Origin of the sequence: Escherichia sp. WS338 (genome assembly GCF_046486405.1) — a bacterium.
Lineage (GTDB): Bacteria > Pseudomonadota > Gammaproteobacteria > Enterobacterales > Enterobacteriaceae > Escherichia > Escherichia coli.
The window spans coordinates 1-57,671 of sequence record NZ_JBJQLL010000013.1 but is presented as its reverse complement, the minus strand read 5'-3'; the positions used below and the strand labels follow the sequence as shown (position 1 = coordinate 57,671).

Genomic DNA, 57,671 nt, shown 5'->3' with positions numbered 1-57,671 from the left:
AGGCACCTTGCGGTGCCTTTTTTATCATTCAATATCCAGCGGATCTTCTGAAAGAATAATCCCGGTATTGTCGGTGTAAAGATGGTCGCCGGAGAAGAAGGTTACACCGCCAAAATTGACGCGGACATCGCTTTCGCCAATGCCTTCGCCAGCGGCACCAACCGGAATTGCGGCCATTGCCTGGATGCCGATATCCAGCTCTTCCAGGTCATCTACCTGACGCACCGCGCCGTAAATGACCAGACCTTCCCATTCATTTTGTACTGCCAGACGCGCCAGTTCAGCATCGACCAGTGCGCGACGAACAGAACCACCGCCATCGACGACAAGAACACGACCACGGCCATTCTGTTCGAGCAGATCGTACAGCAACCCGTTGTCCTCGAAACATTTTACCGTGATTATTTGTCCGCCAAACGACGCCCGTCCGCCAAAGTTGGAGAACAGCGGTTCCACGACGTTAACATCTTCTTGATAGATGTCACAAAGCTCGGAAGTATCGTATTTCATAGGCTTAACATTCAGTTGCTGCGAGAATTTTCAGTATATCGCGCTATGTAGGCTGTTGGCAAAATCATCAATTGTTAATTGATATTTGTCAGTTATGCTGCCCACTGGCTTAGGAATATCCCTAAAACAAACAGCAGGTTAGTCAGTAACGCTCCCTTGACAGTGCGTTCCAGCATCGGTCGCATCGCCACCGGGTCCATTTCCCGCATCACATAACGGGCTTGCTTCACCAGTAATGGTGCCGCCAGCAGGAACAGCCAGCCCCACAGGCTATGCAGCGAAAAGAGATTAAACAGCGCCAGGCACACCAGAGAGCCCATCAGCAGGCAGGCATGATAACGACGCGCGTTCACTTCACCTAAGCGCACCACCAGCGTGTTTTTGCCATTTTCGCGGTCGCTATTGATATCACGCAGGTTATTAATGTTCAGTACTGCCGTTGCCAGCAGGCCGCATGCGGTCGCCGGAAGGATCAGCGCCGGAATCAATGTATGAGCCTGTAAATACCAGCTGCCCATGACGCTCAACCAGCCAAAGAAAACCAGTACGGAAATATCACCCAGACCGATATAACCATAAGGACGATTGCCCACGGTGTAGGTGATAGCGGCAATGATCGACAACCCGCCAAGAATCAGGAAACCGACAAAATCGGCCAGTGTATGGCACGCCACTGCAACCAGTGCCAGCCCGGAGAGACAGATGAGCACGACGGTAATAATGAGCGCCCGTTTCATCTCTTGCTGGGTAATGACCCCTTTTTGCATGCCGCGTAGCGGTCCGATACGGTCAGGTTTATCGCTGCCTTTTACCGCATCGCCGTAATCATTGGCGAGGTTAGAAAGGATCTGTAATAGCCCGGCGGTAATCAGTGCCAGCAGGGCGACCAGCGGATCGAAGTGACCTTGCCACCATGCCAGCGCCGTCCCGACGATAATTGCAGCAAAGGCGAGGGGGAGGGTTTTAGGTCGTAAACTTTCCAGCCACGCCTGAGTTCGGCTAATTTGTTGTTCAGTCATAATACGCGCCAATAAAAATGGGGCCTTTCAGCCCCATCAAACAATGATGAAAATGATTGAACGCGATTATAGGATAAAACGGCTCAGATCTTCATCTGCCACCAACGCATCCAGATGTTTGCTCACATAATCTGCGTCAATAGTGATGGTTTGACCGCTTAAATCGCTGGCGTCGTAGGAAATCTCTTCCATTAAACGCTCCAGAACGGTATGTAAACGACGAGCACCGATGTTTTCGGTAGATTCGTTCACCTGCCATGCCGCTTCCGCGATGCGCTTAATACCGGAGTCGGTAAACTCGATATTTACGCCTTCAGTCGCCATCAGTGCTTTGTACTGCACGGTAATAGAGGCATTCGGCTCGGTCAGAATACGCTCGAAGTCGCTGGTGGTCAGTGCCTGCAGCTCAACGCGGATTGGCAGACGACCTTGCAGTTCCGGGATCAGGTCAGACGGTTTCGCAATCTGGAACGCGCCAGAAGCGATAAACAGAATGTGGTCAGTTTTGACCATCCCGTGTTTGGTGGAAACGGTGCAACCTTCTACCAGCGGCAGCAGGTCACGCTGAACACCTTCACGAGAAACATCCGGACCGGAAGACTCGCCGCGCTTACAGATTTTGTCGATTTCGTCGATAAACACGATCCCGTGCTGCTCAACAGCGTCGATAGCGTCTTGCTTCAGCTCTTCCGGATTCACCAGTTTCGCCGCTTCTTCTTCAATCAGCAGCTTCATGGCGTCTTTGATTTTCAGCTTACGCGCTTTTTGCTTCTGACCGCCCAGGTTCTGGAACATGGACTGCAGCTGGCTGGTCATCTCTTCCATGCCCGGAGGAGCCATAATTTCAACGCCCATCGGTGCTGCGGCAAGATCGATCTCGATTTCTTTGTCATCAAGCTGGCCTTCACGCAGTTTTTTGCGGAATGCCTGACGAGCAGCGGACGGTTCCTGCTGCTGTTCGGTCTGTCCCCAGTTGTTTTTAGCCGGTGGGATCAGTACGTCGAGAATACGTTCTTCTGCCAGTTCTTCAGCGCGATAACGGTTTTTCTCGATAGCCTGGACACGTACCATTTTCACGGCGGCATCGGTCAGATCGCGAATAATAGAATCCACTTCCTTACCGACATAGCCCACTTCGGTGAATTTGGTCGCTTCAACTTTGATGAACGGCGCATTCGCCAGCTTAGCCAGACGACGGGCGATTTCAGTTTTACCGACACCGGTCGGGCCGATCATCAGGATATTTTTCGGGGTCACTTCATGGCGCAGCTCTTCGTTGAGCTGCATGCGACGCCAGCGGTTACGCAGAGCAATCGCCACGGAACGCTTGGCGTTGTCCTGGCCGATGATGTGCTTATCCAGTTCGCTGACGATTTCGCGTGGGGTCATTTCAGACATGGGAGATCCTTACGCTTTGTAGCTTAATTCTTCGATGGTGTGGAAATGGTTGGTATAGATGCAAATGTCGCCTGCAATATCCAACGCCTTTTCAGCAATTTCACGGGCGCTAAGTTCAGTGTTTTCTAACAGCGCGCGCGCCGCAGCCTGGGCGTAAGGGCCGCCGGAGCCGATAGCAATAAGATCGTTTTCTGGCTGCACCACGTCACCGTTACCGGTGATGATAAGCGAAGCGGTTTCATCCGCGACTGCCAGCAGTGCTTCAAGTTTGCGCAGCATGCGATCGGTACGCCAGTCTTTTGCCAGCTCAACGGCGGCTTTGACCAGATGGCCCTGATGCATTTCCAGTTTACGTTCAAACAGTTCGAACAGCGTAAAAGCATCCGCAGTACCGCCCGCAAAGCCCGCGATGACTTTGTCGTTGTACAGACGGCGGACCTTTTTCACGTTGCCTTTCATTACGGTATTGCCCAACGTGGCCTGACCATCACCAGCGATGACCACATGGCCGTTACGGCGTACGCTTACTATAGTTGTCACGAGCTGACCCCTTGGTTACGAATACAGAGTACAAACCCCGTACAAAAGTACGGGGCATAATGCAATTATAGATGGGGGGGATTTTGAGGGTTTCAACCCCCGGCGGCGAGCCGAATGCAGTTTGTATGACCCGCCATCTTCAAGCGATTGAGGGTGCTGTCTGCGTTCTCTTTGCCTTTCACCGGGCCAATGACCACACGATTCCAGCCATTGTTGGTGGTGATTTTCGAGTCAAAGCCTTCAAACGCCAGCTGAGCACGTACCGTCTCTGCCTGTTCCGCGCCTCTGAACGAACCGCACTGCACCATCCAGCGGCGTTCGTCTTTTTTCTCCGCCGTCGGTTTTGGCGCGTCAGCGGCACGAGCAACCGGCGCAGCTTGCTGCGGCTTCGACTGCGCGGTCGTGTGCGCAGGGGTTTGCAGCAGATCCTGGTACGGCTGCTGAGTAGAAGCCGGTTTAGACTGGCGCGGTTGCGCCTGTACCGGTGCGGCTTGCGACGTACGCGTCTGCTGCTGCCAGCTTTGTTCAGTCGTACGCGACTGCTGAGCCAGGCGTTGCTGCTCCGCTAATTGCTGTGCCTGACGCTGGCGCTGTAGCGTTTGCTGACGCTGTTCCGGCGTCTGCTCATTCCACGGAACTTCAACCAGCTGCGTTGGCTGCTGGCGCATATCGGCCTGCATTTGTTCAAGAAGCTGACGTTGTTCTGGTGTCAGCTGCTCCGGCGTTTTCACTTCACCACCGGCAGAAGGTTCTGTGGGCGCACGCACACCCGGCTGGCGACTTTCCAGCTCTTTAATGTAGCGCCAGCGTTCTTCTGGTTTTGGTGGTAGTCCGTTTCCGGTCACTTTCTGGCCTTGCAGCGTCTCGGACTCTTCTTTCTTGTGATGCGTAATGAAGTACAGACCACCGATAAAGGTCACAAGAACGGCGGCAGCAATAGCGACCATAGCGGGAGAAACCGCAGGCAAATTTCGTTGCTTTTTCCGTGAGGTGCTCTTTTTTCGCCGCGAAGGTGCCGGTTGGCTGCGGCGTACATAATCTCGTTGTGCCACTATCGTTTCGCTGTATTTATTCGTTCGTCAGCCCGCCATGTTACTTAAGCGGCGGGCCTTTGACCAGTCACGGCAGTCTTAAAGGTTTACTTTAAGGTAACGCGCGTGTTGATCCCCGGATGATAAGTTCGCAGTCCATTAAACGAGAGCCACTGCCAACGTGTTGCCCCTGCATTTGATCAAGCAATAACAGCATAGCTTCCCGACCGATTTCGTAACGCGGCTGCGCGATGGTTGTCAGCGGCGGATCACAAAATTGCGTCAGGTCGATGTTATCAAAACCGATTATGGAAAGGTCTTCCGGTACTTTTAGCCCCTGGCGTTTTGCCTGCGAAAGTGCGCCGAGCGCCATCACATCACTATGGCAGAAGACAGCAGTAGGCGGTTGTGGAAGATCAAGCAGCTGTTGCATTGCTTTGCTTCCAGCTTCGAAGGTGAAGTCGCCACGGGCGATGTATTGCGGATCAACCATAATGCCGCAGCGACGCAGCGCCTGGACATAGCCTTGCAGGCGGTAGTGACACAGCGGCATCTCTTCGGGACCGGCTATACAGCCAATCCGTTTATGCCCTTGCTCATATAAATAATTTACTGCATCAAATGCGGCGGTCAGATTGTCGATATGAACTGTAGGCAGCTCCAGTTCCGGTGCAAATTCGTTCGCCATCACCATCGGCGGCAGATTACGCTGTTCCTCAATGCTGGCATCAAACGGCAGCCTTGAACCCAGCAGCAACATGCCATCAATTTGCTTGGTGATGATCAAATCGATAAAGGTTTTTTCCTGCTGATTTTGATGCGCACAGTCGCCAATCAGCACCAGATATCCGTGATTTGCCGCCGTAACTTCGATACCGCGAATAATTTCGCTAAAGAAGGGATCGCAGATATCCGGGACAATCACCAGAATAGTGCGGGATTCATTACGCTTGACGTTGCGCCCCATAGGCTGCGGTAAATAACCCACTTCCCGGGCCGCTTTTTCAACCCGATTACGGGTGGCCTGGGAGACTTTATCGGGATTCATTAATGCTCGGGAGACAGTCGCTGTAGAGACTTTTGCCTTGAGGGCAACGTCTTTCATGGTCGCGGCAGTTTCCTGCTTCTTCGCTTTCACACTCACTCCTCGCCTGGCACGTCAGGCGTACTACATCCATGTTTACTTCACATCGGCAACATTTTTAGCAGATAGCGCGTGAAAACGGTTACAGAATTTTCATGAAAAGTGTGATGAATATTGAATTTTTCGATCCGCCTCGCATCGTGAGCGCATTAGCCCTCGATGGGATCGACATCCAGCACCCATTTCACCTTACGGGAATCCGGTATTGTATTAATAAGCGCCAGCGTACCATTGATGATGTGCTGTAATCGCACGCGGGAAGGGTGCTGCAACAAAATTTGCCAGCGCCAGCGGCCGCCACGTTTAGGTGCCAGTGCCGGAACGGGACCGAGAACCCACAGTTTGTCGTCTGCCAGCGGGCTGGAGAGGATGAGATTACGCAGTTGTTGCAGGAACAGCGGCGCATGCTGATTGTTATGATCTTCCGCACGCACAATCACATGGCTGGTCCACGGCGGCAGCTGCATCATGCGTCGCTCAGCCAGTGCCTGTTCGGCAAAGGCGTCATAGCCTTTATAGAGCAACGTTTGCAATAGCGGGTGTTCTGGATGATGCGTTTGCAGCACCACTTCGCCCTGTTTACCCGCACGCCCGGCACGACCGGCGACCTGGGTGTAAAGCTGGGCGAAACGCTCTGCCGAGCGAAAATCGGCAGAAAACAGCGCGCCGTCTACGTCCAGTAACGCCACCAGCGTCACATCCGGAAAGTGGTGACCTTTCGCCAGCATTTGCGTGCCGATCAAGATCCTCGCGCCGCCGCGATGCACTTCCGCCAGTTGTTGTTCCAGCGCTCCTTTGCGGCTGGTGGTATCGCGGTCGATACGAGAAATGGGCACACCAGGGAACAGCGGCGCAAGCGTCTGTTCAAGCTGTTCGGTGCCCAGCCCCACCGGCACCAGGTGCGTGGAACCGCAGGAAGGGCACTGGCGCGGCACCGGGCGTTGGCTGTCACAGTGGTGACAGCGCAAATGCTGTTGCGCCTGATGCAGCGTGTAGTAGTGATCGCAACGTGGACATTCGGCAATCCAGCCGCAGTCGTGGCACAGCAAGGCAGGCGCAAAGCCACGGCGGTTAAGAAAGAGGATAACCTGGTTGTCGGCCTGTAAATGCTGGCGCATACGGGTGATTAACGCCGGAGCCAGCCCCGCCTGCACCTTCTGACCTTTTAAATCCAGCACGTGTTGAATTGCCGGACGCGCATTCCCCGCCCGACGCGTCAGGCGCAGCAGGCGGTATTTTTTCTGCTGGACGTTGCATAACGTTTCCAGTGCGGGTGTTGCGGAGCCAAGAATAATCGGGATTTGCTCGCTGTGCGCACGATAAACCGCCAGGTCGCGGGCATGATAGCGCCAGCCTTCCTGCTGCTTGTAGGAACTGTCGTGCTCTTCATCAATGACAATCACACCGAGATTTTTAAACGGCGTAAACAGCGCGGAGCGGGTGCCGATCACAATCGCCGCCTCACCATTTTTCGCTTTCAACCACGCCGAAAGACGCTCGCTGTCGTTCAGGCCGGAATGCAGAACTTCCACTGGCGCATTAAAACGTTCACGAAAACGGGCGATAGTTTGCGGCGTCAGGCCGATTTCCGGCACCATCACCAGCGCCTGTTTGCCCTGAGCGAGCACGTTTTCCAGTACACTGAGATAAACCTCCGTTTTACCGGAACCGGTAACGCCCGCCAGCAGCCAGGCAGAGAAGGTATCCGCCGCACTATGAATTGCGCCAACGGCGGTGGCCTGTTCAGTATTCAATCGCAACCGCTCACCAGAAACGGCATAATTCTTTCGCCAGTCACTAAACTCTGGTGTTTCACTTGCTAAATCACACAGACCTTTTTTGCGCAGCGCCTGCAACGCGGCATCATTAAATTCGAGCGTGGCAACCTGGTCGCGCCAGATTTTGCCTTGCCGTAACGCTGCCAGCGCCTGTTGTTGCTTGGGTGAGCGTTTCAGGCTGTTCAGATCCACCGCCTGACCTTGTTCAGTGGCAAACCAGTACCACATCGGCGCGTTCGCCGCAGGCCGCCCCTGGCGTAGTAAAATCGGCAAGGCATGAAACAGCACATCGCCAATCGGATGATGATAGTAATCTGCCGCCCAGAGCAGTAATCGCCAGACGGAGTGAGTAAATACCGGCTCAACGTCCAGCACTTCAACTACCGCTTTCAGCTCGTTAAGCGGCAGCTCGCTGACATTGCTAACTAACACCACAACCCCGATGCGCTCCTGCTGTTTGCCAAACGGCACGCGCACGCGACACCCGGCTTTGACCGTCATGCCTTCTGGCAGCAGATAGTCAAAGGTACGGGGAAGCGGAACGGGCAAGGCAACGTGGGCAACGGGCATAGCATCATCCTGACTTGAAATTCGGTGGGTTAGTATACACATTGCCGTAGAAGAGTGCGGATCAGTTTGCATACGCTGGTTAATTTCTGTATGATTTCGCGCCTTCATACGAAATGATCGTATTGAAGCTATACTTTTAACATCGCGTGGTGTCTGGCGTTAGGGCTGGAAGAGCGACGCGGCCTTAAACCGAGGTTTTCCCATGAAAAAAGATATTCACCCGAAATACGAAGAAATTACTGCTAGCTGCTCTTGCGGTAACGTAATGAAAATCCGCTCCACCGTTGGTCATGACCTGAACCTCGACGTGTGCAGCAAGTGCCACCCGTTCTTCACTGGCAAACAGCGTGATGTTGCTACCGGTGGCCGTGTTGACCGCTTCAACAAGCGTTTCAACATCCCGGGCAGCAAATAAGACCGGATTTCCGAAAAAAGCGCCGCACGGCGCTTTTTTTGTGCCTGAATTTTGGTCGTATTACCACGAAAACAGCGGCCATTCTTTGGCGACCGTGGTGAGTTGTGGCGCATCGAAAACGGCTTGTGGCGAGACCACCGTTTCCTCAAGCGGAATATTTTTGCCGTAGCGTTCTTTGAGCTTTGCCTGAACCTGCGGGTTACTAAGGTCGAACTCTTTCAACTTTTGCTGTTTGCCCACGCGCATTCCCAGCGCGTTCTGATAAACCTTCCAAACCACTTCCGAACAGTACTGGCGATCGTCGCTCCACGAGAAGCTGGAGTCATACGGTTTACCGAGATAACGTTTTGCCGTTTGCGCCAGTTTTTGCTGTTGTTCAACACTCAGTTCGCCTTCAACGCGGCGAACAACGTATTTGCCCTTTTCACCATGGGCGATCCACTGCTTGAGTGGGGTGTATTTTACCGGGCCGACCGCTTCAAAAACGTAGGGCTTTTTGTTGCGTATCACCAGCATACCGGTGTGGCTGTAATCGGAATGGGTCGCCAGTTGGATCGCTTTACTTTGCGATGAGCGAGAGATTTGAAAGATGATGTCGCCAGTTTGCGGCTGCCAGGCAAAGGCAGGCACAGAAACCAGCAGGCTGAGAATCAGTAGCCTGATTTTCATCGTTAAACGTCCATGTATGAAAAAAGCGGCTGGTTAACTCCGCGCCGCTCTTTTCCGCTTTAGTATTCCCACGTCTCCGGGTTAATCCCCATCTCACGCATGATCTCTTTTGCCGCCTCCGGAATTTCGTCGCTGCGCTCTTTACGCAGGTCGGCATCATCCGGCAAAGGTTGCCCGGTAAAGGCATGCAGAAACGCTTCGCACAGCAGCTCGCTGTTGGTCGCGTGACGCAGGTTGTTCACCTGACGACGCGTGCGTTCATCGGTGAGGATTTTTAACACCTTAAGAGGAATGGAAACCGTAATTTTTTTGACTTGTTCACTCTTCTTGCCGTGCTCAGCGTATGGGCTGATATATTCGCCGCTCCATTCAGCCATGAGATACTTAATCCTCTTCGTCAATAAATTGAGGCCAGACCACACAATTAATATGGGTACTGACCGTAAACCCGCATAGTTTACCGTACAGGCGTTACCGTGACATCGTGTAATGCACCTGTCGGCGTGATAATGCATATAATTTTAACGGCTATTTGGGATTTGCTCAATCTATACGCAAAGAAGTTTAGATGTCCAGATGTATTGACGTCCATTAACACAATGTTTACTCTGGTGCCTGACATTTCACCGACCAAGCCCAGGGAACTTCATCACATGACGCGTAAACAGGCCACCATCGCAGTGCGTAGCGGGTTAAATGACGACGAACAGTATGGTTGCGTTGTCCCACCGATCCATCTTTCCAGCACCTATAACTTTACCGGATTTAATGAACCGCGCGCGCATGATTACTCGCGGCGCGGCAACCCAACGCGCGATGTGGTTCAGCGTGCGCTGGCAGAACTGGAAGGCGGTGCTGGTGCCGTACTTACTAATACCGGCATGTCCGCGATTCACCTGGTAACGACCGTCTTTTTGAAACCGGGCGATCTGCTGGTTGCGCCGCACGACTGCTATGGCGGCAGCTATCGCCTGTTCGACAGTCTGGCGAAACGCGGTTGCTATCGCGTGTTGTTTGTTGATCAAAGCGATGAACAGGCATTACGGGCAGCGCTGGCAGAAAACCCCAAACTGGTACTGGTAGAAAGCCCAAGTAATCCATTGTTACGCGTCGTGGATATTGCGAAAATCTGCCATCTGGCAAGGGAAGTCGGGGCGGTGAGTGTGGTGGATAACACCTTCTTAAGCCCGGCATTACAAAATCCGCTGGCATTAGGTGCCGATCTGGTGTTGCATTCATGTACGAAATATCTGAACGGTCACTCAGACGTGGTGGCAGGCGTGGTGATTGCTAAAGATCCAGACGTTGTCACTGAACTTGCCTGGTGGGCAAACAATATTGGCGTGACGGGCGGCGCGTTTGACAGCTATCTGCTGCTGCGCGGGTTGCGAACACTGGTGCCGCGTATGGAGCTGGCCCAGCGCAACGCGCAGGCGATTGTGAAATATCTGCAAACCCAGCCGTTGGTGAAAAAACTGTATCACCCGTCGCTGCCGGAAAATCAGGGGCATGAAATTGCCGCGCGCCAGCAAAAAGGCTTTGGCGCAATGTTGAGTTTTGAACTGGATGGCGATGAGCACACGCTGCGTCGTTTCCTGGGCGGGCTGTCGTTGTTTACGCTGGCGGAATCATTAGGGGGAGTGGAAAGTTTAATCTCTCACGCCGCAACCATGACACATGCAGGCATGGCACCAGAAGCGCGTGCTGCCGCCGGGATCTCCGAGACGCTGCTGCGTATCTCCACCGGTATTGAAGATGGCGAAGATTTAATTGCCGACCTGGAAAATGGCTTCCGGGCTGCAAACAAGGGGTAAAAATGAGTGTGATTGCGCAGGCAGGGGCGAAAGGTCGTCAACTGCATAAATTTGGTGGCAGTAGTCTGGCTGATGTGAAGTGTTATTTGCGTGTCGCGGGCATTATGGCGGAGTACTCTCAGCCTGACGATATGATGGTGGTTTCCGCCGCCGGTAGCACCACTAACCAGTTGATTAACTGGTTGAAACTAAGCCAGACCGATCGTCTCTCTGCGCATCAGGTTCAACAAACGCTGCGTCGCTATCAGTGCGATCTGATTAGCGGCCTGTTACCCGCCGAAGAAGCCGATAGCCTCATTAGCGCTTTTGTCAGCGATCTTGAGCGCCTGGCGGCGTTGCTCGACAGCGGTATTAACGACGCGGTGTATGCGGAAGTGGTGGGCCACGGTGAAGTGTGGTCGGCGCGCCTGATGTCTGCGGTGCTTAATCAACAAGGGCTGCCAGCGGCCTGGCTTGATGCCCGCGAGTTTTTACGCGCTGAACGCGCTGCGCAACCGCAGGTTGATGAAGGACTTTCTTACCCGTTGCTGCAACAGCTACTGGTACAACATCCGGGCAAACGTCTGGTGGTGACCGGGTTTATCAGCTGTAACAACGCCGGTGAAACGGTGCTGCTGGGGCGTAACGGTTCCGACTATTCCGCGACACAAATCGGTGCGCTGGCGGGTGTTTCTCGCGTAACCATCTGGAGCGACGTCGCCGGGGTATATAGCGCCGACCCGCGTAAAGTGAAAGATGCCTGCCTGCTGCCGTTGCTGCGTCTGGATGAAGCCAGCGAACTGGCGCGTCTGGCGGCTCCCGTTCTTCATGCCCGTACTTTACAGCCCGTTTCTGGCAGCGAAATCGACCTGCAACTGCGCTGTAGCTACACGCCGGATCAAGGTTCCACGCGCATTGAACGCGTGCTGGCCTCCGGTACTGGTGCGCGTATTGTCACCAGCCATGATGATGTCTGCTTGATTGAGTTTCAGGTGCCCGCCAGCCAGGATTTCAAACTGACGCATAAAGAGATCGACCAGATCCTGAAACGTGCTCAGGTGCGCCCACTGGCGGTTGGCGTGCATAACGATCGCCAGTTGCTGCAATTTTGCTACACCTCAGAAGTGGCCGACAGTGCGCTGAAAATCCTCGACGAAGCGGGATTACCTGGCGAACTGCGCCTGCGTCAGGGGCTGGCGCTGGTGGCGATGGTTGGGGCAGGCGTCACCCGTAACCCGCTGCATTGCCACCGCTTCTGGCAGCAACTGAAAGGCCAGCCGGTCGAATTTACCTGGCAGTCCGATGACGGCATCAGCCTGGTGGCAGTACTGCGCACCGGCCCGACCGAAAGCCTGATTCAGGGGCTGCATCAGTCCGTCTTCCGCGCAGAAAAACGCATCGGCCTGGTATTGTTCGGCAAGGGCAATATCGGTTCCCGCTGGCTGGAACTGTTCGCCCGTGAGCAGAGCACGCTTTCGGCGCGTACCGGCTTTGAATTTGTGCTGGCAGGCGTGGTGGACAGCCGCCGCAGCCTGTTGAGCTATGACGGGCTGGACGCCAGCCGCGCGTTAGCCTTCTTCAACGATGAAGCGGTCGAGCAGGATGAAGAGTCGCTGTTCCTGTGGATGCGCGCCCACCCGTATGATGATTTAGTGGTGCTGGACGTTACCGCCAGCCAGCAGCTCGCTGACCAGTATCTTGATTTCGCCAGCCACGGTTTCCACGTCATCAGTGCCAACAAACTGGCAGGAGCCAGCGACAGCAATAAATATCGCCAGATCCACGACGCCTTCGAAAAAACCGGGCGTCACTGGCTGTACAATGCCACTGTCGGTGCGGGTTTGCCGATCAACCATACCGTGCGCGATCTGATCGACAGCGGCGATACCATTTTGTCGATCAGTGGGATCTTCTCTGGCACGCTCTCCTGGCTGTTCCTGCAATTCGACGGTAGCGTGCCGTTTACCGAACTGGTGGATCAGGCGTGGCAGCAGGGCTTAACCGAGCCTGACCCGCGTGATGACCTTTCCGGCAAAGACGTGATGCGCAAGCTGGTGATTCTGGCGCGTGAAGCGGGTTACAACATTGAACCGGACCAGGTACGTGTTGAATCACTGGTACCTGCCCATTGCGAAGGCGGCAGCATCGACCATTTCTTTGAAAATGGCGATGAACTTAACGAGCAGATGGTGCAACGACTGGAAGCGGCCCGCGAAATGGGGCTGGTGCTGCGCTACGTGGCGCGTTTCGATGCCAATGGCAAAGCGCGTGTGGGCGTGGAAGCGGTGCGTGAAGACCATCCGCTGGCATCACTACTGCCATGCGATAACGTCTTTGCCATCGAAAGCCGCTGGTATCGCGACAACCCGCTGGTGATCCGCGGGCCAGGTGCAGGGCGCGACGTCACCGCCGGGGCGATTCAGTCGGATATTAACCGGCTGGCGCAGTTGTTGTAGTGATTATTGAACAAAAGCTGGCAGTTGCCAGCTTTTGTTGTCACCCCTAAACCTCTTCCTGGGGAAGTGGTGATTGATTGTCATTTTGCCTTTGGTCAGTGCCCCCGGTAATAAGGGGGCTTTTGTGTTGAGCGATGAAGTAACAGAGTGAATGGTGAAGTTATTAATGACAATTACAAAATGACATTAAGTAACAATATCTAAAATGTCACCTAATTTAAAATTGATAACCAATAGTAGTATAGGTTCCCCATCCTGTATTTTTCAATTCAAATGGACCATCTCCGAAGTTAACCTTCTCTCCCGCATTCCATTGTCCACCGTTGTGAAAATAACGTAGTGTAAATGCAAATTTCCAGTGTTCATATAGAAGGGAAAGGATATGGCTTGAAGCAATAGCATTACTGGTTCGTTTATTATTGTGTGACTTGTCCGCAAGATCGGAGCCAAAATCAAAGTTAGTAAAACTATTGTATACCAATCGCCCTCCGAATAAATTTGTAAGAGGGATGCTATATTTTATTTTGAATCGATATCCGTCCCATTCATTTTCATTAGCGGCACCATAGTTTTGCCACTGATACTTGGCGTATATATTGGCAGAAAGCTTAATTGGTAGACCCGTGTCGATATCTGTACCAAGCCCCATATACCATGTACTTTGCCGGGATGACTGGTTGTCACCCATATCATAGACATAGTTGTTTGCAATGAACCATTCTTTAAATGGGCCGAACGCAAGATTTAATCCGGTCAATTTGTCAATGGAAAACCGAGGTTCTATTTCCGTAAATAGTGGTGAGCCCTCATCCCAGATCCCAACATCATAGTGACTGCCGACGCCAAAGAATTTTGGTAGATCAACATAACCATAAAAATCAAACCAGTCTTTTCTTCCTGCTACAGTATATTCAGGGTAGAGGTCGTTAGTCAGTCTTGGGCCAAAGCGAGAGTCTGTGCGACCAATGACATTCAAGCTTTGATGTAACCAGCTTTCATCAATTTTAATTTCCTGAGCGTTTCCAATGCAAGGTATTAATAGAATGGATAAAGCTATCCAGTGCTTTTTTATATACATAAATATATCTCTTATATATTGTTGATTTAGAGAGAAATAATGTCATCCAGTGAATGAATGGTATTATAAGTTTTTGTTATTTGCTTACTTCTACCCGCATTTCATTTACCTGTGCAGGAGTAATCTTGTGGCCTTTCTTAAAATAATCGATTACGACATTGGACATGTTATTTCCGGCGCGGACCTGGACATTTTTCCCTTCTTTGAATGCCAGAAAACCATCGCCCCCAAGTGCAAGGAAAGTCGTAGTCGCAACATGGTAAATATTCGTATCAACGATCTCTTCACCATTAATTTTAAAAGATACAATGCGCTGACCTACTGGTTTCTGCAGGGTATAGCGCATTTCTGCGCCTTTTGACATTTGCAGGATGCCATTGGTAAGCGATGCCCCGTGTTCCAGTAGGTTACGCAGATCCTTACCGCTGAGATCCATTTCAGTAAGTTCATTCTTGAAGGGGAATGTACTGGTAATGTCACCAAAGGTAATCGTGCCTGCATTTATATCAGCACGTAAACTGCCGGAGTTTATCAACGCAATTTGTGCAGTCGGTGCAGCGACAAGCATTGCATCGGTAAACAGGTTGCCAAGTTGCGATGACTCACCGTAGGCACGAGTTAATGCAATCGATGATTCACCGACTGGTTGGCGTACAAGATCCGCCAGTTTTTTATTCCAGCCATTGATAACTTTTTGTGTGGTTGGATCGGGTATCCATTCATCGGCATAAACCGTTTTCAGCTCAAAGCTCTTCACTTTATGAGTACGAGCTGTAGGGTTGACATCAAGGATTAATTTACCAATATCGATACCGCCACTGTCAGTCGAAAGGATTAAGGTGTTGCCGACTTTGATTGGTTCTGGCGTTCCGACGTGGGCATGCCCGGTAATCAGAATATCCAATCCTTTCACCTTGCTTGCGGTTTGAATATCTTTATCCAGCGCACGTCTAACATCTGTATTGCCAATGCTGGACTGACGCGCCGGTACGCCTTCATGAACCAGCGCCACGGTGAGGTCAACCTTATCACGTAACTCGTCGATATAATGCTGCAAATACTTTACTTCATCACGTGCTTCAATCCCCTGATTCTTGAGGGTCGCGGAAGATTTATCAAATCGGTTATTATTGTCATTATCGAGTCCCTGGAGAGAGAGCTCCGAGACCGTGTCATTAAATGCAAATACGCCGTGTAGCCCAACAATACCAATCCTGATGCCATCTTTTTCCAGGATGGTGTAGGGCTTGTTCCAGAAGGGTTTCTCACTCTCTTTATGATAAACATTGCCTAATAAAACAGGGAAATTCGCTTTGCTTAATTGTCGGAGGGCATTATCCCAGCCATGGTCAAACTCATGATTACCGATTGATACTGCGTCAAAAGGCATGGTATTCATAATATCAATTATTGCTTCGCCCTTTGTCAGGCTACTGATATATGGCCCGGTGAAATAGTCTCCAGCATCAAAATAAAAAGTGGCTTTATTTTTGGCTTTCTCTTGTTTTACTAACGTAGATATATTGGCAAAGCCACCAATGTCGCGTTTTCCGTCTGCGACATATGGTACTTTATAGGAATCCACATGGGCGTGAAGATCATTGGTATAAATAATCGTGACATCCTGCGCCATAACTGAGGTCGAAAAAATAGTCAGCAATGTTGCGGCAAATAAAGTACGCTGCGCTGTTTTCATTCGCATTCCTTGTTAAATAAATTGACTGATAAATGAGATTTTATTTGGCGACGTCCATGACTCGTTTAGTTAAGTCTGGGGTGACAGGTTTATGATTTTTGAAATAATCGATGATAGATTCCGCCGAGGTTGTTCCCGGTATCGTCTTCACATTTTTTCCATTCAAAAATGCTTCAAAACCGTCACCACCACTGGCACAAAAGGAGTGCGTGGCAATACGATATGTTTGATTATCTTCCACAGGTTTGCCGTTAATGGTGAAAGAGATTAACCGTTGGTTGAGGGGTTTTTTGCTGTCATAGACAACCGCAACACTTTTAGAAACTTGTAACACACCGTTAGTTAGATTGGTTGCATGCGTCATCAATGATTTGAGATCGCGGCCCGTCAAATCCATCTCGATGAGGTCATTATTAAAGGGGAATGTGCTAATAACATCTCCCAGTGTGATATCGCCTTTAGGAAAATCAGCTCGAATCCCACCGCTATTTTGAAATCCGGCAACGGCATCAGGTGTTTTTTCCATCATTGCATCAAGAATAAGGTTGCCGGTAGAAGAGGAACTACCATACTCACGTGTTAAAACTACGGGAGAATGGCCGACAACTTCCTGTGTTATTTTGTTAAGCTTTGCACTCCATTTATCAATAGTATTTTGAACGATGGTGTCAGGTTTAAATTGATCTGCAAAGATGGTGATTAACTCACCATTATAACTATCAATTTTCTTCGTTTTCGGATTGTAATCAAGCACAAGTTTTCCGATGTTGGTGCCGTATGCATCGGTAGATACAATTAATGTGTTATTAACTTTTATTGGTTGCGGTGTTCCGACATGTGCGTGACCGGTAATTAAGACATCAACACCATTCACTTTTTTAGCTGTCTCAATATCTGCCTGTAGTAGCCGCTCCACATCTTTACTACCAAAGCTTGATTGACGCGCCGGGACACCTTCGTGAATTAGCAAAACGGTAATGTCGACTTTGCCTTTTAATTCTGCAAGTGCTTTATTTAAATATTTAATTTCGTCTCTGGCTTCTACGCCTTCACGTGCTTTTGCCGCGACTGTATCATAGAAAGCGAATGCGCCATGCAATCCAATCACACCAATCTTTAAACCATCTTTTTCGATAATGGTCCACGGATGATCCCAAACTGGTTTATTCGTATCGGTGTAGTAGATATTTCCCAGCAGAATGGGAAATTTTGCTTTTGATAACTGAGACACCATATTGGGCACACCGTGATCGAACTCGTGATTACCAACAGACACCGCATCAAAGGGCATAGTGTTCATGATATCAATAATAGCTTCACCTTTGGTCAGGGTGCTGATATACGGCCCGGTAAAATAGTCGCCTGCATCAAAGAAAAACACATCTTTGCTTTTTTTCTTCGCTTCATTAACGATGCCTGCAATATTAGCCATACCACCTATAAGTCTGTTCTTATCAACAGCGAGGATTTTTGCCGGATTGACATGTGCGTGAATGTCATTCGTATAATAAATAGTAACGTCCTGAGCTAGAACACTGTGAGAAAATATCACGCCGAATATGACTGATAATGTTGTAAATACAGTTTTCATCATCCCTCCTGGATAGGGTGTGTTACATTTGTTGAATTATTTAAATAAAAGGCACATCGTGTCTTATTTTATGTAAGCATAGTTCAGAAAAGTATTATGTGATCTTAGTAACAAATAATGTTATTAATTAAACATTGACCATGATTATATTTCACGGTCATACATTTATATATTTAATTAAATGAAAGGTAGTGATCTCTCTTAATTTATGGTCGTTTGTCGAGTGTATTGACTAACAAGATGGAGTGAGCGATTCATTGTATTTTAACGCCAGTGAGGTCAGCATTTGCGTTACGCGACCTGCGGATAATAACGCGCTTTGGGTAAAGTCGTGTTGGTCTGTCAGCCATGTGATAAAACAACGACTGGTTGCCAGAGAAACATTTGCGCCCCTTTCTAAGCTGGCTCCCGTGAGTAGGCAGACCATCTTGCAGTTATTCCCCTGCTCCCAGCGCTGCCACTGATTTTGCCACCAACCATGGTATGTCGTTCCCTTAAAATGCCAGGGCGTATCAGCGTTACTGTCACTGATTTCTTCTTCTACGAACCAAAGTTCACCTTGTTGTTGGCGGAACTGATCTGTCCAGGCTGTAATAATTGCGCCTCTTAGAAAACATTCGTGTGAAATAATATGCGTTTTGACATCTGGATAGCGGATTTTCAGTATTCTGAAATGCCCGTGTGCCGTGATAACCGGGCGTAGTATGGCTCCCTTACCGTTGCGCTTGAGTACAGCACTGCCATACTGAATTTCATCGAACTGGCTCCGGCGCAAGAATTGCGCTTCACGCATATCTACCTTCTGCACGATATCGCGATGGTGCATAGTTGGTTCTGTGTTGCCCTTGTAACTGTACCGCAGACTGTCTCCTGTCTGATGTTGCGTATAATTCGTGGAGAGATGAAGAATGTTGCCACGAGTGGCGTCAAGACTGACTAAAACATACAGTTTTTGTACTGCGCTGGCCCCTTGAAAGGGTATGAACAGTTGAACGGTTTCAATGGCCTGGGGATGCGTAATTTCTTTCTGATACTGTTTAGGCGTCCAGACTTTTTTGCAGTTACGGCATTGAATGCGTTGCGAACCCTGTGGATTGTGACCATAACAAATCATGTCTGTGCCATAACATACCGGGCAGAAATGACCCTTCTCCGAGGCCCACGTAGATAAGTGAACTGACAACCAGTCACGAAATTGTTGCTCGTCAAACAACGGCGGGTAACTGCCACATGCCCGACAGTGCAGTGCCGGATAACCCAGTTTATAGTCTGGCCAACTGTAATCTTCCGATGAGGCCAATCCCAAATTTCGGCAACCGAACGTTTTACAGGCATTAATCGTAAACAGAGTCGACATATATCACCAACGATTTCACAAGGTCGTTGATTTTGTCCGGCAACTATCCCCTGCAGATGTGATTACTCTCACATAAATAAGTCTTTCAGAACGTAATGTAGCAATCCTTTATCTCACTGAAAGGGATTGTTTATGAAAATTAAAATACTTGCTGCGGGTATCGCATTAACACTGCCGTTCTGGGCTTGCGCTAAAGATGTCACTATTATTTATACCAACGACCTCCATGCGCATGTAGAACCTTATAAAGTGCCGTGGATCGCTGACGGTAAACGGGATATTGGCGGCTGGGCAAATATCACTACGCTGGTTAAGCAAGAAAAAGCAAAAAATAAAGCGACATGGTTTTTTGATGCGGGCGACTATTTTACCGGGCCATATATCAGCAGCCTGACCAAAGGTAAGGCTATTATCGATATTATGAATACTATGCCGTTTGATGCCGTCACGATAGGCAACCATGAATTTGACCACGGCTGGGACAACACATTATTACAGTTGAGTCAGGCAAAATTCCCGATTGTGCAGGGCAATGTTTTTTATCAGAACAGCAGTAAATCATTCTGGGATAAGCCCTATACCATCATCGAAAAAGACGGTGTAAAAATAGGCGTTATAGGTTTGCACGGTGTATTTGCCTTTAATGACACAGTATCTGCTGCCACGCGAGTGGGTATTGAGGCGCGTGATGAAATTAAATGGCTACAACGTTATATCGATGAACTTAAAGGCAAGGTTGATTTGACCGTCGCCCTGATCCATGAAGGTGTTCCGGCCCGCCAGTCCAGTATGGGAGGCACAGATGTGCGTCGCGCGCTGGATAAAGATATTCAGACGGCAAGTCAGGTGAAAGGGCTGGATATTTTGATCACCGGACATGCACATGTGGGTACGCCGGAACCGATTAAAGTCGGCAATACGCTCATCCTCTCCACTGACAGCGGCGGGATTGATGTGGGCAAACTGGTTCTCGACTACAAAGAGAAGCCGCATAATTTTACGGTGAAAAACTTCGAGCTTAAAACCATTTACGCTGACGAGTGGAAGCCCGATCCACAAACGAAACAGGTGATCGACGGCTGGAATAAAAAGCTTGATGAAGTGGTGCAACAAACGGTGGCGCAATCGCCGGTTGAATTAAAACGTGCCTATGGTGAATCGGCTTCCCTCGGGAACCTGGCGGCTGACGCTTTACTGGTAGCGGCGGGTAAAAACACCCAATTGGCGTTAACCAACTCTGGCGGCATTCGCAATGAGATCCCCGCAGGGGCGATCACGATGGGCGGCGTCATCAGTACGTTCCCGTTCCCCAACGAACTGGTGACGATGGAACTCACGGGTAAACAATTACGCAGTCTGATGGAACACGGCGCAAGTTTAAGCAATGGCGTTTTACAGGTATCGAAAGGCCTGGAAATGAAGTACGACAGCAGCAAGCCGGTTGGTCAGCGGGTAATCACACTGACTCTGAATGGCAAACCCATTGAAGATGCGACGGTTTATCACATTGCTACTCAGAGTTTCCTTGCTGATGGTGGAGATGGTTTTACCGCCTTTACCGAAGGGAAAGCGCGTAACACAACGGGCGGTTATTACGTTTATCACGCGGTGGTTGATTACTTCAAAGCGGGCAACACCATTACGGATGAACAGCTCAACGGTATGCGCGTGAAGGATATCAAATAAAAGTGCGCACTGAATTGACTCAACTGTTTGTTACCCGTTGATTGCGCAGATCCTGTATTCGGCCTACGCGAGGGCGCAGGCCGAATCAGATGCCTTAGCATCACCATCCGGTGGCAGGACGTTGTTTTTCGAATTAGCCCAGGTGTCGCTGTGTTGTCAGAATATGAGTCAAAACGTGCGAGGTGGATTGTGCTATAGAGAAATCTTTTATCGCCTCTAATTAAGATGAGTTTTTTTCATCTTCCCTGATTTTTCCTCACCATCATTGGTTATTTTTCGGTTGACGCCCTTCGGCTTTTCCTTCATCTTTACATCTGGACGTCTAAACGGATAGATGTGCACAACACAACATATAACGATAAGCGATTGATGAGGTAAGGTATGAGCTTTTTTCACGCCAGCCAGCGGGATGCCCTGAATCAGAGTCTGGCAGAAGTCCAGGGGCAGATTAACGTTTCGTTCGAATTTTTCCCGCCGCGTACCAGTGAAATGGAGCAGACCCTGTGGAACTCCATCGATCGCCTTAGCAGCCTGAAACCGAAGTTTGTATCGGTGACCTATGGCGCAAACTCCGGCGAGCGCGACCGTACGCACAGCATTATTAAAGGCATTAAAGATCGCACCGGCCTGGAAGCGGCACCGCATCTTACCTGTATTGATGCGACGCCTGCCGAGCTGCGGACCATTGCACGCGACTACTGGAATAACGGTATTCGCCATATCGTGGCGCTGCGTGGCGACCTGCCGCCGGGAAGTGGTAAGCCAGAAATGTATGCTTCTGACCTGGTGACACTGTTAAAAGAAGTGGCAGATTTCGATATCTCCGTGGCGGCGTATCCGGAAGTACATCCAGAAGCGAAAAGTGCCCAGGCCGATTTACTCAACCTGAGACGAAAAGTGGATGCCGGAGCCAACCGCGCCATTACTCAGTTCTTCTTCGATGTCGAAAGCTACCTGCGTTTTCGCGATCGCTGCGTCTCGGCAGGCATTGATGTGGAAATCATTCCGGGAATTTTGCCGGTTTCGAACTTTAAACAGGCGAAGAAATTTGCCGACATGACCAACGTGCGTATTCCGGCGTGGATGGCACAAATGTTCGACGGCCTGGATGACGATGCTGAAACCCGCAAGCTGGTGGGCGCGAATATTGCCATGGATATGGTGAAGATTTTAAGCCGTGAAGGAGTGAAAGATTTCCACTTCTATACGCTTAACCGCGCTGAAATGAGTTACGCGATTTGCCATACACTGGGTGTTCGACCTGGTTTATAAATAGTGTGCCTTTTGTGAAAATCACACAGTGATCACAAATTTTAAACAGAGCACAAAATGCTGCCTCGAAATGAGGGCGGGAAAATAAGGTTATCAGCCTTGTTTTCTCCCTCATTACTTGAAGGATACAAATCTAAAACCCTTTTTTATAAAGCATTTATCCTAAATCGGACATAATCAAAAAGTCTTAATTACGATCAATTTGATCTACATCTCTTTAACCAACAATATGTAAGATCTCAACTATCGCATCCGTGGATTAATTCAATTATAACTTCTCTCTAACGCTGTGTATCGTAACGGTAACACTGTAGAGGGGAGCACATTGATGAGCACGTCAGACGATATCCATAACACGACAGCCACCGGCAAATGCCCGTTCCATCAGGGCGGTCACGACCAGAGCGCAGGTGGGGGCACAACCACGCGCGACTGGTGGCCAAATCAACTCCGTGTTGACCTGTTAAACCAACATTCTAATCGTTCTAACCCGCTGGGTGAGGACTTTGACTACCGCAAAGAATTCAGCAAATTAGATTACTACGGCCTGAAAAAAGATCTGAAAGCCCTGCTGACAGAATCTCAACCGTGGTGGCCAGCCGACTGGGGCAGCTACGCCGGTCTGTTTATTCGTATGGCCTGGCACGGTGCGGGTACTTACCGTTCAATCGATGGGCGAGGCGGCGCGGGTCGTGGTCAGCAACGTTTTGCACCGCTGAACTCCTGGCCGGATAACGTAAGCCTCGATAAAGCGCGCCGCCTGTTGTGGCCAATCAAACAGAAATATGGTCAGAAAATCTCCTGGGCCGACCTGTTTATCCTCGCGGGTAACGTGGCGCTGGAAAACTCCGGCTTCCGTACCTTCGGTTTTGGTGCCGGTCGTGAAGACGTCTGGGAACCGGATCTGGATGTTAACTGGGGTGATGAAAAAGCCTGGCTGACTCACCGTCATCCGGAAGCGCTGGCGAAAGCACCGCTGGGTGCAACCGAGATGGGCCTGATTTACGTTAACCCGGAAGGCCCTGATCACAGCGGCGAACCACTTTCGGCAGCAGCAGCTATCCGCGCGACCTTCGGCAACATGGGCATGAATGACGAAGAAACCGTGGCGCTGATTGCGGGTGGTCATACGCTGGGTAAAACCCACGGTGCCGGTCCGACATCAAACGTAGGTCCTGATCCAGAAGCAGCACCGATTGAAGAACAAGGTTTAGGCTGGGCGAGCACTTACGGCAGCGGCGTTGGCGCAGATGCCATTACCTCTGGTCTGGAAGTGGTCTGGACCCAGACGCCGACCCAGTGGAGCAACTATTTCTTCGAGAACCTGTTCAAGTATGAGTGGGTACAGACCCGCAGCCCGGCTGGCGCAATCCAGTTTGAAGCAGTAGACGCACCGGAAATTATCCCGGATCCGTTTGATCCGTCGAAGAAACGTAAACCGACGATGCTGGTGACCGACCTGACGCTGCGTTTTGATCCTGAGTTCGAGAAGATCTCTCGTCGTTTCCTCAACGATCCGCAGGCGTTCAACGAAGCCTTTGCTCGTGCCTGGTTCAAACTGACGCACAGGGATATGGGGCCGAAATCTCGTTACATCGGGCCGGAAGTACCGAAAGAAGATCTGATCTGGCAAGATCCGCTGCCGCAGCCGATCTACAACCCGACCGAGCAGGACATTATCGATCTGAAATTCGCGATTGCGGATTCTGGTCTGTCTGTTAGTGAGCTGGTATCGGTGGCCTGGGCGTCTGCTTCTACCTTCCGTGGTGGCGACAAACGTGGTGGTGCCAACGGTGCGCGTCTGGCATTAATGCCGCAACGTGACTGGGATGTGAACGCCGCAGCCGTTCGTGCTCTGCCAGTTCTGGAGAAAATTCAGAAAGAGTCTGGCAAAGCTTCGCTGGCGGATATCATCGTGCTGGCAGGTGTGGTTGGCGTTGAGAAAGCCGCAAGCGCCGCAGGTTTGAGCATTCATGTACCGTTTGCGCCGGGCCGCGTTGATGCGCGTCAGGATCAGACTGACATTGAGATGTTCGAACTGCTGGAGCCAATTGCTGACGGTTTCCGTAACTATCGCGCTCGTCTGGACGTTTCCACCACCGAGTCACTGTTGATTGATAAAGCACAGCAACTGACGCTGACCGCGCCGGAAATGACTGCGCTGGTGGGCGGGATGCGCGTACTGGGGGCCAACTTCGATGGCAGCAAAAACGGCGTCTTCACTGACCGCGTTGGCGTATTGAGCAATGACTTCTTCGTGAACTTGCTGGATATGCGTTACGAGTGGAAAGCGACCGACGAATCGAAAGAGCTGTTCGAAGGCCGTGACCGCGAAACTGGCGAAGTGAAATACACCGCCAGCCGTGCGGATCTGGTCTTTGGTTCTAACTCTGTCCTGCGTGCGGTGGCGGAAGTCTACGCCAGCAGCGATGCCCACGAGAAGTTTGTTAAAGACTTCGTGGCGGCATGGGTGAAAGTGATGAACCTCGACCGTTTCGACCTGCTGTAATCTGACCTTCTTCAGCGACTGCCTTTCAGGCAGTCGCTGAAGTTTCTTTACCGGCGTATAGTGTCCACAGGAAAACTACACACTGGATCTCTCATGTCTGCCGCAGGAAAGAGCAACCCACTGGCAATCAGTGGCCTGGTTGTGCTCACACTTATCTGGAGTTATAGCTGGATTTTCATGAAGCAAGTCACCAGCTACATCGGTGCCTTCGACTTTACCGCCTTACGCTGCATTTTCGGCGCTCTCGTTTTATTCATCGTCCTTTTATTACGTGGTCGCGGAATGCGCCCGACACCGTTTAAATACACCTTAGCCATTGCCCTGTTACAAACCTGCGGGATGGTCGGCCTGGCGCAGTGGGCGCTGGTCAGCGGAGGAGCGGGGAAGGTGGCAATCCTGAGCTATACCATGCCGTTCTGGGTGGTAATTTTCGCCGCGTTGTTTCTCGGTGAACGCCTGCGACGCGGACAATATTTCGCGATTCTGATTGCCGCTTTCGGCTTATTTTTGGTGTTGCAGCCGTGGCAACTCGATTTCTCTTCGATGAAAAGCGCCATGCTGGCAATCCTCTCCGGTGTGAGTTGGGGGGCGAGCGCGATTGTTGCTAAACGTCTGTATGCCCGCCATCCGCGCGTGGATTTATTGTCGCTAACATCCTGGCAGATGCTGTATGCGGCGCTGGTGATGAGCGTGGTCGCTTTACTGGTGCCGCAACGTGAAATTGACTGGCAACCCACCGTGTTCTGGGCGCTGGCCTACAGTGCGATTCTGGCGACAGCGCTGGCGTGGAGCTTATGGTTGTTTGTATTGAAAAACTTGCCTGCCAGTATTGCCAGCTTAAGCACACTGGCCGTTCCCGTTTGCGGCGTACTCTTTTCCTGGTGGCTGCTCGGTGAGAATCCGGGGGCAGTTGAAGGTAGCGGTATTGTGCTGATTGTACTGGCACTGGCGCTGGTGAGCCGTAAGAAAAAAGAAGCCGTCAGTGTAAAAAGGATCTGAATTTTTTCTTCATGTGGGGAGATCTCTTATTTAGCAAAATACCGATAGTGCCCCACCATCCGCCAGCTAAACAGTACATCTTCTTCCTGCGCGCCTGCGCCAATGTTATGTATCACCAGCGGCGTACCGTCGCGGGCGAAGCCATCTGACACCACCCCAATATGTGCCAGCCCGTTATCTAATCGCCAGGAGACAATATCGCCCGCTTGATAGTCACTGGGGTTCTTGCTGGTGGGGCGTGTTTTATCGTGGCGGGTAAACCAGGTTTCCAGATTAGGCACCCGGCGGTGATCGATGTTGCTGTCCGGGCGCTTTAACTGCCATTTTTGCGGGTACGCAGCAAAATTCTTCGCCATATCTTCGTGCACCAGTTTCTGCAAATCGACCTTCTGGCTGCGCAATGCACGGATCACCACATCGGAACATACGCCGCGTTCTTGCAGGACATCACCGCCAGGATAGGTAAGCTGCACATACGCCGGATCGTAAAATAGCGTGCTGCCGATTTGCTGTCTGGCGCCGTCTGCGATGGCAAGATTGGTGTTGGCCTGGATTTGTACCACGGTTGGTGGAACGGCGGGAGATTTTAAGGAGTAACTGGTAAATACCGTCAGAAGACTGAATAACGCCAGTGAAGCTTTCATCTGTTTCGTCCGTGAAAATAAGAGTCACAGATTCGACCTTCCGGGCTAACGATTGTTCTGTGGAGAAAATGTCCAGAAGCGGATAAAAAAACACCCGAACAAGGTGGAAGTTTCAGATTACTGGCACAGCGTGCCGGATGCGGCGTGAACGCCTTATCCGGCCTACAAAAGTACGTAAATTTACTATATTGCAGAGATTGCGTAGGCCTGATAAGCGTAGCGCATCAGGCAATTTTGCGTTCAAACTCCCGGACAAGCCGGGAGTTTGGAGTAGGTTATTCCCACTCTTGCAGGAAACGCTGACCATACTGGTCGGCTACCAGCAGTGCGGCGTAAACCTGATCTGGCGTCGCGCCGCCAGGCATGTTGTGGATGGTTTCACCTTCTGCACATGCCGCTTCTGCCACAATTCGCATTTTCGCCGGGACATCTTCTTTAATATCCAGTTGAGCGAGAGTTATTGGCAAACCTACCGCATGGCTAAGTGCAGCTACGGTTTCGATTTCCTCCACCGGCGCGTTTTCCAGAACCAGCTGCGTCAGCGTACCAAATGCCACTTTTTCACCGTGGTAATAGTGATGCGCGTCCGGGATAGCGGTCAGGCCGTTATGCACCGCGTGAGCCGCCGCCAGCCCGCCGCTTTCAAAACCAACGCCGCTCAAATAGGTGTTCGCTTCAATCACGCGCTCCAGCGCCGGGGTTACTACATGCTGCTCGGCGGCAAGCATCGCTTTTTCGCCTTCTTCCAGCAGGGTGTTGTAGCACAGTTCAGCCAGTGCCAGCGCCGCCTGGGTGCACTTGCCGCCAGCCATGGTGGTCGCGCCGCTACGAGAGCAAGCACGCGCTTCAAACCAGGTTGCCAGCGCATCGCCGATACCCGCCGCTAACAGACGTGCAGGTGCGCCAGCGACGATTTTGGTGTCGACAATGACCATATTCGGGTTATTTGGCAACATCAGATAGCGGTCAAATTCACCATCATCGGTGTAGATAACAGACAATGCGCTGCACGGTGCGTCGGTAGAGGCGATAGTCGGTGCGATCGCTACCGGAACACCCATGAAATGTGCCAGTGCTTTGGCAGTATCGAGAGTTTTTCCGCCACCGATACCGAGAATTGCGCCACACTGCGCAGTCTCCGCGATGCCACGCAGACGGTCGATCTCATTTTGCGAACATTCACCGCCAAACGGCGCAATTTCTACTACCAGTCCAGCATCTTTAAAGCTTTTCTCGACAGTGGATTGAGCAAAACCTAAAACAAATTTGTCACCCACCACTAACCAGCGTTCTGCCAGCGGCTTCAGGTATTCGCCCAGACGATTAATCACATCAGCGCCCTGGATGTATTTACCCGGTGATTGAATAATGCGGTCCATAATTGCTCCTTTAGAGATGAGTAGTGCCAAATGCGGCATTCCAGTCGTGTTCGAACTTCTCTATAGCTGACTCTACCGCAGGGGTGTTGAGCATTTGTTGCGCTACATCTAAGGGCAGGGTGATGGATTCACATCCTGCCAGTAAACAGTCCAGCGCCTGACGTGGTGTTTTAAAGCTGGCAGCCAGCACCATGCTTTCTGGCGCATGCATTTCCAACAGCGCTTGCAGCTCCTGTACAGTACGAATGCCGTCACCGCCCTGGGCATCTACGCGGTTAACGTATGGAGCAACGTATTTGGCTCCAGCCAGCGCCGCCAGTAATCCTTGCGCTGCGCTGTACACTGCGGTTCCCAGCGTAGTAATGCCTTCTTTCTTCAGCATTTTAATTGCTGCCAGACCTTCAGAGGTTACCGGAATTTTAACCACAATGCCCGGAATAGCGTCGCGCAGGCGTTTCGCTTCTTTCACCATACCCTGCGCGTCGCGGCTCATGGTCTGAGCAAACAGAATTCCCTCATCACCGATCGCTTTTTGAAGGCGCGGCAGCACTTCCCAGATGGACTCCTTGCTGGCAGCGATAATGCTCGGGTTAGTTGTCACCCCGGCAATCGGGAATATGCGTGCCAGACGTTCGACTTCTGCGACGTTAGCGGTGTCCAGATACAGTTCCATGATGTTTCCTTTTACAGTTCCAGTTCATGTTGCAGCAGGCTGGCGATAGCGTCGGCAGAGGCGGCGTTAACCAGCGCGTTACGGAATTCTTCGTGCATGATGCGACGAGCGAGGCGCGAGAAAATGCGCATGTGCTGATCGCCCGCAGCATGTTTGTTCAGGGTTAACATAATGATGAATTGCGCTTCATCATCGCCCCAGCGCACCGGCGCTGCCAGACGCGCCACGCTGATGGTGGATTGCTCAATGTGTTCTGATTTGCTGTGGGGAATGGCAAAACTAAAGCCCAGACCGGTAGAGAAAACGGCCTCGCGCGCCCACAAGTCGGCTTCCAGTTTACGCGGATAGCGACAGCGGCCCGCCAGCAGCAGGTTATCGGTCATGCCTTTGAGCACTTCTTCTTTGCTGCGCCAGTCGCTTTCCAGTGTGATGCACTCGGCGGTGACCAGCGGTGCGTCTTGTTGGGTCATGCGGAATTGCGCCAGCAGGTGTTCCACTTCCAGCGAAGTACGGCAGGCCATTGCCTGGTTGAGCAACTTGCGGCACTCACGGCTATCAAGTTGCGCCATCCGCGCTTTCGCCGCCGGAATTGATGGTGCGCTCATGCTGAGTTCATCCAGCCCTAAACCGACCAGCAACGGCAGCACGGAACCTTTCGCTCCCAGTTCACCGCACAGACCAATCCATTTGCCCTGGCGATGCACCGCCTGCACGGCGTAATCGAGCGCCCGCAAGAATGCTGGATTCAGGCTGTTGTAGTGACGAGTCACCTTAGCGTTATCGCGATCCACTGCCAGTAGATATTGCGTCAGGTCATTACTACCAATACTAAAGAAATCAATCTCTTCGCAGCATTGATCGATGATGAACATCACCGACGGCACTTCCAGCATGATGCCGAGTGGAATCTTCTCATCAAACGGAATGTGTTCGTTACGCAGTTGCTGTTTGGCTTCCGCCAGTTTTTCTTTCACCCATAAGATCTCTTCCATTGAGGAGATCATCGGGATCATGATTTTCAGGCTGCCGTGAGCAGAGGCGCGCAGGATCGACCGTAGTTGTGTGGTAAACAACGACGCGTATTCTTCATAAATACGCACCGCGCGATAACCGAGGAACGGGTTTGCCTCTGCGGGAATATTCAGATAATCAACGGGTTTGTCACCGCCAATATCCATAGTGCGCACAATAATGCTGCGTCCGTTGGCGGACTCCAGCGCCTGACAAAAAATGTTGTACAGCTCGCTTTCGCCCGGTGCACTGGTGCGATCCATATAGAGCATTTCAGTGCGGAATAAACCAACGCCTTCCGCACCATTGCCGAATGCGGCCTGCGCTTCCACGGAGTGAGCGATGTTAGCGGCAATTTCAATGCGGATACCGTCAGCGGTACGGGCTTGTTGGGTCAGCCAGACACGCTGTTGCTCACGCAGGGCGTCCTGTACGCGGGCTTCTTGCTGATAATAACGGGCCACGGCTTCCCCTGGCTCAACCACAATCGCCCCTGCGTTGCCGTCGATATAAATCGTTTGATGCTGCCACGGAGTAAGGGCATCAATATCCACACCTACCAGCGTCGGAATGTTGAACGAACGGGCAAGGATCACCGTATGTGAGGTGGTGCCGCCACTTTTCAGTAATAGACCTTTGAGGTGATTTTTATCCAGTTCGAGGAACTGGCTGGGGGTCAGTTCATCAGCCATACAAATGGCGGGCTGCGTCAGTTTGCCCGGTGCCGGGAAGCGTTGCTCACCGTAGATTTGCTGGAGTAACTGGAAGCAGACGTCGCGTACGTCCAGGGCACGTTCTTGCAGGTAGCTGCTGCTGGAACGGGCGAACTCTTCGCAAAAGTGATTCGCACTGGCAACAATCGCTTCGGCGCAGCTTAATCCGGCGCTGACACCTGCCAGTAAATGTTCGCGCAGGGAAGTATCGCCAGCCAGGGATCGGTGCGCTTCCAGAATCGCGCTGGTAGCACCGTCGCTATCCAGCAGACGAAACTCTATGTTTTTCAGTACCAGCGTCAGACCGTTTTCCAGTGCGGATTGTTCGGCGTCAACGCCTTTGGCTGCGGGAAGATTACCCAGCGCATTGAGATCTAAAGAAGAGATCGGCGTCAGAATGCCGCCTGCGCTACCGCTGCACACGATGCGAGCACGGATAATTTGCGGATTCAGATTGGTCAGTGAAATCGGCAGTGGTTCCAGTTCGTCAGATTTTACTTCCGCCAGCGGTGCGTCGCAGTGGGGGAATTCATCGCGCAGCCACTGGCTTAAACGCTGGTGCGCTTCCTGTTCGTCGGCCCCGGAAATCAGTAACTGGCAGTTATCGCCCACCAGCGTATCGGTGCCAATCAGCGCAAGGGCGCTTTTGGCGTTGCCCTTGCGGTCAGTGCGCAGGTTATGCCACTCAATTTGTGATGAAAAAGTATTACACAGCGTTTCAACGTGGCTTGCCGGACGCGCATGGACGCCGTTAGGTAGCTCACAAATAAATTCCACAATCAGGGCCATTGCCTTTCTCCCGGTACGGTTTTCTGTTTACAGGATAAGAGCGCACGGTAACGGCCTGCCATGTGACAAATCTGCCAAAAGCTGGACAAATGTAATGTAACCGTCAATTTGCGACGCGTCTCACAAGACGCCGTTTTGCGGCATGCTTCCGGATTATCGCAAGTTATGAGGCGGATCGCATTTTTGTACTGATATTACAAAAGTCCAGTAAATGGCCTTTTTATCCACTGTTTGCTCCGCCTGCGATTGCCTATTGTTTCTTCCATCAAAAATATGGACATGGGCTTTCGCAAGCCCGGGAGCAGCTTATGAATGAGTTGGTGCAGATCCTGAAAAATACCCGTCAGCATTTAATGACGGGCGTTTCACACATGATTCCCTTCGTGGTATCGGGCGGTATTTTGCTGGCGGTTTCCGTCATGTTGTATGGCAAAGGCGCAGTGCCGGATGCCGTAGCCGATCCGAATCTGAAAAAACTGTTTGATATCGGCGTTGCAGGTTTGACGCTGATGGTGCCTTTCCTCGCCGCTTACATCGGTTATTCCATTGCAGAACGTTCTGCGCTGGCTCCATGCGCTATCGGTGCCTGGGTTGGTAACAGCTTTGGCGCGGGCTTCTTTGGTGCGCTGATCGCCGGGATTATCGGCGGCATCGTGGTGCATTACCTGAAGAAAATTCCGGTGCATAAAGTTCTGCGCTCGGTGATGCCAATCTTCATCATTCCAATCGTCGGCACACTGATTACCGCTGGCGTCATGATGTGGGGGCTGGGCGAGCCGGTGGGGGCGTTGACCAACAGCCTGACCCAGTGGCTTCAGGGGATGCAGCAGGGCAGCATTGTTATGCTGGCGGTGATCATGGGTCTGATGCTGGCGTTCGATATGGGCGGCCCGGTTAACAAAGTGGCCTATGCCTTCATGCTGATTTGCGTTGCTCAGGGTGTTTATACCGTGGTGGCTATTGCCGCTGTTGGGATTTGTGTTCCACCGCTGGGGATGGGGCTGGCGACGCTGATTGGTCGTAAAAATTTCTCCGCAGAAGAGCGCGAAACCGGCAAGGCGGCACTGGTGATGGGCTGTGTTGGCGTTACTGAAGGGGCGATTCCTTTCGCCGCTGCCGATCCGCTGCGTGTCATTCCTTCCATCATGGTCGGTTCAGTTTGTAGTGCGGTAACTGCGGCGCTGGTCGGTGCGCAGTGCTATGCAGGCTGGGGTGGTCTGATTGTGCTGCCGGTGGTTGAAGGTAAGTTGGGTTACATCGCGGCAGTGGCTGTCGGGGCGGTTGTGACGGCAGTCTGCGTGAACGTGCTGAAAAGTCTGGCGCGTAAAAATGGGTCTTCAACTGAAGAGAAGGAAGACGACCTGGATCTGGATTTTGAAATTAATTAATTGAGGAACGAGCCATGACGAAAATTATCGCAGTAACCGCATGTCCTTCAGGTGTTGCCCATACTTATATGGCGGCAGAGGCGCTGGAAAGCGCCGCGAAAGCGAAAGGCTGGGAAGTGAAAGTAGAAACCCAGGGGTCGATTGGTCTGGAAAATGAACTGACTGCGGAAGACGTGGCAAGCGCCGATATGGTGATTTTGACCAAAGATATCGGCATCAAATTTGAAGAGCGTTTTGCTGGCAAGACTATCGTGCGTGTCAACATCAGCGACGCAGTAAAACGTGCTGACGCCATTATGAGCAAAATTGAAGCTCACCTGGCACAAACCGCTTAAGTTCTTATCCCGCCCGCAAGGGCGGGTTCGCTTTCCCACAGGAGTTCCTCATGACGAATCGTATCTCTCGCCTCAAAACTGCACTGTTTGCCAATACCCGTGAAATCTCGCTGGAGCGGGCGTTGCTTTATACCGCCAGCCATCGGCAAACCGAAGGGGAGCCGGTGATAATGCGTCGGGCGAAAGCAACAGCGTATATCCTTGAACACGTTGAAATTTCGATTCGTGATGAAGAACTGATTGCCGGTAACCGCACCGTAAAACCGCGCGCCGGGATTATGTCGCCGGAAATGGACCCTTACTGGCTGCTGAAAGAGCTGGATCAATTCCCGACGCGTCCGCAGGACCGCTTTGCTATCAGCGAAGAAGATAAACGTATCTACCGCGAAGAGTTGTTCCCGTACTGGGAAAAACGTTCGATGAAAGATTTCATCAACGGGCAGATGACGGATGAAGTAAAAGCCGCGACCAGCACGCAGATTTTCAGCATCAACCAGACGGATAAAGGCCAGGGGCACATTATTATTGATTACCCGCGCCTGCTGAATCACGGGCTGGGGGAGCTGGTGGCACAGATGCAGCAACATTGTCAGCAACAGCCGGAGAATCACTTTTATCAGGCAGCGCTGTTACTGCTGGAAGCCTCGCAGAAACATATTTTGCGTTACGCCGAACTGGCGGAAACGATGGCGGCAAGCTGCACTGATGGCCAGCGTCGCGAAGAACTGCTGACCATTGCGGAGATCTCCCGCCATAACGCCGAACATAAGCCGCAGACGTTCTGGCAGGCGTGCCAGTTATTCTGGTACATGAACATCATTCTGCAATACGAATCCAACGCCAGTTCGCTATCGTTGGGGCGCTTCGACCAGTATATGTTGCCGTTCTATCAGGCATCATTAACCCAGGACGAAGATCCGGCATTCCTGAAAGAACTGCTCGAATCTTTATGGGTGAAATGCAACGACATCGTGCTGTTGCGCTCCACCAGTAGCGCGCGTTATTTCGCAGGTTTCCCTACCGGCTATACCGCACTGCTCGGCGGGTTAACCGAGAACGGACGTAGCGCGGTGAACGTGCTTTCGTTCCTTTGCCTTGACGCTTATCAAAGCGTGCAATTACCGCAACCGAACCTCGGCGTGCGCACTAACGCCTTGATCGACACGCCGTTCCTGATGAAAACCGCAGAAACCATTCGCCTCGGCACCGGTATTCCGCAAATCTTTAACGATGAAGTGGTGGTGCCAGCGTTCCTCAACCGTGGCGTTTCGCTGGAAGATGCGCGCGACTATTCCGTAGTGGGCTGTGTGGAATTATCTATTCCCGGCAGAACCTACGGCTTGCATGACATCGCGATGTTTAACCTGCTGAAAGTGATGGAAATCTGCCTGCATGAAAATGAAGGCAACGCTGCGCTGACTTATGAAGGTTTACTGGAACAGATCCGCGCCAAGATCAGCCACTACATCACCCTGATGGTTGAGGGCAGCAATATTTGTGATATCGGCCATCGCGACTGGGCTCCTGTACCGCTACTCTCGTCTTTTATCAGCGATTGTCTGGAAAAAGGTCGCGATATTACCGATGGCGGCGCGCGTTATAACTTCTCCGGCGTACAGGGGATCGGTATCGCCAACCTGAGCGATTCTCTCCATGCGTTGAAAGGGATGATTTTTGATCAACAGCGTTTAAGTTTTGACGAATTGCTGTCGGTATTAAAAGCCAACTTCGCCACGCCAGAAGGCGAAAAAGTCCGCGCTCGCTTAATTAACCGCTTCGAGAAATACGGTAACGATATCGACGAGGTGGATAACATTAGCGCCGAACTGTTACGCCACTACTGCAAAGAAGTGGAAAAATACCAGAACCCGCGCGGCGGCTACTTCACGCCGGGATCGTATACCGTTTCTGCCCACGTCCCGTTGGGATCGGTGGTTGGCGCGACGCCAGACGGTCGTTTTGCCGGGGAACAACTGGCAGACGGTGGCTTGTCACCCATGCTGGGTCAGGATGCACAAGGGCCAACGGCGGTACTGAAATCAGTCAGTAAGCTCGATAATACGCTGCTGTCTAACGGTACGTTGCTGAACGTGAAATTCACTCCGGCGACCCTGGAAGGTGAAGCGGGATTACGCAAACTGGCCGACTTCTTACGGGCGTTTACCCAGCTTAAGTTGCAGCATATTCAGTTTAACGTGGTGAACGCCGACACGTTGCGGGAAGCGCAACAGCGCCCACAAGATTATGCCGGGCTGGTGGTGCGCGTTGCCGGATACAGCGCCTTCTTTGTCGAACTGTCGAAGGAGATCCAGGATGACATCATCCGCCGGACAGCGCATCAGCTGTAACGTTGTGGAAACGCGCCGCGATGATGTGGCGCGCATTTTCAACATTCAGCGTTATTCACTGAATGACGGCGAGGGCATTCGTACGGTGGTCTTTTTTAAAGGCTGTCCGCATCTTTGCCCATGGTGTGCTAATCCGGAGTCGATCTCCGGCAAAATCCAGACGGTGCGCAGAGAGGCGAAATGTCTGCACTGCGCGAAATGTTTGCGTGATGCGGATGAATGCCCCTCCGGGGCATTTGAACGGATTGGCCGCGATATCAGTCTTGACGCTCTGGAACGGGAAGTGATGAAAGATGACATTTTCTTTCGCACGTCCGGCGGTGGCGTCACGCTTTCTGGCGGCGAAGTGTTAATGCAGGCGGAGTTTGCGACCCGTTTTTTACAGCGACTGCGGCTATGGGGTGTGTCATGCGCCATCGAAACTGCCGGAGACGCGCCAGCCAGCAAGCTGTTACCGCTGGCGAAATTGTGCGATGAAGTGTTGTTCGATTTAAAAATTATGGATGCGGCTCAGGCGCGGGATGTGGTGAAGATGAACCTGCAACGCGTGCTGGAGAATCTGCGTTTGCTGGTGAGTGAGGGTGTCAACGTGATCCCGCGTTTACCGCTGATCCCTGGTTTCACGCTCAGCCGGGAGAATATGCAGCAGGCGCTGGACGTGCTGATCCCGCTGAATATCAGGCAGATCCATCTGTTACCGTTTCATCAGTACGGCGAGCCGAAATACCGCCTGCTGGGGAAAACATGGTCGATGAAAGAGGTTGCTGCGCCGTCGTCAGCCGATGTGGCAACGATGCGTGAAATGGCAGAACGGGCCGGATTTCAGGTTACCGTGGGAGGTTAAAATGGCATACCTGGTGGCAGTAACCGCCTGCGTAAGCGGCGTGGCGCATACTTATATGGCGGCGGAACGGCTGGAAAAGTTGTGCCAGTTAGAGAAGTGGGGCGTTAGCATTGAAACTCAGGGCGCGTTGGGAACGGAGAATCGTTTAGCGGACGAGGATATCCGCCGGGCGGATGTTGCGCTGTTAATTACGGATATCGAGCTTGCCGGTGCTGAGCGATTTGAACATTGTCGCTACGTGCAATGCAGCATCTACGCTTTCCTGCGTGAGCCGCAGAGGGTGATGAGCGCAGTGCGCAAAGTGCTTTCTGCGCCGCAGCAAACCCATCTTATTCTGGAGTAGTCGGTTTTTCTGTCAGTTGGCTGTGGTACTGCCGACGATATTCCGACGGCGAGCGTTCGGTATTTTTACGAAACAGACGGCAGAAGTAGTTGCTGTCGACAAAGCCGCAGGCGTGCGCCACTTCTTTTACCTTCAGGTCATAGCCTTTCAATAACGTCTTAGCGTGCTCCAGTCGCGTGTGATTCAGGTATTCGTTAAAACCAATGGCCCCCGTTTTTTGAAACAGGTGCGAGAGGTAATTTGGCGAAATATAGAATGCCTGTGCGACAGATTCGCGGGTAAGCGCGGAGGCATAGCGTTCGTCGATATAATCACGAATAGCTTCGAACAGTGCCTGGCTGCGTGAGGCGGTCTGGATTTGGCTGCCGAGCAAATCGCGGCAGTGGCTAAGCAGGCTGGCGACGATAAGTCTGGCCGTTTGCTGCTCCTGCGACTGCATTTGCATTTCATTGAGCGTTTGTAGCAGAAAAGAACCAATGCGCGGGCCGCGTCGGGCGACGTGTTGCTTCGCCAGATTTTGATATTGTTTGCCATCCCATTGCACAACGCTGAAGCCGAGTTGCTGTTTGCCAAACAGCACGCTAAAGGTGGTGGCGGGGGCTTGCCATTGTGGAAAATTCCAGCCACCAGCAGGGACGTACAGCACATCGCCGGGAACTAACGCTGCTCCAGCGCCGGTATCAATAAACTCACCTTCCAGCACAATTTCCAGCCGTGGAAAATCGACCTGATACGCAAGATCGGGTACCGGGCCGTTGCTGCTGGCAAAGTAAATCTGGCGCAGGGACAGCGGGCCGTTGATCAGGCGGGAGAGCAGATAGCTGACGTCGTGATACATGTTATTCCCTTAGGTATGTAGACGGGAAAACAGTAACTGGCATTATGAAAAAAGGCCACCTGAAAAGTGTGGCCTGATGGGAGTGAGATGTAAACATTGCGGCAGTTTCAGTCGACTTGTATTGCCGGATGCGGCGTAAACGCCTTATCCGGCCTACCGCCGCGATCTGTAGGCCGGATAAGACGCTCAAGCGTCGCATCCGGCAAATAACATCTGGCTGATAATTACTGATTACCCACCTGATCGCCATACGGCAGAGTGTCGTAATCGATCAGCGCGTTTTTCTTGTACGGGTTACCAATCCAGCGGGTAGTTTCTTTGAACTGCGGATTCACCACTGAACGGGTTGGATCGTAACCGTCGTAAGATAAGCCCGCTAAATCTGACCAGGTGTGGATCAGTTCCGCCAGGCTGTATTTACGATCAACATCCTGTGAGAAATCACGCGGATGAGTCGCTTGCCATTTTTCTGACGTCCACAGCAGGAACGGAATGGTGTACATATGACGCGTCGGGTTGTCTTCATTACGCCCCTGAGTTTTGTGCGGCGGCGTGTCGTAAACCTCTTCACCGTGGTCAGAGAAATAAACCAGGAAACCGTTCGGATCGGTCGCTTTAAAGTCTTTAATCAGGCTGGCAACCACGTGATCGTTATACAAGTTAGCGTTGTCATAATCGTTATATGACTCCAGTTCTTCTGCGCTTAATCCCGGCGGAACATGATCGGTATTGCCATCAAACTTGCCCTGATTTTCCGGGTAGCGGTATTTGTATTTGATATGCGTACCCAGCAGATGAACGATGATCAGTTTCTTCGGCGCAGGGTCATTCAGCACTTCCTGGAACGGCTTCAGCACGTTGGTGTCGTATTCACGCGCACTCTGCGTACGTTGCTGGTTCATGTAGTACTGCTTGTCGGTCTGGCGCGAAAATACCGTCAGCATGGTATTGCGGGCGGTCATCGTCTGCTGGTTGGTGATCCAGAAGGTTTTATAACCCGCCTGTTTCATCATGTTCATCAGCGACGGCTGCGTCAGATACAGATCCGGGTTCTTTTCATTGGCAAAGGTCAGCGCCTGTTGCAGGATTTCAATGGTGTACGGACGAGACGTCACCACGTTATTAAACACGGTCAGATTCGGATCGGTTTTATGCAGCGCATCCAGCTCCGGCGTGGTTTCACGCGGATAACCGTACAGACTCATGCGGCCACGCTGGGTCGACTCGCCAATCACCAGCACTAAAGTGCGCGGTTCGTTACCCGATTCATCTTTGAAATTCGCCAGCGGCGGCAAGGCATTATTTTCATTCAGTAGCTTTGTTAGCGAGTTTAGTTGCTGACGATACTGATAATAGCCGGTCAGGAATTGCCACGGTGCGGCAGGCTCCATACGCGATGCCAGGTTATCCAACGTTTTCTCAAATGGCTTGTTTTTGATAAACGTATTCATGGCGATCGGATGCAGAATCAAGCCATAAAGTAGGGCAAAAGAGACAACATAACGCCACGGCTTTGGAATATAGACCGGGCGCAGGCGCGTCCACAGCAAAACTGCCACCGCCGTATAGGCCAGCGCGATAAGCACAATCTTCAGGCTGAAATACTGGCTTAAATACTCGCTGGCTTCGTTGGTGTTGGTTTCAAACATCACAAACAGAACGCTCTGCGAGAACTCCTGACCGTAGATGACGTAGTAGCACAACGCTGCCAGAGAGGCCGCCCATAGCACCACGCCGATCACTGCGGCAATAATTTTAATCCGCTTCGGAAAGAGGAATACCGGGATCAACCACAGCGAACTGAATAACAGCGAGTCGCGAATGCCGTTAGTGCCACTATAACCACTGATGTAAATAATGGCCTGTAGCAGAGTAGAGAAAAACCAAAAGTAGAGCAGTGCCCAACCCAGGGCTTTCCAGCTAAAAAGAGGTTTAGCCTGGACTTCTGTGGAATGCATAGTAAGAACCTGTCTTGAAAAAAATATCGCCGAATGTACCGACAATTCCTTAAGGATATCTGAAGGGATATCCAGAATTTGAATAAAATGCAGACAGAAATATATTGAAAACGAGGGTGTTAGAACAGAAGTATTTCAGAAAACCCTCGCGCAAAAGCACGAGGGTTTGCAGGAGAGGAAGATTAGCCGGTATTACGCATACCTGCCGCAATCCCGGCAATAGTGACCATTAACGCCTGCTCGACGCGAGGATCCGGCTCATGGCCTTCTTTTTCTGCCTGGCGGGAGCGGTGCAGCAACTCGGCCTGCAATACGTTCAGCGGGTCGGTGTAAATATTCCGTAGCTGAATAGACTCTGCAATCCACGGCAGATCGGCCATCAGATGGGAATCGTTGGCAATCGCCAGCACCACTTTGATGTCTTCTTCTTGCAGATTGCGTAACTCTTTACCTAACGGCCACAGTGCTTTGTCTACCAGACGTTGATCATAGTATTCCGCCAGCCACAGGTCTGCTTTGGCGAAGACCATCTCCAGCATGCCGAGACGCGTCGAGAAGAATGGCCAATCGCGGCACATAGCCTCCAGCTCGCTCTGTTTGCCATCTTCGACCACTTTTTGCAGCGCCGTACCTGCACCCAGCCAGGCGGGGAGCATCAGGCGGTTTTGCGTCCAGGCGAAGATCCACGGAATGGCGCGTAGTGACTCGACGCCGCCGGTTGGGCGACGTTTCGCCGGACGTGAACCCAACGGCAGTTTGCCCAGTTCTTGTTCCGGCGTAGCGGAGCGGAAGTAAGGCACAAAATCTTTGTTTTCACGTACGTAGCCACGGTAGAGATCGCAGGAGATGACTGACAGTTCATCCATAATGCGACGCCAGCTCTCTTTCGGCTCAGGTGGTGGCAGCAGGTTGGCTTCCAGAATCGCCCCGGTGTACAGCGACAGGCTGCTGACGGTGATTTCTGGCAGACCATATTTAAAGCGGATCATCTCGCCCTGTTCAGTCACGCGCAGGCCACCTTTCAGGCTTCCTGGCGGTTGTGACAGCAGCGCCGCATGAGCAGGTGCGCCGCCGCGACCAATGGAACCGCCGCGACCGTGGAACAACGTCAGCTCAATACCCGCTTTTTCGCAGGTTTTGATTAATGCATCCTGTGCCTGATATTGCGCCCAGGAAGCTGCCATCACGCCCGCATCTTTTGCTGAGTCGGAATAGCCAATCATCACCATCTGTTTGCCCTGAATCAGGCCGCGATACCAGTCGATATTCAGTAGCTGAGTCATGACATCGTTGGCGTTGTTCAGGTCATCGAGGGTTTCAAACAGCGGAGCAACCGGCATCGCAAACCCGATACCCGCTTCTTTCAGCAGCAGGTGGACAGCCAGCACGTCGGACGGCGTTTTCGCCATCGAGATCACGTAGGCGGCAATGGAGCCTTGCGGCGCTTCGGCAATCACCTGGCAGGTATCGAGCACTTCGCGCGTTTCGGCGCTTGGTTGCCAGTTGCGCGGCAGAAGCGGACGTTTGGAGTTCAGTTCGCGGATCAGGAACGCCTGTTTGTCGGCCTCTGACCAGCTTTCGTAGTCGCCGATACCGAGGTAGCGGGTCAGCTCGCCCAGCGCTTCGGTATGGCGGGTGCTCTCCTGACGGATATCAATACGGACCAGCGGTACGCCGAAACATTTCACGCGGCGCAGGGTGTCGAGCAGATCGCCGTTGGCGATAATACCCATGCCACACGCCTGAAGTGACTGGTAGCAAGCGTAGAGCGGTTCCCACAGTTCTTCGTTTTGTGTCAGCAGGCCTTCTGGTTTTGGCAGTTCTTCGCCTTTCAGGCGCGCTTCCAGCCATGCCTGTGTCGCCATCAGGCGAGAGCGCAGGTTTTTCATCAGATAGCGATACGGCTCTGCGGCACCTTCTTCGCCAACCAGCGCCAGCAGTTCAGGGGTCGCTTCAACCATCGACAGTTCAGAAACCAGCACCTGAATATCTTTCAGGAACAAATCGGTGGCTTTCCAGCGGCTGAGTAGCAGGACGTGGCGGGTGATATCGGCAGTGACGTTCGGGTTGCCGTCGCGGTCACCGCCCATCCACGAGGTAAAACGTACCGGAACAAATTCGACGGGCAGTTTGTAGCCGAGGTTCTCTTCCAGTTGTTCGTTCAGTTCGCGCAGGTAATTCGGTACGCCTTGCCACAGGCTGTTTTCTACTACGGCAAAGCCCCATTTGGCTTCATCTACCGGGCTTGGACGCAGCTTACGGATTTCATCTGTATGCCATGACTGGGCGATCAACTGGCGCAGGCGGCGCATCAGCTGGTTATGTTCGTAGTCGGCGATATCTTTGTTATCGAGCTGTTTTAAGCAGGCGTTCACTTCCACCATTTTGTGGATCAGTGTACGACGGGTAATTTCGGTTGGGTGAGCCGTGAGGACCAGTTCCAGCGACAGCGATTCCACTGCTTTTTTGATGGTGTCTTCGCTCAGTTCCGGCTGGTTTTTCAGTTTACGCAGGGTGCGGGCGATCACTTCCGGGTTGCTGGCAGCTTCGCCTTTCGGCGAAATGCTGTGGTATTGCTCGGCGGTGTTGGCCAGGTTCAGAAACTGACTAAACGCACGCGCAACGGGCAGCAGCTCGTCGTTCGACAAATTTTGTAAGGTGGTGAGCAACTCCTGGCGGTTAGCATCATTGCCAGCGCGTGAAGATTTGGACAACTTACGGATAGTTTCTACGCGTTCAAGAATGTGTTCTCCTAACGCATCCTTGATGGTTTCTCCCAGCACTTTGCCGAGCATACTGACATTACTACGCAATGCGGAATATTGTTCGTTCATATTACCCCAGACACCCCATCTTATCGTTTGATAGCCCTGTATCCTTCACGTCGCATTGGCGCGAATATGCTCGGGCTTTGCTTTTCGTCGTCTTTTATAAAGCCACGTAAAAGCGGTGACGTCAAATGCTGCGAAATCGCTTCAGCAAACGAATAAATAGCAGGAATTTACGCCATTAAATTCACGACGCTTTAAATAAGCGTAACTTATGGGAATGTTAAAAAATCGCCTCGAGTAACACCAAAGGTGTAGGTCGGATAAGATGCGTAAGCATCGCATCCGACATTGTTTGGCCTACGTTTTAATGCCAGCAAAAATGGTGAATCACCTGGGTTATCAGCTCACGGGTGGGCTTGATAAACCGCGTCTCCAGATATTCATCAGGCTGATGAGCCTGATTAATTGAGCCAGGCCCCAGAACCAGCGTCGGGCATAACGTTTGAATAAACGGCGCTTCGGTACAGTAATTCACCACTTCGGTCTTTGCTCCGAGCAATTTCTCAACTACTTCAACCAGTTGATGATTTGGCGGGCATTCATAGCCAGGGATCGGCGGATGCAGCTCGTCGACCGTCAGACGACCCGGCCAGCGTTCGCTCACCGGAGCCAGCGCATCGTTGAGTAGGCCATTAAGTTCATTGAGTGTCATGCCCGGCAGCGGACGAATATCCATATGCAACTCACAGCAAGCACAAATACGGTTAGAAGCGTCGCCACCGTGAATATGCCCGAGGTTGAGCGTGGGGTATGGCACGGTAAACGCTTCGTAGTGATAACGTTCTTTCAGGTTATCGCGCAATTGCAAAATATGCCCGATGGCGTCGTGCATTAGTTCGATAGCGTTAACTCCGCGTGCTGGATCGCTGGAGTGCCCCGACTGGCCCTGAATACGGATGGCGTTAGAGATATGACCTTTATGTGCGCGTACCGGTTGTAGTGACGTCGGTTCGCCAATGATGGCGCAATCCGGGCGCAGGGCGGTAGTTTCGGCAAAATAACGCGCTCCGGCCATACTGGTTTCTTCATCGGCAGTCGCCAGAATGTAGAGCGGTTTTTTCAGTTTCGTGACGTCGACATCGCGTAGCGCATCAAGGATAAACGCAAAAAAGCCTTTCATGTCGGCGGTGCCTAAGCCGTAAAGCTTGCCGTCATGCTCCGTCAACGTAAATGGATCGCGCGTCCAGCGTCCGTCATCAAATGGCACCGTATCGGTATGCCCCGCCAGCAACAAACCGCCAGCCCCCTGTCCGCAACTGGCCAGCATATTAAATTTGTTGCGAGTTCCTGGCACAGGCTGTACTTCCACATTGAAGCCTAAATCCTTAAACCAGTCCGCCAGCAGAGTGATTAAATCTGCATTGCTTTGATCGAGTGCCTCTTCCGTGGCGCTTATTGAAGGTGTGGCAATCAGAGCACGGTAAATCTCGATAAATGGCGGTAATTTGTTTTTCATTGTTGACACACCTCTGGTCATGATAGTATCAATATTCATGCAGTATTTATGAATAAAAATACACTAACGTTGAGCGTAATAAAACCCACCAGCCGTAAGGTGAATGTTTTACGTTTAACCTGGCAACCAGACATAAGAAGGTGAATAGCCCCGATGTTGAATACGCTGATTGTGGGTGCCAGCGGCTACGCTGGCGCAGAGCTAGTGACCTATGTAAATCGCCATCCGCATATGAACATAACCGCTTTGACTGTTTCAGCGCAAAGCAATGATGCGGGAAAGTTAATCTCCGATTTGCATCCGCAGCTAAAAGGCATCGTTGATCTGCCGTTGCAGCCGATGTCGGATATCAGCGAGTTTAGCCCAGGGGTGGACGTGGTGTTTCTCGCCACCGCCCATGAAGTCAGCCACGATTTAGCGCCGCAATTTCTTGAAGCAGGCTGTGTGGTGTTCGACCTTTCCGGCGCGTTTCGTGTTAACGATGTCGCCTTCTATGAAAAATATTACGGCTTTACCCATCAATACCCGGAACTGCTGGAACAGGCAGCCTACGGTCTGGCGGAGTGGTGCGGTAATAAATTAAAAGAAGCGAACTTGATTGCCGTGCCAGGCTGTTATCCGACGGCAGCACAGCTGGCGCTGAAACCGTTGATTGATGCCGATCTTCTTGACCTCAATCAGTGGCCGGTGATCAACGCCACCAGCGGCGTGAGCGGTGCAGGACGTAAGGCAGCGATTTCAAATAGTTTTTGTGAAGTTAGCCTGCAACCGTATGGCGTCTTTACCCATCGCCATCAACCAGAGATCGCCACACACCTCGGTGCTGACGTTATCTTCACCCCGCATCTGGGCAATTTCCCGCGCGGCATTCTCGAAACCATTACCTGCCGCCTGAAACCGGGTGTGAGCCAGGTGCAAGTGGCGCAAGCGTTACAGCAGGCGTATGCCCATAAACCACTGGTGCGGCTGTATGACAAAGGCGTTCCGGCGCTGAAAAATGTCGTTGGACTGCCATTCTGCGATATCGGTTTTGCCGTTCAGGGCGAGCATCTGATTATTGTGGCGACCGAAGACAACTTACTGAAAGGCGCGGCGGCACAAGCGGTGCAGTGCGCCAATATTCGTTTCGGCTATGCGGAAACGCAGTCTCTTATTTAAGGGTGCAATGATGAATCCATTAATTATCAAACTGGGTGGCGTACTGCTGGATAGTGAAGAGGCGCTGGAACGTCTGTTTAGCGCACTGGTGAATTATCGCGAGTCACATCAGCGTCCGCTGGTGATTGTGCACGGCGGCGGTTGCGTGGTGGATGAGCTGATGAAAGGGCTGAATCTGCCGGTGAAAAAGAAAAATGGCCTGCGGGTGACGCCTGCGGATCAGATAGACATTATCACCGGAGCACTGGCGGGAACGGCAAATAAAACCCTGCTGGCATGGGCGAAGAAACATCAGATTGCGGCCGTAGGTTTGTTTCTCGGTGACGGCGACAGCGTCAAAGTGACCCAGCTTGATGAAGAGTTAGGCCATGTTGGACTGGCGCAGCCAGGTTCGCCTAAGCTTATCAACAGTTTGCTGGAGAACGGTTATCTGCCGGTGGTCAGCTCCATTGGCGTAACAGACGAAGGGCAACTGATGAATGTCAATGCCGACCAGGCGGCGACGGCGCTGGCGGCAACGCTGGGCGCGGATCTGATTTTGCTCTCTGACGTCAGCGGCATTCTCGACGGCAAAGGGCAACGTATTGCCGAAATGACCGCCGCGAAAGCAGAACAACTGATTGAGCAGGGCATTATTACTGACGGCATGATTGTGAAAGTGAACGCGGCGCTGGATGCTGCGCGCACGTTGGGCCGTCCGGTAGATATCGCCTCCTGGCGTCATGCGGAACAGCTTCCGGCACTGTTTAACGGTATGCCGATGGGTACGCGGATTTTAGCTTAAGTTTTGTTGGCCGGAGGCGCAGCTTTCCGGCATTGAATTTCAAAATAAGGAAACAGAGTTATGGCACTTTGGGGCGGGCGTTTTACCCAGGCAGCAGATCAACGGTTCAAACAATTCAACGACTCACTGCGCTTTGATTACCGTCTGGCGGAGCAGGATATTGTTGGCTCTGTGGCCTGGTCCAAAGCCCTGGTAACGGTCGGCGTGTTAACCGCAGAAGAGCAGGCGCAACTGGAAGAGGCGCTGAACGTGCTGCTGGAAGATGTTCGCGCCAGGCCACAACAAATCCTTGAAAGCGACGCCGAAGATATCCATAGCTGGGTGGAAGGCAAACTGATCGACAAAGTGGGTCAGTTAGGCAAAAAACTGCATACCGGGCGTAGCCGTAATGATCAGGTAGCAACTGACCTGAAACTGTGGTGCAAAGATACCGTTAGCGAGTTGCTGACGGCTAACCGGCAGTTACAATCCGCTCTGGTCGAGACCGCGCAGAACAATCAGGACGCGGTGATGCCGGGTTACACTCACCTGCAACGCGCCCAGCCGGTGACGTTCGCTCACTGGTGCCTGGCCTACGTTGAGATGCTGGCGCGTGATGAAAGCCGTTTGCAGGACGCGCTTAAGCGTCTGGATGTCAGCCCGCTAGGCTGTGGCGCACTGGCAGGAACGGCCTATGAAATCGACCGTGAACAGTTAGCAGGCTGGCTGGGCTTTGCTTCGGCGACCCGTAACAGTCTCGACAGCGTTTCTGACCGTGACCATGTGTTGGAACTGCTTTCTGCTGCCGCTATCGGCATGGTGCATCTGTCGCGTTTTGCTGAAGATCTGATTTTCTTTAACACCGGCGAAGCGGGGTTTGTGGAGCTTTCTGACCGTGTGACTTCCGGTTCATCATTAATGCCGCAGAAGAAAAACCCGGATGCGCTGGAGCTGATTCGCGGTAAATGCGGTCGGGTGCAGGGGGCGTTAACCGGCATGATGATGACGCTGAAAGGTTTGCCGCTGGCTTACAACAAAGATATGCAGGAAGACAAAGAAGGTCTGTTCGACGCGCTCGATACCTGGCTGGACTGCCTGCATATGGCGGCGCTGGTGCTGGACGGCATTCAGGTGAAACGTCCGCGTTGCCAGGAAGCGGCGCAGCAGGGTTACGCCAACGCTACTGAACTGGCGGATTATCTGGTGGCGAAAGGCGTACCGTTCCGCGAGGCGCACCATATTGTGGGTGAAGCTGTGGTGGAAGCCATTCGTCAGGGCAAAGCGTTGGAAGATCTGCCGCTCAGTGAGTTGCAGAAATTCAGCCAGGTGATTGGCGAAGATGTCTATCCGATTCTGTCGCTGCAATCGTGCCTCGACAAGCGTGCTGCAAAAGGCGGCGTCTCACCGCAGCAGGTGGCGCAGGCGATTGCTTTTGCGCAAGCTCGGTTAGAGTAGTTTGTTTATATTGCTCCCCTGAAAATGGGGAGCTTACCACGCCTACAAAGTGCGACACTTCGTAGGCGGATAAGGCGTTTACGCCGCATCAGGCAGAAATTTGTCAGTATTCTGGTGACCTTAAATTTAACGCCCAACCAGAACCATTATTTGTCACATTCCTTTTTATTCTTGCGTCTTCTTTACCTTCACTCTCCCCATAAAAATTATATTTTCAATACATCAGCCAATACATACTTTAATTAATTGAATATAATTCATTTCTATTGCTGTGTTCATTTTTAATGATTAATGGAGTTTGTTATGTGATTATTTAACGTGTTGTTTTAACGATGATAGCTAATTATTCAGGTGGTTTTTGAGGGTGTTTTTTCTCCTCGGTAGAAATTTTTATTTTTAATGTGATCATGGTTGAATAATCGCTCTTTCTCTCTTGTATGGTAGTAGTCGCAAAATTAAGTTTGAAACGTCTATTTACAACACAGGAGATTGCAATAATGAAAATTATTGCTGCAGATGTTTTTGTTACTTGCCCAGGGCGTAATTTCGTTACGCTTAAAATAACCACTGCAAGCGGACTTTGTGGATTAGGAGATGCCACGTTAAATGGTCGCGAATTGTCGGTCGCTTCTTATCTGAAAGATCATCTTTGTCCACAACTAATTGGCCGCGATGCCAGCCGTATCGAAGATATCTGGCAATTCTTTTATAAAGGTGCTTACTGGCGACGTGGCCCCGTCACGATGTCAGCCATTTCTGCCATTGATATGGCGTTGTGGGATATCAAAGCAAAAGCGGCAAATATGCCATTGTATCAACTGCTTGGTGGTGCTTCTCGTGAAGGCGTTATGGTTTATTGCCACACCACCGGGCGTACGATTGATGAAGTCCTTGAAGACTATGCAAAGCACCAGCAGATGGGCTTTAAGGCGATTCGTGTGCAGTGTGGTGTACCGGGTATGCAAACCACCTATGGTCTGGCGAAGGGCAAAGGACTGGCGTATGAACCAGCAACCAAAGGCCTGTGGCCAGAAGAGCAGTTGTGGTCTTCAGAAAAGTATCTCGATTTTACGCCGAAGTTATTTGAAGCGGTGCGTAATAAGTTCGGTTTTAACGAACATCTGTTGCATGACATGCACCATCGCCTGACCCCCATCGAAGCGGCGCGCTTTGGGAAGAGCATTGAAGATTACCGCCTGTTCTGGATGGAAGATCCGACGCCTGCCGAGAATCAGGAATGTTTTCGTCTGATTCGTCAGCATACCGTGACGCCGATTGCGGTCGGTGAAGTGTTTAACAGTATCTGGGACTGCAAGCAGTTAATCGAAGAGCAGCTGATTGACTATATTCGCACGACGATTACCCATGCAGGCGGCATTACCGGGATGCGACGGATTGCCGATTTTGCATCGCTTTATCAGGTACGTACCGGTTCGCATGGCCCTTCAGATTTATCGCCTGTTTGCCATGCGGCGGCGCTGCATTTTGACCTCTGGGTGCCAAACTTTGGCGTTCAGGAGTACATGGGCTATTCCGAACAAATGCTTGAAGTCTTCCCGCATAGCTGGCGCTTCGATGAAGGTTATATGCACCCAGGCGATGAACCGGGGCTGGGTATTTCTTTCGATGAGAAACTGGCGGCGAAATATCCGTATGACCCGGCGTATCTCCCCGTCGCACGACTGGAAGATGGCACATTGTGGAACTGGTAATAGCGGTTCGCTTAATTATTTTCTGAATATTCATCAAATCGATTAATTCCGCTCAAGGAGCTAAAAATGGACGTTGATGTGTCAACCAGTGTTGCGGGTAATAAACCGCAACGGATTCGTCGTATTCAGACAGTGACCCTGGTTTTATTATTTATGGCGGGGATCGTTAATTTTCTCGACCGTTCGTCATTGAGCGTGGCAGGTGAAGCAATTCGTGGCGAGTTAGGATTATCCGCTACCGAGTTTGGTGTTTTGCTTTCTGCATTTTCTCTGTCTTATGGTTTTTCACAACTTCCTTCCGGTATTTTGCTAGACCGCTTTGGCCCACGAATAGTGTTAGGCGCAGGCTTAATATTCTGGTCATTAATGCAGGCATTAACAGGAATGGTTAATTCTTTTAGCCACTTTATTTTAATGCGTATCGGTCTGGGTATTGGCGAAGCGCCATTTATGCCTGCGGGAGTAAAGTCGATCACCGACTGGTATGCGCAAAAAGAACGCGGCACGGCGCTGGGGATTTTTAACTCATCTACCGTTATCGGTCAGGCTATCGCGCCTCCTGCTCTTGTATTGATGCAACTGGCATGGGGCTGGCGGACGATGTTTGTCATCATCGGCGTAGCAGGGATTCTGGTTGGGATCTGTTGGTACGCGTGGTATCGCAACCGGGCGCAGTTTGTCCTGACCGAGGAAGAACGGACATATCTCTCCGCGCCGGTTAAACCGCGTCCACAGTTACAATTTAGCGAGTGGCTGGCGCTGTTTAAGCATCGGACAACCTGGGGGATGATTTTAGGTTTCTCTGGCGTCAATTATACCGGTTGGCTCTACATCGCGTGGTTACCCGGTTATTTGCAGGCCGAACAAGGTTTCAGTCTGGCGAAAACCGGTTGGGTGGCGGCAATTCCTTTCCTCGCGGCGGCGGTCGGGATGTGGGTTAACGGTATTGTTGTCGATCGGCTGGCGAAAAAAGGCTATGACCTGGCGAAGACGCGTAAAACGGCGATTGTCTGCGGTTTGATGATGTCGGCATTAGGCACGTTGCTGGTCGTGCAATCTTCCTCGCCAGCCCAGGCGGTAGCGTTTATCTCAATGGCGCTGTTCTGCGTGCATTTCGCGGGAACATCTGCATGGGGGCTGGTGCAGGTGATGGTGTCAGAAACAAAAGTGGCTTCCATCGCCGGGATTCAAAACTTTGGCAGTTTTGTTTTTGCTTCCTTTGCTCCGATCGTAACCGGTTGGGTCGTGGATACCACACACTCGTTTAATCTGGCGCTGGTTATCGCGGCCTGTGTGACGTTCACCGGGGCGCTGTGTTACTTCTTTATTGTCAAAGATCGGATTGAGTAACCGTTACTATCAGGCTCTCTTGCTGTGGGCCTGTAGAATAAAAAAAAGCGGATCCTGGAGATCCGCAAAAGTTCACGTTGGCTTTAGTTATTCGAGTTGAGAAACTCTCGAAACGGGCAGTGACTTCAAGGGTTAAAAGAGGTGCCGCTCCGTTTCTGTGAGCAATTATCAGTCAGAATGCTTGATAGGGATAATCGTTCGTTGCTATGCTACCTATCGCCGCGAACTATCGTGGCAATGGAGGATGGATAATGAATATTCGTGATCTTGAGTACCTGGTGGCATTGGCCGAACACCGCCATTTTCGGCGTGCGGCAGATTCCTGCCACGTTAGCCAGCCGACGCTTAGCGGGCAAATTCGTAAGCTGGAAGATGAGTTGGGTGTGATGTTGCTGGAGCGGACCAGCCGTAAAGTGTTATTCACCCAGGCGGGAATGCTGCTGGTGGATCAGGCGCGTACCGTGCTGCGTGAGGTGAAAGTCCTTAAAGAGATGGCAAGCCAGCAGGGCGAGACGATGTCCGGACCGCTGCATATTGGTCTGATTCCCACGGTTGGACCGTACCTGCTACCGCATATTATCCCGATGCTGCACCAGACCTTTCCAAAGCTGGAAATGTATCTGCATGAAGCACAGACCCACCAGTTACTGGCGCAACTGGACAGCGGCAAACTCGATTGCGTGATCCTCGCGCTGGTGAAAGAGAGCGAAGCATTCATTGAAGTGCCGTTGTTTGATGAGCCAATGTTGCTGGCTATCTATGAAGACCATCCGTGGGCGAACCGCGAATGCGTACCGATGGCCGATCTGGCAGGGGAAAAACTGCTGATGCTGGAAGACGGTCACTGTTTGCGCGATCAGGCAATGGGTTTCTGTTTTGAAGCCGGGGCGGATGAAGATACACACTTCCGCGCGACCAGCCTGGAAACTCTGCGCAACATGGTGGCGGCAGGTAGCGGGATCACTTTACTGCCTGCGCTGGCTGTGCCGCCGGAGCGCAAACGCGATGGGGTTGTTTATTTGCCGTGTATTAAGCCGGAACCACGCCGTACCATTGGTCTGGTTTATCGTCCTGGCTCACCGCTGCGCAGCCGCTATGAGCAGCTGGCAGAGGCCATCCGCGCAAGAATGGATGGCCATTTCGATAAAGTGTTAAAACAGGCGGTTTAAGCCATTTAGCGCAGCTACCCGATAGGCTTCCGCCATCGTCGGGTAGTTAAAGGTGGTGTTGACGAAGTACTCAATAGTGTTGCCGCCACCTTTCTGTTCCATAATCGCCTGACCGATATGAATAATTTCGGCAGCGCGCTCGCCAAAGCAGTGAATACCCAGAATCTCTTTTGTTTCCCGATGGAACAAAATTTTCAGCGTGCCCACGTTCATGCCGACGATTTGTGCACGTGCCAGATGTTTAAACTGGGCGCGGCCCACTTCATATGGCACTTTCATCGCGGTCAGCTGCTGTTCGGTTTTGCCCACAGAGCTGATTTCCGGGATGGTGTAAATACCGGTAGGGATATCTTCAATCAGATGTGCGGTGGCTTCACCTTTCACCAGCGCCTGCGCGGCAATGCGCCCCTGGTCATAGGCCGCCGACGCCAGGCTCGGATAACCAATCACGTCGCCCACCGCGTAAACGTGCGGCTGTGCGGTCTGATACATGCTGTTGACCTTCAGCTGTCCGCGGCTGTCAGTTTCCAGCCCAATGTTCTGTAACGCCAGCGAATCGGTATTACCGGTGCGACCGTTGGCATAGAGCAGGCAGTCAGCTTTCAGTTTTTTACCCGACTTCAAATGCATGATCACACCGTCGTCACAGCCTTCGATCTTCTCGTACTCTTCGTTGTGACGAATCACTACGCCACTGTTCCAGAAGTGATAGGAGAGAGAATCTGACATCTCTTGATCGAGAAATGCCAGCAGGCGATCGCGGGTGTTGATCAGATCCACTTTTACATCCATACCGCGGAAGATCGACGCATATTCACAGCCGATCACTCCAGCACCATAGATAAGTACATGGCGCGGTTCGTGGTGCATGCTAAGAATTGAGTCGCTGTCGTAAATGCGTGGATGCGTGAAATCAACATCTGTTGGATGATATGGACGAGAGCCGCAAGCAATAACAAATTTTTCAGCGGTTAGTGTCTCGACGCTGCCGTCCGGGCAATCCAGCGCCAGCGTGTGCTCGTCAACAAAGCGAGCGTTCCCCTGCAATATTTCACAGTGATTACGTTCGTAAAATCCCTGACGCATGCGCGTTTGTTGATTAATCACGTTATCGGCATGGTTAAGGATATCGGCAAAAGAAGAGCGGAGCAGTCGCGAATGGTCGCTGTAAAGTGGGTTTTGATTAAATTCTATAATGCGGCTGACGGCGTGACGGAGAGCTTTCGACGGGATGGTGCCCCAGTGGGTGCAACCGCCGCCAACATTTTGATAACGCTCGATAACTGCGACGCGCGCACCTTGCTTAACCAGGCCCATTGCAGCGCCTTCGCCGCCGGGGCCGGAACCTATTACTATGGCATCGTAATCGTAGGAATGTGGCATGGTAGGGCTTACCTGTTCTTATACATAAAAGCAACAGAATGATAACATTTTATCGCGGGTAAGCCAATTGATCCCCGTCATTTATCTGGCTATATCGTGAGCGGCCTTTGCTTTGTCTGTTTCTTACTTTTGACCTGAACGTTTTATTGGATTTTTATCGACGATACTCTCCGTTTAAGCGGCAGGTTTCCGTTGTACGTAAAAGAACCGGCCAAAGAATTGCAGTAAATATGTTTTATTGCGTTACCGTTCATTCACAATACTGGAGCAATCCAGTATGTTCATTCTCTGGTATAGTGCCAGCAGTACTTTTGGCAAGGATTCAGACATCGTGATGGGCGTAAGAGCGCAACAAAAAGAAAAAACCCGCCGTTCGCTGGTGGAAGCCGCATTTAGCCAATTAAGTGCTGAACGCAGCTTCGCCAGCCTGAGTTTGCGTGAAGTGGCGCGTGAAGCGGGCATTGCTCCCACCTCTTTTTATCGGCATTTCCGCGACGTAGACGAACTGGGTCTGACCATGGTTGATGAGAGCGGTTTAATGCTACGCCAACTCATGCGTCAGGCGCGTCAGCGTATCGCCAAAGGCGGGAGTGTGATCCGCACCTCGGTCTCCACATTTATGGAGTTCATCGGTAATAATCCTAACGCCTTCCGGTTATTATTGCGGGAACGCTCCGGCACCTCCGCTGCGTTTCGTGCCGCCGTTGCGCGTGAAATTCAGCACTTCATTGCGGAACTTGCGGACTATCTGGAACTCGAAAACCATATGCCGCGTGCGTTTACTGAAGCGCAAGCCGAAGCAATGGTGACGATTGTCTTCAGTGCGGGGGCCGAGGCGTTGGATGTCGGCGTCGAACAACGTCGGCAATTAGAAGAGCGACTGGTACTGCAACTGCGAATGATTTCTAAAGGGGCTTATTACTGGTATCGCCGTGAACAAGAGAAAACCGCAATTATTCCGGGAAATGTGAAGGACGAGTAATGAAACAAGCAAATCAAGATAGAGGTACGCTGCTGCTGGCGTTGGTTGCTGGCTTATCGATTAATGGTACTTTCGCAGCGCTGTTTAGCTCCATTGTGCCATTTTCTGTATTCCCGATTATTTCCCTGTTGCTGACGGTTTACTGCCTGCATCAACGTTATCTTAATCGCACCATGCCGGTAGGCTTGCCGGGTCTGGCAGCTGCCTGTTTTATTCTCGGCGTACTGCTGTACAGCACGGTAGTTCGTGCGGAATATCCGGATATCGGCTCTAACTTCTTCCCGGCAGTACTCTCCGTCATTATGGTGTTCTGGATTGGCGCGAAGATGCGTAACCGTAAGCAGGAAGTTGCTGAGTAATCGGTATCATGCCGGATGCTGGTGCATCCGGCATGGGTTTTACTTCGCGGTCAGTAATACGCCGCACTCCATATGGTGCGTGTAGGGGAACTGATCAAACAGAGCCAGACGTTCGACCTTGTGCGTCTGGCTTAATGTTTCCAGATTCTTGCATAACGTTTCCGGATTGCAGGAGATATACAGAATACGTGGATACGCCTGCACCATTTTCTCGGTTTCACTGTCCAGACCGCTGCGCGGTGGGTCGACAAAAATGGTTTCGCACTGATAACTCTTTAAGTCGATTCCTTGCAGGCGGTTAAACTCGCGTACGCCATTCATCGCCTGAGTAAATTCTTCTGCCGCCATACGAATAATTTGTACGTTATCAATATGGTTAGCGGCAATGTTGTATTGCGCGGCAGCGACCGACGGCTTAGCGATTTCGGTGGCTAATACCCGATCAAAATTGCGCGCCAGTGCTAATGAAAAGTTACCGTTGCCGCAGTACAGCTCCAGCAAATCGCCTTTTGAGCCTTTGGTTACGTCCAGCGCCCATTCCAGCATCTGAATATTCATCGCCGCGTTCGGCTGGGTAAAGCTGTTTTCTACCTGACGGTAGATCATCTCTTTCCCTGCGACCGGCAGACGTTCATCGATGTAATCCTGGTCCAGCTCGATTTTGGTTTTCGTTGCCCGACCAATCAGATGCACATTCAGATTCTGCGCGCGCAGTGCATCGCGCAGGGCTTCCGCCTGCTGACGCCACTCATCATCCAGCTTTTTATGGTACAGCAAGGAAACAACCGCTTGATTGCTTAGCGTAGTGAGGTAATCAATCTGGAACAACTTGTGGCGCAGAATGGGATTATTACGCACACCCGCAATCATCGCCGTCATCAACTGGTTGATAAGTTCACTGGCGGCGGGGAAGCTATCCACACGGATACGACTTTTGGTTTGTTGATCGAAAATGATGTGGTACAGGTCATCGCCATCGTGCCAGATGCGGAACTCCGCACGCATCCGATAATGACTGACCGGCGAGCGAAACACTTCCGGAACCAGGTCAGAAAACGGTGCCATCATACTTTGCAAACGTACCACTTTTTCGGCTAACTGCGCTTCATACTGTTCTGTTGGAAGGTGTTCGGGGGTCATGATGTATCCTGAAAAATTAAAGTACGCGGCGATTGTAGGGATTGCTCATCAGATGTCCAGATCTTGATGAATTCCTATTTGTGAGCTACGTCTGGACAGTAACTTGTTACAACCTGTAGCATCCACTTGCCGGTCCTGTGAGTTAATAGGGAATCCAGTGCGAATCTGGAGCTGACGCGCAGCGGTAAGGAAAGGTGCGATGATTGCGTTATGCGGACACTGCCATCCGGTGGGAAGTCATCATCTCTTAGTATCTTAGATACCCCTCCAAGCCCGAAGACCTGCCGGCTAACGTCGCATCTGGTTCTCATCATCGCGTAATATTGATGAAACCTGCGGCATCCTTCTTCTATTGTGGATGCTTTACAATGATTAAAAAAGCTTCGCTGCTGACGGCGTGTTCTGTCACAGCCTTTTCTGCTTGGGCACAGGATACCAGCCCGGATACTCTCGTTGTTACTGCTAACCGTTTTCAGGAACCATTAAGTGCCGTGCTTGCTCCTGTCACTGTCGTGACACGTGAGGATATTGAACGATGGCAAGTTTCCTCTGTAAATGATGTTCTCCGCCGTTTGCCTGGTGTGGCAATTGCACAAAATGGAGGAGAAGGTCAGCTCTCAACTATTTTTATTCGAGGCACGAACTCTAACCATGCACTGGTTTTAATTGATGGTGTACGTCTGAATTTAGCAGGTGTTAGCGGATCGGCTGACCTGAGCCAGTTTCCGATCGCTTTGGTGCAGCGTATCGAATATATCCGTGGGCCACGTTCAGCGATTTATGGCTCAGATGCCATTGGCGGTGTGATAAATATTATTACCTCCCGTGAGAATACTGGCACTGAAATTTCAGCCGGATGGGGAAGTAATAGTTATCAAAATTACGATATTTCCACTCAGCAACAAATTGGTGAAAATACTCAAGTAACACTTCTTGGTGATTATGCCTATACCAGGGGATTTGATGTCGTTGCCTATGGCAACACTGGGATGCAGCCACAGTCAGACAGAGACGGTTTTTTAAGTAAAACACTCTACGGCAAACTTGAACATAACTTCTCTGATACGTGGAGCGGATTTGTTCGTGGCTACGGCTATGATAACCGAACTAAATATGACGCCTGGTACTCTCCTGGTTCTCCGCTGATTGATACACGAAAACTTTATAGTCAAAGCTGGGATGCGGGTCTTCGCTACGCTGGCGAAACACTGCAATCTCAACTTGTTTCCAGTTATAGCCATAGTAAAGATTACAACTACGATCCACATTATGGACGCTATGACGCATCAGCTAACCTGGATGAGATGAAACAATACAATCTCCAGTGGACAAATAGCGTCACAGTCGGTCACGGTGATGTTGGAGCTGGTATCGACTGGCAAAAACAATCCACTACTCCTGGAACTGGATATTTGCCAAAAGGTTACGATCAGCGTAACACGGGGATTTATCTGACTGGATTACAAAAAGTTGGCGATTTTACGTTAGAAGGCGCGGTGCGTAATGACGACAACTCGCAATTTGATCGCCACACAACATGGCAATCCAGTGTGGGATGGGAGTTTATTGAAGGCTATCGCTTTATCGCTTCCTATGGAACTGCATTTAAAGCGCCAAATCTCGGTCAGTTATATGGTTACAAAGGTAATCCGAATCTCGATCCAGAAAAAAGCAAACAGTGGGAAGGGGCGTTTGAAGGCTTAACAGCAGGAGTGAACTGGCGAATTTCAGGATACCGTAATGATATCAGTGATATGATTAATTGTACCCAAAACTGCGAAAGATATTATAACGACGCAAAGGTGCATATTAAGGGTATTGAATCTACAGCAAACTTCGAGACTGGACCGCTGGTGCATACCGTTAGCTACGATTATACGGATGCCAGAAATGCCTTAACTGACAAACCGTTAGAACGTCGTCCTAAACAGCAAGTAAAGTATCAGCTCGACTGGCAAGTGTTCGATTTTGACTGGGGTGTAACTTATCAATATCTGGGATCGCGATACGATTCGGATTACTCATCCTGGCCCTATAAGTCAGTCAAAATGGGCGGTGTGAGCTTGTGGGATCTTGCGGTTGCGTATCCGGTCACCTCTCATCTGACAGTTCGTGGTAAAATAGCCAACCTGTTCGACAAAGATTATGAGACAGTCTATGGCTACCAAACTGCAGGACGGGAATACACCTTGTCTGGCAGCTACACCTTCTGAACCACGTCCCACCGTGCTGGTGTTTGACTCCGGCGTCGGTGGGTTGTCGGTCTATGACGAGATCCGGCATCTCTTACCGGATCTCCATTACATTTATGCTTTCGATAACGTCGCTTTCCCGTATGGCGAAAAAAGCGAAGAGTTTATTGTTGAGCGAGTGGTGGCAATTGTCACCGCAGTGCAAGAACGTTATCCCCTTGCGCTGGCTGTGGTCGCTTGCAACACCGCCAGTACCGTTTCACTTCCTGCATTACGCGAAAAGTTCGACTTCCCGGTTGTTGGTGTCGTGCCGGCGATTAAACCTGCTGCACGTCTGACGGCAAATGGCATTGTCGGATTACTGGCAACCCGCGGAACTGTTAAACGTTCTTATACTCATGAGCTGATCGCGCGTTTCGCTAATGAATGCCAGATAGAAATGCTGGGCTCGGCAGAGATGGTCGAGTTGGCTGAAGCGAAGCTGCATGGCGAAGATGTTTCTCTGGATGCGCTAAAACGTATCTTGCGTCCGTGGTTAAGAATGAAAGAGCCGCCAGATACCGTTGTACTGGGGTGTACCCATTTCCCTCTACTACAAGAAGAACTGTTACAGGTGCTGCCAGAGGGAACCCGGCTGGTGGATTCTGGCGCAGCGATTGCTCGCCGAACGGCCTGGCTGTTAGAACATGAAGCCCCGGATGCAAAATCTGCCGATGCGAATATTGCCTTTTGTATGGCAATGACGCCAGAAGCTGAACAATTATTGCCCGTTTTACAGCGTTACGGCTTCGAAACGCTCGAAAAACTGGCAGTTTTAGACTGATTTGGTTGAATGTTGCGCGGTCAGAAAATTATTTTAAATTTCCTCTTGTCAGGCCGGAATAACTCCCTATAATGCGCCACCACTGACACGGAACAACGGCAAACACGCCGCCGGGTTAGCGGGG

45 protein-coding genes and 1 riboswitch are annotated in these 57,671 nt (G+C 51.4%); of the genes, 22 read left to right on the top strand and 23 right to left on the bottom strand.

The genetic code is table 11. The annotated features are described in order from the left end of the window. Positions 1–24: 24 nt before the first annotated feature. The 7 genes from rraA to priA all read right to left on the bottom strand — a co-directional run bounded on the left by rraA (position 25) and on the right by priA (position 7,990). The gene (gene rraA, locus ACJHWT_RS13590; protein WP_000872909.1) at positions 25–510 is read right to left on the bottom strand and encodes a ribonuclease E activity regulator RraA; all 486 of its coding nucleotides are present in this window, start codon (positions 508–510) and stop codon (positions 25–27) included. Positions 511–602: 92 nt separating this feature from the next. Continuing rightward, positions 603–1,529, bottom strand: a complete 927-nt coding sequence (gene menA, locus ACJHWT_RS13585; RefSeq protein ID WP_000139496.1) for a 1,4-dihydroxy-2-naphthoate polyprenyltransferase — start codon at positions 1,527–1,529, stop codon at positions 603–605. A gap of 66 nt (positions 1,530–1,595) precedes the next feature. Then, a complete protein-coding gene (gene hslU, locus ACJHWT_RS13580; RefSeq protein WP_001293344.1) occupies positions 1,596–2,927 on the bottom strand; it encodes an HslU--HslV peptidase ATPase subunit in 1,332 nt (443 codons plus the stop codon). 9 nt (positions 2,928–2,936) lie between these two features. Continuing rightward, entirely contained in the window at positions 2,937–3,467 is a 531-nt protein-coding gene (gene hslV / locus ACJHWT_RS13575) for an ATP-dependent protease subunit HslV (protein WP_000208242.1), read from the bottom strand. A gap of 92 nt (positions 3,468–3,559) precedes the next feature. Further along, positions 3,560–4,519, bottom strand: coding sequence for a cell division protein FtsN (ftsN, locus tag ACJHWT_RS13570; RefSeq protein ID WP_000068818.1), 960 nt, complete (start codon positions 4,517–4,519; stop codon positions 3,560–3,562). A 91-nt stretch (positions 4,520–4,610) separates the two neighbouring features. Continuing rightward, positions 4,611–5,636: a DNA-binding transcriptional regulator CytR gene (gene cytR, locus ACJHWT_RS13565; protein ID WP_000644904.1), complete on the bottom strand. Its 1,026-nt coding sequence runs from the start codon at positions 5,634–5,636 to the stop codon at positions 4,611–4,613. Between the two features lie 155 nt (positions 5,637–5,791). After that, positions 5,792–7,990: a primosomal protein N' gene (priA, locus tag ACJHWT_RS13560; protein ID WP_001318166.1), complete on the bottom strand. Its 2,199-nt coding sequence runs from the start codon at positions 7,988–7,990 to the stop codon at positions 5,792–5,794. A gap of 202 nt (positions 7,991–8,192) precedes the next feature. Here priA and rpmE point away from each other — a divergent pair, with 202 nt between their 5' ends. Then, a complete protein-coding gene (rpmE, locus tag ACJHWT_RS13555; protein WP_000710769.1) occupies positions 8,193–8,405 on the top strand; it encodes a 50S ribosomal protein L31 in 213 nt (70 codons plus the stop codon). 60 nt (positions 8,406–8,465) lie between these two features. Here the strand turns inward: rpmE and ACJHWT_RS13550 are convergent, their stop codons facing one another. Both ACJHWT_RS13550 and metJ read right to left on the bottom strand, forming a co-directional pair. Then, entirely contained in the window at positions 8,466–9,074 is a 609-nt protein-coding gene (locus tag ACJHWT_RS13550) for a YiiX family permuted papain-like enzyme (protein WP_000702299.1), read from the bottom strand. A gap of 59 nt (positions 9,075–9,133) precedes the next feature. Beyond that, entirely contained in the window at positions 9,134–9,451 is a 318-nt protein-coding gene (metJ, locus tag ACJHWT_RS13545; protein WP_000852812.1) for a met regulon transcriptional regulator MetJ, read from the bottom strand. Between the two features lie 276 nt (positions 9,452–9,727). Here metJ and metB point away from each other — a divergent pair, with 276 nt between their 5' ends. Together metB and metL are read left to right on the top strand one after the other, a co-directional pair. Continuing rightward, positions 9,728–10,888, top strand: coding sequence for a cystathionine gamma-synthase (gene metB, locus ACJHWT_RS13540; protein WP_000197204.1), 1,161 nt, complete (start codon positions 9,728–9,730; stop codon positions 10,886–10,888). Positions 10,889–10,890: 2 nt separating this feature from the next. Continuing rightward, entirely contained in the window at positions 10,891–13,323 is a 2,433-nt protein-coding gene (gene metL, locus ACJHWT_RS13535) for a bifunctional aspartate kinase/homoserine dehydrogenase II (protein ID WP_000110765.1), read from the top strand. Between the two features lie 217 nt (positions 13,324–13,540). Here metL and ACJHWT_RS13530 read toward each other — a convergent pair whose 3' ends face one another. From ACJHWT_RS13530 to ACJHWT_RS13515, 4 genes are all read right to left on the bottom strand, one after another. Next, entirely contained in the window at positions 13,541–14,401 is an 861-nt protein-coding gene (locus ACJHWT_RS13530) for a nucleoside-specific channel-forming protein Tsx (protein ID WP_000275563.1), read from the bottom strand. A gap of 76 nt (positions 14,402–14,477) precedes the next feature. After that, positions 14,478–16,097 (bottom strand): bifunctional metallophosphatase/5'-nucleotidase, encoded by a 1,620-nt coding sequence (locus ACJHWT_RS13525; RefSeq protein WP_001696369.1) that lies wholly within the window; start codon positions 16,095–16,097, stop codon positions 14,478–14,480. Between the two features lie 40 nt (positions 16,098–16,137). Continuing rightward, positions 16,138–17,688 (bottom strand): bifunctional metallophosphatase/5'-nucleotidase, encoded by a 1,551-nt coding sequence (locus ACJHWT_RS13520; protein WP_000859436.1) that lies wholly within the window; start codon positions 17,686–17,688, stop codon positions 16,138–16,140. 232 nt (positions 17,689–17,920) lie between these two features. Next, positions 17,921–19,045 (bottom strand): cytoplasmic protein, encoded by a 1,125-nt coding sequence (locus tag ACJHWT_RS13515; RefSeq protein WP_065203487.1) that lies wholly within the window; start codon positions 19,043–19,045, stop codon positions 17,921–17,923. 132 nt (positions 19,046–19,177) lie between these two features. Here ACJHWT_RS13515 and ACJHWT_RS13510 point away from each other — a divergent pair, with 132 nt between their 5' ends. From ACJHWT_RS13510 to yijE, 4 genes are all read left to right on the top strand, one after another. Further along, positions 19,178–20,731: a bifunctional metallophosphatase/5'-nucleotidase gene (locus tag ACJHWT_RS13510; protein ID WP_000694078.1), complete on the top strand. Its 1,554-nt coding sequence runs from the start codon at positions 19,178–19,180 to the stop codon at positions 20,729–20,731. 381 nt (positions 20,732–21,112) lie between these two features. Further along, the gene (gene metF, locus ACJHWT_RS13505; protein ID WP_000007516.1) at positions 21,113–22,003 is read left to right on the top strand and encodes a methylenetetrahydrofolate reductase; all 891 of its coding nucleotides are present in this window, start codon (positions 21,113–21,115) and stop codon (positions 22,001–22,003) included. Between the two features lie 328 nt (positions 22,004–22,331). Continuing rightward, positions 22,332–24,512: a catalase/peroxidase HPI gene (gene katG / locus ACJHWT_RS13500; protein ID WP_001296626.1), complete on the top strand. Its 2,181-nt coding sequence runs from the start codon at positions 22,332–22,334 to the stop codon at positions 24,510–24,512. 93 nt (positions 24,513–24,605) lie between these two features. Beyond that, positions 24,606–25,511, top strand: a complete 906-nt coding sequence (yijE, locus tag ACJHWT_RS13495) for a cystine transporter YijE (RefSeq protein ID WP_001271242.1) — start codon at positions 24,606–24,608, stop codon at positions 25,509–25,511. 26 nt (positions 25,512–25,537) lie between these two features. Here yijE and ACJHWT_RS13490 read toward each other — a convergent pair whose 3' ends face one another. The 4 genes from ACJHWT_RS13490 to ptsP form a co-directional block, all read right to left on the bottom strand. Then, a complete protein-coding gene (locus ACJHWT_RS13490) occupies positions 25,538–26,155 on the bottom strand; it encodes a DUF1287 domain-containing protein (protein ID WP_000647859.1) in 618 nt (205 codons plus the stop codon). 275 nt (positions 26,156–26,430) lie between these two features. Continuing rightward, complete coding sequence (gene gldA, locus ACJHWT_RS13485) at positions 26,431–27,534, bottom strand: bifunctional L-1,2-propanediol dehydrogenase/glycerol dehydrogenase (protein ID WP_000373992.1); 1,104 nt, start codon at positions 27,532–27,534, stop codon at positions 26,431–26,433. 10 nt (positions 27,535–27,544) lie between these two features. Further along, a complete protein-coding gene (fsa, locus tag ACJHWT_RS13480) occupies positions 27,545–28,207 on the bottom strand; it encodes a fructose-6-phosphate aldolase (RefSeq protein ID WP_000424857.1) in 663 nt (220 codons plus the stop codon). 11 nt (positions 28,208–28,218) lie between these two features. After that, positions 28,219–30,720, bottom strand: a complete 2,502-nt coding sequence (gene ptsP, locus ACJHWT_RS13475; RefSeq protein ID WP_001185118.1) for a phosphoenolpyruvate--protein phosphotransferase — start codon at positions 30,718–30,720, stop codon at positions 28,219–28,221. 308 nt (positions 30,721–31,028) lie between these two features. Here ptsP and ACJHWT_RS13470 point away from each other — a divergent pair, with 308 nt between their 5' ends. Genes ACJHWT_RS13470 through ACJHWT_RS13450 form a run of 5 tightly spaced genes read left to right on the top strand, consistent with a single transcriptional unit; the run spans position 31,029 to position 35,978 of the window. Next, positions 31,029–32,108 (top strand): PTS fructose transporter subunit EIIC, encoded by a 1,080-nt coding sequence (locus tag ACJHWT_RS13470; protein ID WP_001004470.1) that lies wholly within the window; start codon positions 31,029–31,031, stop codon positions 32,106–32,108. Positions 32,109–32,122: 14 nt separating this feature from the next. Beyond that, on the top strand, positions 32,123–32,443 hold the full coding sequence (locus ACJHWT_RS13465; protein WP_000161265.1) for a PTS fructose-like transporter subunit IIB: 321 nt from the start codon (positions 32,123–32,125) through the stop codon (positions 32,441–32,443). A 50-nt stretch (positions 32,444–32,493) separates the two neighbouring features. Next, the gene (locus tag ACJHWT_RS13460) at positions 32,494–34,791 is read left to right on the top strand and encodes a formate C-acetyltransferase (protein WP_000184863.1); all 2,298 of its coding nucleotides are present in this window, start codon (positions 32,494–32,496) and stop codon (positions 34,789–34,791) included. Continuing rightward, positions 34,757–35,635, top strand: coding sequence for a [formate-C-acetyltransferase]-activating enzyme (locus ACJHWT_RS13455; protein ID WP_000204100.1), 879 nt, complete (start codon positions 34,757–34,759; stop codon positions 35,633–35,635). Before ACJHWT_RS13460 ends, ACJHWT_RS13455 begins: the two co-directional genes overlap by 35 nt. A gap of 1 nt (position 35,636) precedes the next feature. Beyond that, the gene (locus tag ACJHWT_RS13450) at positions 35,637–35,978 is read left to right on the top strand and encodes a PTS fructose-like transporter subunit IIB (protein ID WP_000323849.1); all 342 of its coding nucleotides are present in this window, start codon (positions 35,637–35,639) and stop codon (positions 35,976–35,978) included. On the opposite strand, the gene ACJHWT_RS13445 is transcribed toward ACJHWT_RS13450, so the two are convergent. The 4 genes from ACJHWT_RS13445 to argE form a co-directional block, all read right to left on the bottom strand. Further along, positions 35,965–36,816 carry an AraC family transcriptional regulator gene (locus ACJHWT_RS13445; protein WP_000274617.1) on the bottom strand — a complete coding sequence of 284 codons (852 nt, stop codon included), beginning with the start codon at positions 36,814–36,816 and terminating at the stop codon, positions 35,965–35,967. The two genes, ACJHWT_RS13450 and ACJHWT_RS13445, sit on opposite strands and share 14 nt — an antisense overlap. 224 nt (positions 36,817–37,040) lie before the next feature. After that, a complete protein-coding gene (locus tag ACJHWT_RS13440) occupies positions 37,041–38,774 on the bottom strand; it encodes a phosphoethanolamine transferase CptA (RefSeq protein WP_000556309.1) in 1,734 nt (577 codons plus the stop codon). 182 nt (positions 38,775–38,956) lie between these two features. Beyond that, positions 38,957–41,608 carry a phosphoenolpyruvate carboxylase gene (gene ppc / locus ACJHWT_RS13435; protein WP_001005578.1) on the bottom strand — a complete coding sequence of 884 codons (2,652 nt, stop codon included), beginning with the start codon at positions 41,606–41,608 and terminating at the stop codon, positions 38,957–38,959. Positions 41,609–41,909: 301 nt separating this feature from the next. After that, a complete protein-coding gene (argE, locus tag ACJHWT_RS13430; RefSeq protein ID WP_001295506.1) occupies positions 41,910–43,061 on the bottom strand; it encodes an acetylornithine deacetylase in 1,152 nt (383 codons plus the stop codon). A 153-nt stretch (positions 43,062–43,214) separates the two neighbouring features. Between argE and argC the strand changes: the two genes are divergently transcribed. The 6 genes from argC (at position 43,215) to oxyR (ending at position 50,668) form a co-directional block, all read left to right on the top strand. Further along, positions 43,215–44,219, top strand: coding sequence for an N-acetyl-gamma-glutamyl-phosphate reductase (argC, locus tag ACJHWT_RS13425; protein WP_000935379.1), 1,005 nt, complete (start codon positions 43,215–43,217; stop codon positions 44,217–44,219). 7 nt (positions 44,220–44,226) lie between these two features. Continuing rightward, on the top strand, positions 44,227–45,003 hold the full coding sequence (argB, locus tag ACJHWT_RS13420) for an acetylglutamate kinase (RefSeq protein ID WP_001302318.1): 777 nt from the start codon (positions 44,227–44,229) through the stop codon (positions 45,001–45,003). Positions 45,004–45,063: 60 nt separating this feature from the next. Continuing rightward, positions 45,064–46,437 carry an argininosuccinate lyase gene (argH, locus tag ACJHWT_RS13415; RefSeq protein ID WP_001230078.1) on the top strand — a complete coding sequence of 458 codons (1,374 nt, stop codon included), beginning with the start codon at positions 45,064–45,066 and terminating at the stop codon, positions 46,435–46,437. Between the two features lie 497 nt (positions 46,438–46,934). Continuing rightward, positions 46,935–48,149 carry a D-mannonate dehydratase ManD gene (gene manD / locus ACJHWT_RS13410; protein ID WP_000690928.1) on the top strand — a complete coding sequence of 405 codons (1,215 nt, stop codon included), beginning with the start codon at positions 46,935–46,937 and terminating at the stop codon, positions 48,147–48,149. Positions 48,150–48,215: 66 nt separating this feature from the next. Further along, positions 48,216–49,499, top strand: coding sequence for an MFS transporter (locus ACJHWT_RS13405; RefSeq protein WP_000382186.1), 1,284 nt, complete (start codon positions 48,216–48,218; stop codon positions 49,497–49,499). Positions 49,500–49,750: 251 nt separating this feature from the next. After that, complete coding sequence (gene oxyR / locus ACJHWT_RS13400) at positions 49,751–50,668, top strand: DNA-binding transcriptional regulator OxyR (RefSeq protein ID WP_001025939.1); 918 nt, start codon at positions 49,751–49,753, stop codon at positions 50,666–50,668. Here the strand turns inward: oxyR and sthA are convergent. Continuing rightward, positions 50,651–52,051, bottom strand: a complete 1,401-nt coding sequence (gene sthA, locus ACJHWT_RS13395; RefSeq protein WP_001120810.1) for a Si-specific NAD(P)(+) transhydrogenase — start codon at positions 52,049–52,051, stop codon at positions 50,651–50,653. The two genes, oxyR and sthA, sit on opposite strands and share 18 nt — an antisense overlap. A 331-nt stretch (positions 52,052–52,382) precedes the next feature. Here sthA and fabR point away from each other — a divergent pair, with 331 nt between their 5' ends. Both fabR and ACJHWT_RS13385 read left to right on the top strand, forming a co-directional pair. After that, positions 52,383–53,033, top strand: a complete 651-nt coding sequence (fabR, locus tag ACJHWT_RS13390; RefSeq protein ID WP_001309117.1) for an HTH-type transcriptional repressor FabR — start codon at positions 52,383–52,385, stop codon at positions 53,031–53,033. Beyond that, a complete protein-coding gene (locus tag ACJHWT_RS13385; protein ID WP_000806407.1) occupies positions 53,033–53,392 on the top strand; it encodes a YijD family membrane protein in 360 nt (119 codons plus the stop codon). The genes fabR and ACJHWT_RS13385 overlap by 1 nt, the downstream gene beginning before the upstream one ends. A gap of 39 nt (positions 53,393–53,431) precedes the next feature. Here the strand turns inward: ACJHWT_RS13385 and trmA are convergent, their stop codons facing one another. Next, entirely contained in the window at positions 53,432–54,532 is a 1,101-nt protein-coding gene (gene trmA, locus ACJHWT_RS13380; RefSeq protein WP_001696384.1) for a tRNA (uridine(54)-C5)-methyltransferase TrmA, read from the bottom strand. A gap of 113 nt (positions 54,533–54,645) precedes the next feature. After that, a riboswitch (cobalamin riboswitch) is annotated at positions 54,646–54,836 on the top strand. A gap of 64 nt (positions 54,837–54,900) precedes the next feature. On the opposite strand from trmA, the gene btuB reads away from it, so the two are divergent. Next, positions 54,901–56,745 carry a TonB-dependent vitamin B12 receptor BtuB gene (gene btuB, locus ACJHWT_RS13375; protein WP_001318168.1) on the top strand — a complete coding sequence of 615 codons (1,845 nt, stop codon included), beginning with the start codon at positions 54,901–54,903 and terminating at the stop codon, positions 56,743–56,745. Then, positions 56,690–57,547 (top strand): glutamate racemase, encoded by an 858-nt coding sequence (gene murI, locus ACJHWT_RS13370; protein ID WP_001696387.1) that lies wholly within the window; start codon positions 56,690–56,692, stop codon positions 57,545–57,547. The genes btuB and murI overlap by 56 nt, the downstream gene beginning before the upstream one ends. Positions 57,548–57,671: the final 124 nt, after the last annotated feature.

Coding starts and splice junctions, on each gene's coding strand:
- ACJHWT_RS13525 (WP_001696369.1), bottom strand. CDS start 16,097: ATGAAAACAGCGCAGCGTACTTTATTTGCCGCAACATTGCTGACTATT.
- ACJHWT_RS13455 (WP_000204100.1), top strand. CDS start 34,757: ATGACATCATCCGCCGGACAGCGCATCAGCTGTAACGTTGTGGAAACG.
- btuB (WP_001318168.1), top strand. CDS start 54,901: ATGATTAAAAAAGCTTCGCTGCTGACGGCGTGTTCTGTCACAGCCTTT.
- katG (WP_001296626.1), top strand. CDS start 22,332: ATGAGCACGTCAGACGATATCCATAACACGACAGCCACCGGCAAATGC.
- murI (WP_001696387.1), top strand. CDS start 56,690: ATGGCTACCAAACTGCAGGACGGGAATACACCTTGTCTGGCAGCTACA.
- ACJHWT_RS13460 (WP_000184863.1), top strand. CDS start 32,494: ATGACGAATCGTATCTCTCGCCTCAAAACTGCACTGTTTGCCAATACC.
- gldA (WP_000373992.1), bottom strand. CDS start 27,534: ATGGACCGCATTATTCAATCACCGGGTAAATACATCCAGGGCGCTGAT.
- rraA (WP_000872909.1), bottom strand. CDS start 510: ATGAAATACGATACTTCCGAGCTTTGTGACATCTATCAAGAAGATGTT.
- argC (WP_000935379.1), top strand. CDS start 43,215: ATGTTGAATACGCTGATTGTGGGTGCCAGCGGCTACGCTGGCGCAGAG.
- fsa (WP_000424857.1), bottom strand. CDS start 28,207: ATGGAACTGTATCTGGACACCGCTAACGTCGCAGAAGTCGAACGTCTG.
- argH (WP_001230078.1), top strand. CDS start 45,064: ATGGCACTTTGGGGCGGGCGTTTTACCCAGGCAGCAGATCAACGGTTC.
- priA (WP_001318166.1), bottom strand. CDS start 7,990: ATGCCCGTTGCCCACGTTGCCTTGCCCGTTCCGCTTCCCCGTACCTTT.
- ACJHWT_RS13550 (WP_000702299.1), bottom strand. CDS start 9,074: ATGAAAATCAGGCTACTGATTCTCAGCCTGCTGGTTTCTGTGCCTGCC.
- metF (WP_000007516.1), top strand. CDS start 21,113: ATGAGCTTTTTTCACGCCAGCCAGCGGGATGCCCTGAATCAGAGTCTG.
- metL (WP_000110765.1), top strand. CDS start 10,891: ATGAGTGTGATTGCGCAGGCAGGGGCGAAAGGTCGTCAACTGCATAAA.
- metB (WP_000197204.1), top strand. CDS start 9,728: ATGACGCGTAAACAGGCCACCATCGCAGTGCGTAGCGGGTTAAATGAC.
- ACJHWT_RS13450 (WP_000323849.1), top strand. CDS start 35,637: ATGGCATACCTGGTGGCAGTAACCGCCTGCGTAAGCGGCGTGGCGCAT.
- ACJHWT_RS13445 (WP_000274617.1), bottom strand. CDS start 36,816: ATGTATCACGACGTCAGCTATCTGCTCTCCCGCCTGATCAACGGCCCG.
- trmA (WP_001696384.1), bottom strand. CDS start 54,532: ATGACCCCCGAACACCTTCCAACAGAACAGTATGAAGCGCAGTTAGCC.
- menA (WP_000139496.1), bottom strand. CDS start 1,529: ATGACTGAACAACAAATTAGCCGAACTCAGGCGTGGCTGGAAAGTTTA.
- ACJHWT_RS13405 (WP_000382186.1), top strand. CDS start 48,216: ATGGACGTTGATGTGTCAACCAGTGTTGCGGGTAATAAACCGCAACGG.
- ACJHWT_RS13470 (WP_001004470.1), top strand. CDS start 31,029: ATGAATGAGTTGGTGCAGATCCTGAAAAATACCCGTCAGCATTTAATG.
- oxyR (WP_001025939.1), top strand. CDS start 49,751: ATGAATATTCGTGATCTTGAGTACCTGGTGGCATTGGCCGAACACCGC.
- argE (WP_001295506.1), bottom strand. CDS start 43,061: ATGAAAAACAAATTACCGCCATTTATCGAGATTTACCGTGCTCTGATT.
- ptsP (WP_001185118.1), bottom strand. CDS start 30,720: ATGGCCCTGATTGTGGAATTTATTTGTGAGCTACCTAACGGCGTCCAT.
- argB (WP_001302318.1), top strand. CDS start 44,227: ATGATGAATCCATTAATTATCAAACTGGGTGGCGTACTGCTGGATAGT.
- ppc (WP_001005578.1), bottom strand. CDS start 41,608: ATGAACGAACAATATTCCGCATTGCGTAGTAATGTCAGTATGCTCGGC.
- ACJHWT_RS13490 (WP_000647859.1), bottom strand. CDS start 26,155: ATGAAAGCTTCACTGGCGTTATTCAGTCTTCTGACGGTATTTACCAGT.
- metJ (WP_000852812.1), bottom strand. CDS start 9,451: ATGGCTGAATGGAGCGGCGAATATATCAGCCCATACGCTGAGCACGGC.
- ACJHWT_RS13465 (WP_000161265.1), top strand. CDS start 32,123: ATGACGAAAATTATCGCAGTAACCGCATGTCCTTCAGGTGTTGCCCAT.
- manD (WP_000690928.1), top strand. CDS start 46,935: ATGAAAATTATTGCTGCAGATGTTTTTGTTACTTGCCCAGGGCGTAAT.
- ACJHWT_RS13515 (WP_065203487.1), bottom strand. CDS start 19,045: ATGTCGACTCTGTTTACGATTAATGCCTGTAAAACGTTCGGTTGCCGA.
- sthA (WP_001120810.1), bottom strand. CDS start 52,051: ATGCCACATTCCTACGATTACGATGCCATAGTAATAGGTTCCGGCCCC.
- hslU (WP_001293344.1), bottom strand. CDS start 2,927: ATGTCTGAAATGACCCCACGCGAAATCGTCAGCGAACTGGATAAGCAC.
- yijE (WP_001271242.1), top strand. CDS start 24,606: ATGTCTGCCGCAGGAAAGAGCAACCCACTGGCAATCAGTGGCCTGGTT.
- ACJHWT_RS13520 (WP_000859436.1), bottom strand. CDS start 17,688: ATGAAAACTGTATTTACAACATTATCAGTCATATTCGGCGTGATATTT.
- ACJHWT_RS13510 (WP_000694078.1), top strand. CDS start 19,178: ATGAAAATTAAAATACTTGCTGCGGGTATCGCATTAACACTGCCGTTC.
- ACJHWT_RS13440 (WP_000556309.1), bottom strand. CDS start 38,774: ATGCATTCCACAGAAGTCCAGGCTAAACCTCTTTTTAGCTGGAAAGCC.
- rpmE (WP_000710769.1), top strand. CDS start 8,193: ATGAAAAAAGATATTCACCCGAAATACGAAGAAATTACTGCTAGCTGC.
- ACJHWT_RS13385 (WP_000806407.1), top strand. CDS start 53,033: ATGAAACAAGCAAATCAAGATAGAGGTACGCTGCTGCTGGCGTTGGTT.
- ACJHWT_RS13530 (WP_000275563.1), bottom strand. CDS start 14,401: ATGTATATAAAAAAGCACTGGATAGCTTTATCCATTCTATTAATACCT.